The organism is Paraburkholderia nodosa DSM 21604, assembly GCF_000519185.1.
Lineage (GTDB): Bacteria > Pseudomonadota > Gammaproteobacteria > Burkholderiales > Burkholderiaceae > Paraburkholderia > Paraburkholderia nodosa.
On the sequence record NZ_JAFA01000031.1, the window covers coordinates 1 to 55,553 of the forward strand.

The following is a 55,553-nucleotide window of genomic DNA, read 5'->3' on the forward strand; positions in this document are numbered from 1 at the left end:
TGGTCGAATGCTGGCACGCCAATTCGAAGGGCTTCTATTCGCACTTCGACCCGACCGGCGCGCAGGACGACTTCAACCTGCGCGGCGCGGTCAAGACCGGCGCGGACGGCAAGTACGAATTCCGTACGCTCATGCCGGTGGGCTACGGCTGCCCGCCGCAGGGCTCGACCCAGCGGCTGCTGGACGGCCTTGGCCGCCACGGCAACCGCCCGGCGCACGTGCACTTCTTCGTCACGGCCGATAACAGCCGCAAGCTCACCACGCAATTCAATATTGAAGGCGACCCGCTGATCTGGGACGACTTCGCCTACGCAACGCGCGAAGAGCTGATTCCGCACGTGGCGGAAAAGACCGGTGGCACCGCGCTCGGCCTGAAAGCCGATACGTACAAGGACATCGAGTTCAACTTCACGCTCACGCCGCTGGTCCAGGGTAAGGACAACCAGCTCGTGCAACGCCCGCGCGCCGCAGCCGCGGCGTAACCGCCCCAGCATGGCGGCGGCACGTTGCCGCCGCCCCCCGTTTCACCGCGATCATCATTCGACACCGATGCAGGAACTCCGTACCGCGTGTGGAGTATGCATAGGAGAGCTAATATGTCAGCCATCATCGACAACGCCAGTGACCTGGATCACCTGCTGTCCACCGCCGTGCAGGACGACAAGCAAAACGGTGTGTTCCGTTGCCGCCGCGACATCTTCACCAATACCGACCTGTTCGAACTGGAGATGAAATACATCTTCGAGAAGAACTGGGTCTACCTCGCGCACGAAAGCCAGATTCCCGAAAACAACGACTACTACACCACGTGGCTCGGTCGTCAGCCGGTGGTGATCACGCGCGACAAGACCGGTGCGCTGAACGCGGTGATCAACGCCTGTGCGCACAAAGGCGCCATGCTGTGCCGGCGCAAGCATGGCAACAAGGGCAGCTTCACCTGTCCGTTCCACGGCTGGACGTTCTCCAACACCGGCAAGCTGCTCAAGGTGAAGGATGAAAAGACCACCGAATATCCCGTGCAATTCAACAAGCAGGGCTCGCATGACCTGAAAAAGGTCGCTCGCTTCGAGAACTATCGGGGCTTTCTGTTCGGCAGCCTCAACGCCGACGTGCAGCCGCTGGAAGACTACCTCGGCGAAGCGAAGATCATCATCGACCAGATCGTCGACCAGTCGCCGAACGGCCTCGAAGTGCTGCGCGGCAACTCCTCGTACGTCTACGACGGCAACTGGAAGATGCAGATGGAGAACGGCTGCGACGGCTACCACGTCAGCACCGTGCACTGGAATTACGCCGCCACCATGGGGCGTCGCAAGGAAGACGGCACCCAGGCCGTGGACGCCAATAGCTGGAGCAAGTCGGTGGCCGGTGTCTACGGCTTCGACCACGGCCACATCCTGCTGTGGACCAACACGATGAACCCGGAGGTGCGGCCGGTCTACAAGCATCGCGACGAAATCAAGGCGCGCGTAGGTGAAGTGCAGGCCGATTTCATCGTCAATCAGACGCGAAACTTGTGCGTCTACCCGAACGTGTTCCTGATGGACCAGTTCAGCACGCAGATTCGCGTGGTGCGCCCGATCAGCGTGGACAAGACCGAAGTGAACATCTTCTGCTTCGGGCCGAAGGGCGAGAGCGCCGAAGATCGTGCGACGCGCATTCGCCAGTACGAGGACTTCTTCAACGTGACGGGCATGGGCACCGCCGACGACCTCGAAGAGTTCCGCGCCTGCCAGGCGGGTTACGCCGGCACCACGGCAATGTGGAACGATCTCTCGCGCGGCGCGCCGCTGTGGGTCGAAGGTGCGGACGACAACGCGAAGAAGATGGGCCTCAAGCCGGTCATTTCCGGCGAACGCAGCGAAGACGAAGGGTTGTTCGTGGTTCAGCACGAGTACTGGGTGCACGCCATGCGCGACGCCCTCAAGCAGGAACTGAATCACGAAAAAGCGGGAGCGCAGGCATGAGCAACGATTACCAGAAAATCTGCGCCGCGCTGTACCGCGAAGCGCGCCTGCTCGACGATCGCCAGTGGGAAGAATGGCTCGCCTGCTACGCAGAAGACGTCACCTACTGGATGCCCGCGTGGGACGACGATGACCAGCTCACCGACGACCACGAATCGCAGATCTCGCTAATGTACTACCCGGATCGCGGCGGCCTCGAAGACCGCGTGTTTCGCATCAAGACCGAACGCAGCGGTGCATCGATGCCGGAGCCGCGCACGAGCCACAACGTCACGAACGTGGAAGTGCTGGCAGACCGCGGCGATGAAGTGGAGGTGCGCTACAACTTCCACACGCTCAACCATCGCTACAGGGCCACGGATCATTTCTTCGGCACGATGTTCGTCACCTTGCGCAAGGCTGGCGACGGCTTCCTGATTGTCTACAAAAAGATCGTGCTGAAGAACGACTACATCCGGCAGGTGCTCGACGTTTATCACGTGTGAAATCACGTTTGATATCGAGCTTCAGTTTCAACATGGGATAGAAGGAGACACCATGTCCAGCTACAAGATTGCACTCAATTTCGAAGACGGCGTCACGCGCTTCATCGAATGCAAGGCGGGCGAGAAGGTCCTCGACGCGGCCTTTCGCGCACGCATCAACTTGCCGATGGATTGCTCGGACGGCGTGTGCGGCACCTGCAAGTGCCGCGCGGAAAGCGGCAGCTACGACCTGGGCGAAGACTATATCGAGGACGCGCTGACCGAAGACGAAAAGGACAGCGGTCTCGTGCTCACCTGCCAGATGGTGCCGGAAAGCGATTGCGTAATCGCGATTCCCGCGTCGTCCACGGTCTGCAAGACAGGGCAGAGCAAGTTTGCGGCCACGGTGGCGAAGGTCGAGCAGCACAACGATGCCGCGGTCGTGCTCGAGCTGGACGTCGACGCAGCGGGTCCCGTGTTCCTGCCGGGACAGTACGTCAACATCGACGTGCCGGGCAGTGGCCAGCATCGTTCGTATTCCTTCTCTTGCGCGCCGGGCGAATCGAAAATCAGCTTCCTGATCAAGAAGATTCCGGGCGGCGTGATGAGCACGTGGCTCGAAGCCGCGCAAGCGGGCACGACGCTCGAATTGACGGGGCCGCTCGGCAGCTTCTATCTGCGCGACGTGCAGCGGCCGCTGCTGTTCCTCGCGGGCGGCACGGGTCTGGCGCCGTTCCTCTCGATGCTGGAAGTGCTCGCGCGCACCAACGCGCAACAGCAGGTGCACCTGATTTACGGCGTGACGCGCGACCTCGACCTGGTGCTGGTCGAAGCCATCGAAGCCTACGCGGCGAAGCTGCCGAACTTCAGCTTCGCTACCGTGATCGCCGACGCGGATTCGAATCATCCGCGTAAAGGCTGGGTCACGCAGCATATTCCCGCCGACGCCCTGAACGACGGCGACGTCGACGTGTATCTGTGCGGGCCGCCGCCGATGGTGGACGCCGTGCGCAAGTATTTCGACGACGAAGGCGTGAAGCCCAACAGCTTCCACTACGAGAAGTTCACCCCCAACGTAGTCCCGAAGGCGGCATGATCATGCAACGATTCGCAGGCAAGGTCGTCGTCGTCACCGGGGCGGCGCAGGGAATTGGCCGCGGCGTGGCGCTGCGGGCGGCGGCCGAAGGCGGCAAGGTGGTATTCGTCGATCGCGCGGATTTCGTCGCCGAAGTCGCGGCCGAGGCGCAGGGCGCGGAAACGGCGGGATTCGTCGCCGACCTCGAAACGTATGAAGGCGCGCAAGCGGCAATGGAGTTCGCCGCGCAAAAGTTTGGCGGCATCGACATTCTCATCAACGGCGTGGGCGGTGCCATCCGCATGCGGCCGTACGCGGAATTCGAGCCGGCGCAGATCGATGCGGAAATCCGCCGCTCGCTCATGCCCACGCTATACACGTGCCATGCCGTGCTGCCGCATTTGCTCGAGCGCGGGCGCGGCACCATCGTCAACGTTTCGTCGAACGCCACGCGCGGCATTCGCCGTGTGCCCTATTCGGCGGCGAAGGGCGGTGTGAATGCGATGACGCAATCGCTGGCCATGGAATACGCGGAGCACAATATCCGCGTGGTCGCCACGGCGCCGGGCGGCACCGAAGCGCCGCCGCGCCGCATTCCACGCAATGCCGCGGGTGACAGCGAGCAGGAAAAGGCGTGGATGGGCGAGGCGGTGCGGCAGGTCACCGAATCGACCTTCTTCAAGCGCTACGGCACCCTCGACGAGCAGGTCGCGCCTATCCTGTTTCTCGCTTCCGACGAGGCGAGCTATATCACCGGCTCGATCTTGCCGGTCGCCGGCGGGGACACGGGCTGAGCGACGAACGCATGGGGGCGGCGGGCGCGCACAGGCGGGCGGGGTGTTATGCTCGAAAGACCCCGATTTCCGTCGCGCGCTCTCCATGAACTTCGATCCCGCTGTCGTCAAAGCCTTCGCGCCCACGGGCACGTTGCGCGCCTCCATCAACCTCGGCAATCCGATACTCGCGAATCGCGATGCGGCGTCGGGCGAACCGTTCGGCGTTTCCGTCGATCTCGCGCGTGCTTTCGCGCAGCATTTGGACGTGCCGCTCGAACTTGTCGTATTCGACGCAGCGGGCAAGTCCGTCGAAGCCGTGAGCGACGAACGCGCGGACTTCGGCTTCTTTGCCGTCGATCCGAAGCGAGGCGAGACGATCGCGTTCACCGCGCCTTATGTATTGATCGAAGGTTTCTATCTGGTTCGCAACGATTCTCCGGTGCGCACCAATGCCGACGTCGACCAACCGCATAACCGCGTGGCCGTGGGCAACGGCAGTGCGTACGATCTCTTTCTCACGCGCGAATTGAAGCAGGCGCAAATCGTGCGCGCACCGACTTCGCCCACCGTCGTGCAAACCTTCCTCGAACAAGGGCTCGAAGTGGCCGCGGGCGTGAAGCAGCAAATCGAAGCCGACGCTGCGAAGGCTGGCGGCTTGCGCCTGCTCGACGAGCGCTTCATGGTGATTCGCCAGGCCATGGGCGTCGCGAAGCGCCGTGGTCCCCAGGCCGCCGCCGCGCTTGGCGCGTTCGTCGAAACGATGAAGGCCTCGGGATTCGTCGCAGAGGCATTGGAGCGCCACGCAATAGCGGGCGCATCGGTTGCGCCAGCTGCTTAAACGAATCACGTCAGGCAAAAAAAGAGAGCGCATTAAAAGAACCATCAACACGCTCCGAGGGCCGATTGCCTCATGGATTCTCAATGTAGATAATCGGCCTTTCTCGCCGGCTTTAATGCACCACTCCGAAAGCATTGTGTAATTTGTCCGGCGATATTCATGCCCGCATATTCCTCGACGCGCGTCGAGCCTTGCCGGGCGCGGTTGTGCCATCGACGCCACGTCGCTCGAATTTCAACACCATTTTTATTTTCGACACCCTATGATGCGGGTGTTCGATTCGCACCGCACTCACCGCACGATTCCCATTTTTCCATTGCATTTTCAACACCGATGAATTGCGTAATTCGCAATAATCGTCGGCGGATAGCTTTTTGCTTTTGAATCTGCACCGAAATGGAATCGACGCCTATGAGATTGCACGTCGATGGTGCCGGTTGCCTGAATTCGATGCATTGACCCACCGCCCAATCCGGAGCTTGAAAACATGAAAAAATCGCTACTCGCCGCGGCACTCCTGAGCGCCTTTGCTATTTCGGCGCACGCGCAAAGCAGCGTGACCCTTTACGGCCTGATCGATACCGGTCTCGTCTACACGAACAACCAGTTCGGCCATAGCAACTGGCAGCTGAACAGCAGCTCCACGCAGAACACGGTGTTCGGCCTCAAGGGTTCGGAAGATCTGGGCGGCGGTCTGCATGCAATCTTCAAGCTCGAACAAGGTTTCCTGCTCAACAACGGCGCGCAGGCGTTCTCGGGTCTCGGCTTTGGTTCGCAGGCGTGGGTGGGCCTGCAAAGCGACCCGTACGGCACGCTGACGTTCGGCCGCCAGTTCGACGTGATGAACGACCTCGTGGGCCCGCTCACGGCGGAATTCAACACGTGGGGCGGCAGCCTCGCGGCCCACCCGTTCGAGAACGACAACCTCGCCGCGAACTCGGTGGTCATCAACAACTCCGTCAAGTACGCGAGCCCGACCTGGTACGGCGTGACGTTCGAGACGATGTACTCGTTCAGCAACAAGGCCGGCGACTTCGCGAACAACCGCTCGTACGGCTTCGCCGTTTCGTATACCCAGGGCCCGCTGAACCTTGCAGCAGGCTACCTGCAGTTCAACAACGCGGGCAACAGCAGCGGCGCGGTGACCTCCAGCGACACGAGCGCGAACTTCCTGGCGGAGCGTCAGCGCGTCTGGTCGCTCGGCGGCAACTACACGTATGGCCCGGCTACGGTGGGCCTGGTCTGGAGCCATTCGCAGATCGACAACGCCGCCGGCGTCTACTCGTTCGGCACGGGCACCTATCTTGGCTCGAACGACGACTCCGCCGGCTCGCTCGCCGGTTCGCTGCGCCTCGACAATTTCGAAGCGAACGTGAAATACGCGCTCACGCCGGCATGGAGCGTTTCGGGTGCGTACACGTACACGCACGGCGCCTACAACGGCACGAACCCGGGCTGGAACACGGCAATGCTGCAGACGGATTACGCCGTCAGCAAGCGCACCGACTTCTACCTCGAAGGCGTGTACCAGAACGTGCACGGCGCACCGGAAGGCTCCGTGCTTTCGCACGCCATGATCAACACGCTTTCGCCTTCGTCGACCGATACGCAGGTCGCCGTGACGGTGGGCATGCGTCACGCGTTCTAAGTCGATTCAGCGATGACTTCGGCGGGGCATCTGTCCCCGCCGGACGTTTCCCTCTGCGCGGCGGGCTTCCTCTCGAACGGGGGCCCGCCGCGTTGTCATATCTGCGCCCGCTTTGTTCCCCCCTGAGCCAGATAGTTGAAATTTTCAACTATTTGACTATACTGGCGTCCAGCTAGCATACGGATGGGAGCACGCATTTGTATTCGGATTTCCTCACCTTCAGGCTCGATCAAACGAGCGCGCTGCTGATGGATCGCGCCAACGCGGTCTACCGCGAGCGCTGGGATCTCGACGTGCGTGCCATGCGCGTGCTGCGTATCATCCGCGCCGAGCCGGGCATCACGCCCAAGGCTGTATCGCAGCGCGCGCTGATCGAAAAAACGCTGCTTTCCAAAACGCTCGGCGAACTCGAATCGCGTGGCCTGATCGGCCGCGGCACGCATGCGCAGGATCGGCGCAGCGTCGTGCTGCGCGTCACGCCCGAGGGCATGAAAGTGGCGAATGCCTCGGAAAAAGCCGGCTCGAAGCTCGAAGCCGAACTCGCTGCCGTGCTCACCGATCACGAGCGCAAGACGCTCGACCAGTTGCTCGCCAAGCTTGCGCAGAGCCTGATCGACGGTGATTGAGATCGCGGCGCGCACGCCGCACATTGCACAATGAAATACGCATGAAGGAGTTGTCCATGCCGAATCTGGTCGAAACCGTGGCGCCCGCCATTGGCGCGCTGCTGCCCGAACTCGAAGCGCTCTACAAGGATCTGCACCAGCATCCAGAACTCTCGATGCAGGAGTTCCGCACGGCGGCGCTCGTGGCTCAGCGCATGGAAAAGCTCGGTTACGAAGTCTCACGCGAAGTGGGCGTGACGGGCGTCGTGGCCCTGCTGCGCAACGGCGAGGGCCCGGTCGTGATGCTGCGCGCCGACATGGATGCGCTGCCCATGGCCGAGGCCACCGGCCTGCCGTATGCGAGCACCGTGACCGCAAAAGACGAGGAGGGCGTGCAGGTGGGCGTGGCGCACTCGTGCGGGCACGACCTGCACGTGACATGGCTCCTTGGCGTGGCGCAGTTGATGGCGGCGCATCGCGACGCGTGGAGCGGCACGCTGCTTGCCGTGTTCCAGCCCGGCGAGGAAGTGGGGCGCGGCGCGCGCAGCATGATGGACGACGGCATGATCGAGCGCTTTCCGAAGCCCGACGTGATCCTCGGCCAGCACGTGATGGTGGGCCCGGCGGGCACCGTGGGCTATCGCAGCGGCACGATACTCTCGGCCGGCGACAGCCTCAAGGTGAAGCTGTTCGGCCGCGGTTCGCACGGCTCGCAGCCGCAAACCTCGATCGACCCGGTGATCATGGCGGCTTCCACCACGCTGCGCCTGCAGACGATCGTCTCGCGCGAAATCTCGCCGCGCGAGACCGCCGTGCTTACGGTGGGCTCGCTGCAAGCGGGCACGAAGGAAAACATCATCCCCGACGACGCCACGCTCAAACTCAACATGCGCACCTTCGACGACGACGTGCGCGAGTACATGCTGGGCGCGATCCGCCGCATCTGTTGCGCCGAATGCGCGGCCTCGAATGCGCCGCGCGAGCCGGAATTCACGACGCTGTCGAGCTACCCGCGCACGGTGAACGACGACGCCACCACGGCGCGCCTGCGCAAGGCTTTCGAAGCATGGTTCGGCGCGCGCGCCTACGAAACGCAGCCGGCCGCCGCCAGCGAGGACTTCAGCGTGTTCGGCCGCGAATGGGGCGTGCCGTACGCGTTCTGGTTCGTGGGTAGCACCGACCCCGGGGTCTACGCGCAAGCCAGGGCTGCGAAGAAGCTCAACGAAATCCCGAGCAACCACTCACCGAAGTTCGCACCGGTGCTCGACCCCACCTTGCGCACCGGCCTCGAAGCGATGCTGTGCGCGGCCGCCGCGTGGCTTGGCCGCGAAAGCGAGGCGGCGTGAGCGTGGCACTCGGGGCGCACGTGGGCGCGCATCTCAACGCTCACACGGCCTATACGGCACTCGACCTGATCGGCACGTTCGCCTTCGCGATCTCCGGCGCCGTGGCCGCGCGGCAGCGGCGGCTCGATCTCTTCGGCATCGTCGTCGTGAGCTTCATGGTGGCGTGTGGCGGCGGGATCATCCGCGATCTGTGCATTGGCGCGGTGCCGCCGGTTGGGCTCGCGAACTGGGCCTATCTCGCGGTCACGCTGCTGGCTACGGGGCTGACCATTGCCGCGTATCCGCAGGTGCGGCGGTTGCGTCATCCCGTGCTGTTGTTCGATGCGATCGGTCTTGGTCTCTTCGCGGTGGCGGGCGCACAGAAGGCGCTTGCGTATAGCCAGAGCGCGGAGCCCGCCATCATCCTCGGCATCGTGAGCGCGGTGGGCGGCGGCGTGTTGCGCGACGTGCTGCTCTCGCGCGTGCCCGCCATTCTCGATCGCGAGATCTATGCTTCGGCGGCGCTGCTTGGGGCCTCCGTGCAGGTGGGGCTCACGTATGCGGGCTGGTCGACGTTCTGGACGCCCTGGGTGGCCGTGATTTCCTGCGTGGCGTTGCGGCTGGCCTCGCTCTACTTCGGCTGGCGTTTGCCGGTGTTTCAAACTATGCGGGCCGCTCAGCCGCAGCCGGCGCAAGGCGGCGACGCCGCGAAGCTCACCGGCAAGGCGGATTCGCGGCACGACGCGCGCTAGCGTCAGCCACCTTACGCCGCTGGATCGAACGCGATTTCGGCGGTGCGCACCGCACTGATTTTCGGGCCGAAGCTGCGGATATTCGAAAGCGTCGCATTGTGGTGCGCGCGGATCAACGCTGCGTTCGCGTGCGGCTTGTCGTGCGTGGTGTGGGCGTCGGCAGCGAGCGTGACCGTGAGGCCATTCGCGGCGGCGCGCCGGACCGTTGTGTCCACGCAGAATTCGCTCGCATAGCCGCAGATCACCACGTGCTTCACCGCATGCGCGGCGAGCAGGGCGCCCAGACCGGTGCCGAGAAACGAATCGGGCGTGCGCTTGCCGATGAGGTGGTCGCGTGATTCCGTCGCGAGCGTGGCCGACAGCGCCCACGCGTCGGACCCACGTACGAGCGCCGTGTCGTCCTCATGCTGGATCAGCACGACCGGCTCACCCGCATGCCTTGCGCGCTGCATCAGCGCGTTGATGTTGGCGCTGACCATGGCGATGTCGCCGGGCAGTGGTTCGGTGTCGACGAGTTGCTTCTGAAAATCGATTACGAGCAGCGCGCTGGTCATGGCGAAACGTCCGTGGCAAAGCGCTGATTCTAGCGCGTGACCTTCGCCCCGCGATGCACCGTGCATGGTGCGGCGCGGCACGCAATATGCTGCGTGCCGCGGGCGCCGTCGCGCGCGTGCAACTGTACGTCGTTCGCCGTCCAGCCAGAATACGGTTTTTTTCACCACGCGCTATGCTTTTTAGTGCGCGATGTGGCCGGCATGAGACCAGGCGCGCCGGTTTGTCCGCACGTTCAACCACGCTATCCGCCCCGGCATGGACCGGACCAGGAAAGAAGACTCCACGAGGGAGCCTACGTGAAAACGACTCTGGGCGCAGTGGTGCTGCTCGCCGCCAGTTCGGCCGCGAGCGCACAATCGAGTGTCACGATGTATGGCCGCGTGGATGGCGGCATCGAATACCTCAATCACATCGCGAACGGCAACGGCGGCAGTTCGAGCCGCTGGAGCGCCGAAGGTGGCGACTGGGGTACCAGCATGTTCGGCCTCAAGGGTACTGAGGACCTGGGCGGCGGCAGCGCCGCGATCTTCGACCTCGAAACCGCCGTGCAGATCATGAACGGCACCACGGGCGGCGGCCGGCTCTGGTCGCGGCGCGCGTATGTGGGCTTGAAGAACGACACATGGGGGCAACTGCAAGCCGGCCGTAATCTCTTCATCGACAGCGACGGCGTGTGGGCATTCGATCCGTTCGTGCAGCAGGCGGTGTCGTCGGCCTCGCTCGTGCGTGGGCGCAACTGGCAGCAAACGAGCAACAACGTCGAATATCACAGCCCGGTGTGGAACGGCCTCGACGTGCAGGGCCAGTATTCGTTCGGCAACCAGCCAGGCAACTTCAACGCCGGTGCCGAAGGCGAGTTCGGCCGCTCGGACGGCATCATGCTCTCGTATCACTCGCCGCTCTTCGACCTGCGCGGCATCTACGACGAGCTGCGCGATTCGAGCGGGCGCTTTTCCAACATCTTCACGGCCTCGCGCGAATACTTCGTGGGCGGCAACCTGCGCGTGCAGAAGTTCAAGATCCAGGCCGCGTACACGCATTACTCCGCACCCGATTCGCCGCCCGGCATATCCGATACCGCCGACCACTACTGGCTGGGCGCGACCTGGCAGGCCACGCCGAAGTGGGCGGTGACCGCCGCGGGTTTCTATATTCACGTAGGCGAGGGCGGCGGCGACGCCTCGCACGACCCGGCGAGCCACGCCATGCTCTACGCGCTCGGCGCGACGTACAACCTCAGTGCGCGCACGTTCCTGTATGGCACGGTGGCCTACGTGGACAACAGCAAGAACGGCACGTTCTCCGTGTTCGCGACGCCGCGCGACTCGAGCACGCCGACCAGCCCCATGGCTGGCCAATCGCAAACGGGCGCCTACGTCGGGATGATGCACGTGTTCTGACGCCACGCTTTTTCCGCCATCGCAGACAACATTCTTCGAGGAAGGTTGAGATCATGGCCAGACTATCGAAACCGCTGGGCTTCATCGGAGTCATCTCCGTGCTGTTCACATTGCTCACGGCGGTGTATCTGCTGGCTGGCGGCGCGTGGCTCATTTCGCTCGGCGGCTCGCCGTATTACGTCGTGACGGGCGTGCTGCTGCTCGTCTTCGCGTGGCTGCTGTGGCGCGCGAGTCCCTCGGCGTTCGTGCTTTATGCGATCGTGCTGATCGGTACGGCGATCTGGGGCCTCTGGGAGTCGGGGCCGGACTTCTGGGCGCTCGTGCCGCGCTCGGGCGTGCTGGTGGTGTTCGGCATCTGGCTGCTCGTGCTCATGAGCTGGCACCTGGAGCGCCCGCGCCAGTTCGGCGTGCTTTCGCTCGTGGTCGGGCTGCTCGTGTGGGGCGGCGTGCTCGTGTATGCGCATTTCAACGACCCGCAGCAGATCAACGGCTCGCTCGCGGCGGTGAGGGCCACGCCCGCGCCGAACGTCGACGGCATCGAGCCGTCCGAGTGGCCCGCTTATGGACGCGATCAGCAAGGCACACGCTATTCGCCGCTGCAGCAGATCACGCCCGAGAACGTGCATAACCTCCAGGTGGCCTGGACCTTCCGCACCGGCGACACGAAAGGCCCCAACGATCCGGTCGAGATCACCAACGAAGTCACGCCGATCAAGATCGGCGATCTGCTTTACCTGTGCTCGCCGCACCAGATCCTGTTCGCTCTCGACGCGCAAACCGGCGAGCTCAAATGGAAGTTCGATCCTAAGCTTCAGGCCGATCCCTCGTTCCAGCACGTGACCTGCCGGGGCGTGTCGTTCGTGGATCTTTCGGCGGCGTCCGTGAACGCCGCGGCGGCGGACCTGGGAGCGACGGCAACGACGCCCGTGGCCGCATCGGACGCCGCGGCGGCTTCGGGAACCGAAGCGGCTGCGCCCGCCAGTGATCCCGCGTCGGCAACGGAAGCGGCCGCGCCCGCGAGCGCGCCCGCGGCCGCAGCAACACCTGCCGCCGCGAACGGCACCTGCATGCGCCGCATCCTGCTGCCCGTGAACGACGGCCATCTCTATGCACTCGATGCGCTGACGGGCGAGCGCTGCGCGGGCTTCGGCAACAACGGCGACCTCGACCTCCAGCACGCCATGCCGGTCACGACACCGGGCATGTACGAGCCCACCTCGCCGCCGATCGTCACGAACAAGGTGATCGTCGTGGCGGGCGCCGTGGAAGACAACTTCTCGACGCGCGAGCCCTCGGGCGTGATTCGCGGCTTCGACGTGCGCACGGGCGAACTGCTTTGGGCGTTCGATCCGGGCGCGGCTGACCCGAACAAGATTCCCGGCCCCGGCGAGCACTACGTGTGGAACTCGCCGAACTCGTGGGCGCCGGCCGCCTACGATGCGAAACTCGACATCGTTTATCTGCCGATGGGCGTGAAGACGCCGGACATCTGGGGGGGCGACCGCACGCCCGACCTCGAGCGTTACGCGACGGGCCTGCTCGCGCTGCACGCCTCGACCGGCAAGCTCGCCTGGTTCTACCAGACGGTGCACCACGACCTGTGGGACATGGATCAGCCCTCGCAGCCCACGCTCGCCGACATCACCGACAAGGACGGCAAGACCGTGCCGGTGGTGTACGCACCTGCGAAGACGGGCAACCTGTTCGTGCTCGACCGCCGCACGGGCGAGCTCGTCGTGCCTGCGCCCGAAATGCCGGTGCCGCAGGGCGCGGCGCCCGGCGACCACGTCTCGGCCACGCAGCCGTTCTCGGCGCTCACGTTCCGGCCGTCGAACAATCTTACCGACGCCGACATGTGGGGCGCCACGATGTACGACCAGCTCATCTGCCGCGTGATGTTCCACCAGTTGCGCTATGAAGGCACGTTCACGCCGCCTTCGCTGCAAGGCTCGCTCATTTTCCCGGGCAACCTCGGCATGTTCGAGTGGGGCGGCCTCGCGATCGACACCGACCGGCAGATCGCCGTGGCGAACCCCATCGCGCTGCCGTTCGTCTCGCGGCTCATTCCGCGCGGGCCGGGCAATCCGCTCGAGCCGCAGCCGGGCGCGAAGGGCAGCGGCACGGAGGCCGGCATCCAGCCGCAATACGGCGTGCCCTATGGCGTGACGCTCAATCCGTTCATGTCGCCGATCGGGTTGCCCTGCAAGCAGCCGGCGTGGGGTTATATCTCCGTCGTCGACCTGAAGACCAACCAGATCGTCTGGAAAAAGCGCATCGGCACGACGCGTGACAGCTCGCCGATTCCCGTGGCGTTCCGCACGGGCATGCCGATGCTGGGCGGCCCGATGGTGACCGCGGGCGGCGTGATCTTCATCGGCGCGACGGCGGACAACTACCTCCGCGCCTTCGACGTGAACAACGGCAACCGGCTCTGGCAAGCGCGGCTGCCCGCGGGCGGTCAGGCCACGCCGATGACGTATGCGGTGAATGGCCGCCAGTTCGTCGTGATCGCGGCAGGCGGGCACGGCTCGTTCGGCACGAAGCTCGGCGACTACGTGATTGCCTACGCGCTGCCGAAGCAATAAGCAACGCTCGGCCGCCCGGCAGCACCGGGCGGCCGCGGCTTGCGGGCTATTCACGCGGCGGCAGGCGAGAAGCACAGCGCAAGCCGTCCCTCATGCAGCATGCGACGCACCGCTCGTGCGCCTCACCCGCTTTTCCCTCATGAATCGAACATTGCGCGCGGCGCGCGCCTGGGCGGTGTTGTCTGCGGCAACCTTCGCCACGCTGCACACGATAAGCGCACACGCGCAAAGCTCGGTCACGCTGTACGGAGCGCTCGATACGAGCATCGAGGTGACGAATCCAGGCGCGGGCTGGGTCGCGCGCATGGACTCGGGCGCGTATCGCGGCTCGCGCTTCGGGCTGCGCGGCGTGGAGGACATCGGCGGCGGCATCAAGATATTGTTCGAGCTGGAAAACGGTTTCGGCTCCAACGACGGCACCTTTGCCGTAGCGAACACGATCTTCAACCGCCAGGCGTGGATAGGCCTCGGCACGCAGTGGGGCACGGTGCGGGTGGGGCGGCAATACTCGCCGATCTATATTCCGTTCAAGGGACAGCTCGACGCGTTCGGCGCGGGCACCATCGCCTCGGGCCTCAACAATCTTTCGAAGATCACGCCTTACGAGAGCAACGCGATCACGTATCTGTCTCCCGACATCTACGGTTTCTCGACCACGCTGATGGCCTCGCTGCGCGATCCGACCGCGGGCAGCAACGGGCTGGCCGGCAACATCGAAACCGTCGAGTGGCGGCGCGGACCGTTTCGCATCTCCTGGGCGCATCAACAGCAAAACGGCGATGGCGCGCTGCGAGCCAATCTGGGCGGCATGTCGTACGTGCTCGGGCCAGTGACCGGATTTCTCGCGTACTTCAACGGCGATGGCGGCACGCCGCGCAACCACAACAACGGCGTGTCGGTCTCGGCGCGCTATGCGATCACCTCGCGGTTTCGCGCTTCGCTCGGTTACGCGTGGGTGCACGACCTCTCGGGCGCCGACAACGACGCCGACCAGTTCAGCGCCGCGTGCGAGTACGACCTCTCGAAGCGCGTGCTGCTCTACGCGAGCGCAGGTTGGCTGCGCAATCGCGCTGAGGCGACCTTCACGCTGCGCGGCGTGAACGTCACCGGCCTGCCGCCGTCCTGGCCGGGCGCGCCTGTGCGCGGCGTGCAGTTTGGCATGATCGACCGCTTTTAGAGCGTACGGCTTGTGCCGGGCATTGCTCGTTGTTATCATGCGCGTTCCATCCCTGCACACCGGACTCCAGCCAAAGTGGACAACTAAGCTTTCCCCAAAAATGTTTTCGCGCCAGCGTCATACACGCCGCGCGAGTGGTTTCATACATTCGGGAGAAGCTTATGGCTCGAGTCACGCCAGCCGCGACGCTTGTCGCACTCCATCGCATTTCATTCCGGTTCGATAGCGGCGTCACGCTATTCGACTCGCTCGACCTCGTTCTCGATCGCGTGCCCACGGGCATTGTCGGGCGCAACGGCGTCGGCAAAAGCATGCTCGCGCAACTGATCGCCGGGCGAATCGAGCCGACATCCGGTTCGATCGACCGGCACGTCAGGGTCGCGTTCGCGGCCCAGCAGCCCCTCGACGCCTCGCACGACAAACAGACCGTTGCGCAAGTCGCGGGGCTCGACGCGCCGCTCGCGGCGCTGGCCAGGCTAGCGAACGGCGTGGCCGACACCGGCGATTTCGACGTGATCGGCGAGCGCTGGGATCTTACCGCGCGTCTGCGCACGGCGCTCGATGCGGCGGGACTCGATCATCTGGAGTCCGACACATTGGCGCAAACGCTCAGTGGCGGCGAACTTGCGCGCGTTACCTTGATTGGTGCGCTGCTGGCGGACGCCGGCTTGCTCGTGCTCGACGAGCCGACCAATCACCTCGACGCCGCCGGCCGCGCGTGGCTGCGCGGCACGCTGGCGGGATGGCGCGGCGGCCTCGTCGTCGTGAGCCATGACCGTGCGCTGCTTGCGCAAATGCAGCGCATCGTCGAGGTCACGCCCAGGGGACTGCGAACCTATGGCGGCAACTATGCCAGCTACCGCACCCAACGCGATGCGGAACACGAAGCGGCAAAGAGCGTGCTCAGCCATGCGCGTACCGAACGCGAGCGCGCCGCGCGCAGGCTTCAACGCGAACACGACACGATCCAGCGACATGCCGCCGGAACATTGCGTTACGCGAAGACGGCCAATCTATCCTCGATGGCGAAAGAGGGGAACAAGGGACGGTGCGCGCAATGTGATGGGGCAGGTGAGGGCCGGGCAACGCGAGCACAAGGCGGCGCTCGATGAGCGCGTTACCGAGGCTGCCGCGCGCGTCGAGCCCGACGCACCCGTGCTGGTGGCGTTACCAGGCGCAGAGGTTAGCGCGCGCCGCCAGGTCTTCACGCTCGAAGCAGCGAGGCTGCCTTGGCTCGCGCACGACGATCCCGCCGCCACGCTCAACTGGTGGTGCAGCGGCCCGGTGCGCGTGGCGCTGACGGGTCCGAACGGATGCGGGAAGTCGACGCTGCTGCGCCTCCTCGCGGGACAGCTCGCGCCCAAGGCGGGGCATAGCGTGACGCATGTCCGCAGCGCGTACCTCGACCAGAGGCTCGCGCAGCTCGATCCCGACCACTCGATCGTCGAACAGCTCGGGTTGCTCGACACGCCGCTCGCAGAAGGGGAATTGCGCAGCCGGCTCGCGTTGTTGCAACTCGATGCCGCGCGCGTGACACAACCGTCGCGCCACCTGAGCGGCGGGGAGCGGTTGAAGGCCGCGCTTGCCTGCGCGCTCTGGCGCGGCGCGCCGGCGCAGTTGCTGCTGCTCGACGAGCCGACCAACCATCTGGACCTTGAATCCGTGCGCGCGGTCGAAGGGGCGCTGGCGGACTTCCCGGGCGCGCTGATCGTGGCCTCGCACGACGCCGATTTCGTCGCCGCGCTCGCGCCGACACATACGATGCAATGGAGCCGCGAGGGGTGGCGCTACGATCCCGTTGTCTGATCCATCGGATAACGAATCGATTTTCTAGACCGCGCCGGGAAGCGATACGTCACCGCCACCTGCGCCACGGGATACCGGCGATAGCGTTCGACGTCGCGCGCTATGCAGGCGCATTCGGGCTGGCCCGCGCGTTGGTGTGATACACGGCGTTCGAGCGGTACCGCGGAGATCGCGTTGCCTAGTCGAACGCCGTGCAGAGGCGCTCGATCGGTACCGCGATCAGTATGCAGATCGAGAAAGCGAGACCGAAAGTGAAGGCCACGGAAGTGGTCGCGCCGCACCACGCGATGAAGCGCCTTGCGTCGCGCTTCTCGTGAGCGACGTAGGCAATCTTGCGCCAGGCGCGGCCCGCGGCGTAGGTAATGGCGAGCGCGAGCACGAGCGCGCAGACCGAGGCGATGCCGAGGATCCACTGCGTGCCGTGCCAGCCTGGCATCGGATCCTGCGTGACGGCGTCGGCACAGGCCGTGGAAACGAGCGTGACGCCGAGCGCCAGATGCAGCAGCCAGATGAGCGGTACCGCGCACAAACCGAGCCAGGCTGCGACGCGCTGTGCGCGCGTCGGCTCTGAATGCGAGCCTGCGCCGGTTGGTTGCCCGGATGTGGGGGCGGACGTCATGGGTTCCTCCTGTGAGGCGGCATGGGTTCGCGGCGCAGGAGGTGTGCCTGGGTGGGGTTATTTGATTTTACATAACATAAATTATCGCAGTTTTAGGTGTGGGGGCTACGTCCTCTCAAGAAACACACACCAAGTGATTGTTTTGTATTTGCTTTTTTATTCGATGGTCTGGGCAGGCATGAGCTTCATGCCAAGCTTTTCGGCGCGTTTTGTCAGGTGATGCAGGACGCGCTGGCGATGGCGCTCCTCGTAGTACTCCTCTCCGCGATCGACGAATTCCTCGCCCTTGGTGAGCATCATGTAGATTAGCCGTGCGAGCTTGTGGGCGGTAGCAGCGATCGCCTTGGGTTTGTCGAGCCGCGCGCACATGCGGCGGAAGTACGCTCCCAGTGCGGACTGACTGGTGCGCAGCGCTGCTGCGGCGAGCTTCAGGGCATGCGCGGCGCGATTCGCAGTGCGCTTGCTCTTGCCTGAGAGCGACTTGCCACCCGATATCCTGGTGCCTGGACACAGCCCGAGCCATGAGGTGAAATGTTTGACGCTCGGAAAGCGTGACAGGTCAGCACCGATTTCAGAGAGCACCGCAAGGGCTGTCGTGACCTCGATGCCGTTAATCCTGGTCAGGTCAACGCCGCACATCTGGAAAAGCTGGGTTCGCAGATCAAACTGTGGGGAATTGCGCGTGCGCCCAGACCTCCTGCCAGGCCCAGGCGCACCAGCGTGCGCATGCAGCTGGGTCAGACTGGCCTGCAGTGCGCGGTCACACTCGGCCAGTTGGGTGCCGTGGAAATCGAAGTGCGCCAGTGCCTGCCTGAGTGCAAACAGGTGTTCGGTGCGCCAGTGACCATGCAGGCTTTGCGCAATGTCGTCGCGGCTGGCGCGAATCCGGCCGTGCTTCATGGCAGCCAGCGCATATGGATCGCGCTCACCTGCAACGATTGCGCGAATGATCCGCTGCCCGGTTTCACCAGCGACATCCGAAATCACGTTCGCCAGCTGGATGTTCATCTGGGCGAGCGCCTTCTGCATGTGCTGCACACAACGGGCCTGGCCCCTGAGCAGCATCTCGCGCTGGCGCGACAGACTGCGCAGGGAGCACACGGCCTCGGCGGGCCGGAACGCGCCGCGCAGCAGACCATAGGCGTGCAGCTGCTGCAGCCATTGGCAGTCGAGCACGTCGCTCTTGCGGCCGGAGACATTCTTGACGTGGCGGGCATTGACCAGCAGCACTTCGAATCCACGCGATTCCAGCAGCTCGTAAAGGGCAATCCAGTACACGCCGGTCGATTCCATCGCCACCGTCTCGACCCCACAGGCCTTGAGCCAGTCGGCCAGGGCGTGCAGATCGGCGGTGAAGCTCCGGAATTCGCGTACCGGCTCGTCATCCCGGTCTGGCGGGACGGCAACAAAGTGCGACGCTGAACCTATGTCGATGCCTGCAGCATCCGGGTTGGTGATACTCAGGGCGCGATTGCGTTGTGCCATGACGACTCCGTCATCGGAAGGGAGATGGCACAGGGTTCAGGTACGTCGTGCATGCTCACTCTCTCAAACGGGATGCGCTTGATAATCCAATCGCTCACCAATGTCGATGACGTCACCCATGACCACGCTAATGTGCGGGCAGATCTGCACCATTGGACGATCGGTCTTCCGCCTGCGCCGCGGAGTAGCTTGCCACAGGCGACGTCACAACGTGTTTCTTCGGTGCGATCTGCGGCGGGCGCGCCGATTACTGCGCTAATGTCGTGTTCTGGCTATTTACAGATGTCGTGTTTTTGAGCGCTGGCAAGCTGGCAGACCGCCACGCGCCAGCCCCAAACCGTCCGACGCGCGCGAGTCAAGTCACTGCCCCTGTTGCTGAGCCGCCTGCTCGATCAACGCGGCGACTTCCTTCGGATGCGACTCGTAAACCGAATGGCTGGCGCCATCGATTTCCACCGTCTGGGCGTGAGCGCGCTTCGCGTACATGCGCTCGAGGTCCGGGTTGATGATCTTGTCCGCCTTCGCAACCAGATAAAACGTAGGCTTGATCTTCCATGCCGGATCCGGGATCTGCGACGCGAATACACCTGCCGCGGTCGGCATTTGTTCATGGGCCTCGAATTCAGCCTGCGCAATCGGAAGGTCGGCGGCAAAATCGCGCGGATAGTCGGCGGGATTCAGGTACAGATAGTCGTCGGCTGTTTTCACGATGTCCTCATGGGGCGTCGCATTCGGATAACGCTTGCCATTCGAGACTTCGGTTTCGCCGGCGTCGAGCGCATGAGCGGCAATGTAGACGAGCGACTTCACGTGTTCGTCGTTGCCCGCCTCCGTGATGATCGCGCCGCCGTAGCTATGGCCGACGAGCACGCACGGGCCATCCAGGCTATCGATGACGCGCTTCGTAGCCGTCACATCGTCCTTGAATGACGTCAGCGGTTCTTGCACGAGCGTCACGTTATAGCCGTCCTTCGTGAGAATGTCGTAGACCGGACGCCATCCGGCGCCACCCACAAAGGCGCCATGCACGAGGACGACGTTCTTGACGGGCGCAGCCTGCGCTGTCGTAGCGGCGCCGGCAACCAGGCAAAGCGCGGCTGCCGCATGGGCAACGGCAGATCGGAAAGAAGGGAAAGACATGGCAGCTCCTCGGAATGACGCGATGTGAACGATTCGATTGACAACACGGCCAGTCTAAAAAGCGGCCTCGAACGGGAGGGTTACCCAGTCATTACGAAAAAATGACCGCGCTGCGGCATCGAATCAAAGGGACGGAAGATTCGTTATTTTCTTGTAATGACTGGGTAACCTTGGCGACCGAAGCGCCTACCTACACTGCAACCACGCAGTAACGCCTTGCCTCGCTTAGCCATGTTTCAAGTTGCTCGTTCCTAAGCCTGTCTTCGCGTCCATGCACAGTCGATGCTGCGGCTTTCCTTCCCGACTCATCCGCTCTGCAGATATATAGGAGTATTGATCATGTCCAGGCTTCTTCTCAGCATTCTCGTCGCGGCTTCTGCGGTCGCCGTCCCGGCATATAGCTTTGCGCAGTCCACTCAACCCCTGACCCGCGCCGAAGTGCGTGCGGATCTCGTGCGTGTCGAGCAGGCCGGATACAGCCCGGGCCGCGGCGACGACGTCGACTATCCGGCTGACATTCAGGCAGCCGAGGCCAAGGTCGCAGCGGCACAATACGCGCAAGATCCGGCGCAACGCGATATGGGTGGCGTATCGATGGCGGGCAGCTCGGCTGCGGGTCCGCATACGCATACGCCCGCACCGTCCACCTGTGTTGGCCCGGCCAGCTTTTGCATGACGTATTTTGGTAGCTGAATCGCCGACCTAATGTGTTTAGTGATCCTGTTGAGCCGGTTCGCCTTCCATGGACGGCGAACCGATCTCGCCCGTTGCCAGGGCAAGCGTCGCCGCGGCAGAAAGCGCGGCGCTGTAGCTGTCGGTATACGCGTTCTGCGCGGCGAGCAGTTGATTCTGCGTGAGGAGCGCGTCGGTGATGGTGCCGACGCCGTGCCGGTACGCGGCGAACGCCGCATCGTAGGTCGTCTGCGCGGCCTCGACCAGCGCCTTCGCGGCGTCGTTCGACGCGAGGCTCGTCGAAAGCCCGTTCTGCGCGGCAACGATCTGCCGGACGGCTTCCTGCCTCGTATGGGTGAATTGCGCGGACGCACTGTCCGCATCGTTGCGCGCCTGCATCAGCACGGCGGAACGCAAGCCGCCGTCGTACAGGGGAATCGTCACGCCGAGGAATATGCTGCCGCTGCGACGGCTGCCGTTCAGGTTCACCGTCGCCGCCTGATCGCCGACCGGGGGAATTGCCGTGATCGACGTCGTGCCGGTGCCGTACGCGGCCGCGGCGGAGAGGAATATCTTCGGCATGAAGGCGGATTCGGCCGCGCGGATCTTCGCCTGGTTGGCCTGTTCCAGCGCATAGGCGCCCTGCACGTCCGGCCGCCGCGCAATCGCATCGGTCACGATTTCATCGACGCTCTGGTGCAGCGCCGGCGTGAGCGTACGCGCCGGCAACGGGGCGATCAGCGGTTTCGACAACGGCGAAATGCCGAGCGCAGAGACGAGGCTCAGATAGCTGTCGCTCAACGCGCCGTCCGCCTGCACCTTCAGGAGATTGGCCTGTGCACGGTTCTGCGTGGCCTGCGCGACCTCGACCACGGTGCCCACGCCCTGCTTTCGCCGTGCGCGCGCGGCGCTGAGAATGCCGTCCGCGTTGTCGAGCGCCTGCTGCGCGGTATGCTCCCTCGCGCTCGCGGCTTCATACGTGTAGTACGCGATGCTCACTTCGTGGATCACGTGCTGGTGAACGGACGTGAAGGCGACGTTCGCCGCCACGGAAAGCTGTTTGGCCGCATCGAGGCGCGCGCGGCGGCCGCCGAAATCGAATAGCAGCCATTGCAGCGAGAGCACCGAAACCGTGCCGTGAATGTTCGAGTTGGTCGATGTGGTGCCGAGCAGCGGCGTCGATGCCGCGCCGCTCGCCGCTTCGTATCCGCCCATGGCGGTGGCGGTGAGCTGCGGCAAGTAGGCGGTCTTCGCGATGCCCGCTGCGAGCGCCGCGTTGCGCGCGTCGTTCCAGGCGATTCGCGTGAGCGGGTTCGTCGACTCCGCGAGATCGATCAGCTCGGGCAGCGAGTACGCGTGGTTCGCATCGAGCGCCGCCGCGGGTTCGATCGAAGCGAGCGCGGCGCTGCGCGGCAACGTGTAGCCCGTTTGCGTCGCCTCGCCGGCGCTGCGCGGCGGGCCGGGCACGATGTTGCCGCCGGCATCCGTCTGCGGCTGCCAGGGACGGTCCGGCGCGGGAGGTGCGAGATCGATCGACGACGTCGCACATCCCTCGAATCCCGAGATAGCCAATACGGCAGCCAGCGCGGCGGCCAGGACGATGAGCCGGGGCGTCGGTTCAGGGGCGCGCATCGGTCGTCGTCTCCGTGGCCGAAGCTGGGCGCGTGATCGCGGCGATCTGGCCGAACCGCCTGGCGATGACGCTCTGGAGCGCATCGAGTGCGGGGTCGGCCGTGCGGTCCTCCGCGGCCCCGGCGTCTCGCGTCTGCGTGTCGGCGGGATGCTCTGCGGCTTGCACGTGCGCGTCGTCGCCGGCAGCGAGGCGCTGGGCGATTTCACCCAACCGCGCCGCGCCCGCGTGCCCTGCCGCCAGGACCAGCGGCGCCTCCAGCGCCTCGAGTTCCGCGAGCGCACGCCGCCGGCTCGCCACCCATTCAGGCTCAGGACGCACCCACGAAGGCTCGTAGTGAATCAGGCCGAGATCCTGGCGCAGTCCGCCGTACTGGGCGAGCGCGCCGCCGGCGAGCGCGCTGCGCGTGCGGGCGTCCGCGGCGCGCGCGATGTGGCTCCACTGCGCAACAAGTGCTTTGAACGTCGCGTCGATCCGGCTGGCGATGCTCACCGGCCAGACGCGCGTGAAGACCAGATAGATCACGACGTTGCCGATCAGGATGCCGATCACGCGGTCTCGCGCGAGCGTGAGGTCGAACGCGGGCGCCGCGCCCTGGATCACGCACAGGAAGAAGGCGAACGCGATCTGCATGCCTGCGTAGGCGATCCGTGCGGACCCCATCGCCACCCACGCGGCCAGCCAGGCGCCCGCGAACACCAGCGCCATCAGCTCGCCCACCGAGGTCAAATGAGGCGTCACGAAGACGATCGCCGCCGTGCCGAGCAAAGCGCCGATGAGGCAGCCCGCGATCCGCAGCGTCAGCTTCTCGACGGTTTCGGCCGTGGTGCTGAGCGACACCATATAGCAGGTGATGAAGCACGTATGGATGCCCTGCCAGTCCAGCTGCTGATACAGCACGTAGCAAAACATCGCCGCTGCCGTGGTCTTCAGCGCGTAACGGACGTGAACGGGATTCGAGAGGGCATCGGCGTCGAAAAAGCCGCTGCGTTCGGCAGGCTCGGCGCTTTGTTCAGGCGCGGAAACCGGCGCTGCGGCGGGCTCCGCCGGCGGCACCGCGAAACCCTCCAGTGCGGCGCGCAGGTCGGCGAGCACGAGCGCCGCTAGCGCGGCACCCTCGGGCAGGTCCGGCACGTCGAGCGTCACATCCACGGGATAGCCGCCCGCATCGAGCATCGTGGCCATCTGCGTCATCGTTTCGGCAAGCTGCGCCGCACACGCGTCGGGCAGGCGCGCGCCGGGTTCGCTCGCCGCAAAATCCGTCGCGACCAGGATCGCCGTCGTGGACGCCGCCGCCTGGCGCAGCGCCGCGCCGTCGGTCGGCGTCAGTGTGCCTTCGAGCTTCGAGAGCTTGAGCCACGTCAGGATCTCATGGTCGCCCTCCCGCATGCACTCTTCGAATGCGGCGCGCTCCTCGTCGGTCGCCGTGCCCGTGAGGCGGCGCGCAGCGAGCCTCAGGCGCCGCGCAAGCTGTGCGGTGGCGAGCCGGCGCGGCGACGGCGCAATCACGACGTTCACGACGATCGCCACACCAATCGGAATCGCGACCATCAGCCACGCGTACATCAGGCCGCGCGTCGCCGCTTCGCCAAGCGGCGCGAGGCCGAGTTCGTCGAGCCCGAAGCCGACGATCATCGCCAGGATCGCGCCGATTGGCCGAAGCTTGCTTGCCGACGTGGCGAATAGCAGTCCGAACGACAGGAGCGCCATGCTCGCCACCCGCAGCGGCGGCTGATCGATCGTGAGGATCGCGAAGATCATCACGATGGCGATGATCACGGTCACGAGCAGCATCAAGGCGAACGACATGACCACGCTCGTCATGCGGTCGGGCCGGTTCAGGAAGAACACGATATAGACGGCAGTCGCGGCTTCGGGCGTGCCGTAGCCGGCCGTCACGAGCACCGTGAGCGCGCAGATCAGCGCGATGCGTGTGACGATCGCGGCGCGCCCCGGAAACGGCGCGAGCAGCTTCGCGACTTCCCGCGGACCGGGCCGCCTGATGTCACCGGCAAGACTGGCCATGCCGGACCTCGACGATCGCGCTGGCGCCGATGCGCACCAGTCTGTTGACCGGCGCGTCGATGCGCACGCGAACCGGGAAGCGTTGCGCCACGCGCACCCAGTTCACCGACTGCTGCACGTACGGCAGGCTGCGCGGCAGGTTCAGACGGTCCGTGTCCACGATCCCGGCGCCAATGCCGATCACCTTGCCGCTCATCGGCTGTCTGCGGTCGATCATCGAGTACACGGTGGCGCAGTCGCCCACCTCGATGGCGCCGAGCGCCGTCTCGCGGAAGTTCGCCACGGCAAACCATTCGCCCGAGTGAATCAGCGTGAAGATGGACTGGTTCGGCGCGACCGTTTCGCCCGCGAGGATCGTCAGGCCCGTCACGTAGCCGTCGAACGGCGCGCGCACGACGGTATCGTCGAGGCCGCGCTGCGCGATGGCCAGCGCGGCCTCGCGCGCATACAGTGCCGCGATGGCGTCGGTGTCGTCGCCTATTGTCTGCGCAGAGGAGCGCTGCTGCACCTTCGCCTGCGCGAGCGAGACGCTCGCGTCGCGCTGCGCCACGACCGCCTGGTCGAGCTGCTGTGTGGACACATAGCCTTGCGCCGCGAGCGGCCGCAGCCGGTCGACACTGCGCGTCGCGAGGTCGTAGTTGTGCGTCGCACGACGGGTCTGATCGGCCGCGATCGTCGCGTTCGACGTCTCACCGATCAGCGTGCGGCGGCGCGTGGCGAGCGAGGCGCGCGCCAGTTCGACTTCGGCCTGCGCTTGCGCGACCGCGAGTCGGTACGGCACCGGATCGATTTCGAACAGCACGTCGCCCCTGGCGACATGCTGGTTCTCCTCCACGGGCACGCGTATGATGCGGCCGCCTACGGGGGACGCGACGTGGACGACGTCCGCGTCGATGGACGCGTCGTCGGTGGACGGATAGCGCGACGAGCGGTCGTACGCGTACCAGAGCGCCGCGGCGCCGAGCAGGACGATCACGACGGCGATTGCGCGGCCCTTCCATGCATGTCGAGGATTCTGGCCGGCCATTTTCATGTCAGAGCTGCCCCGTTCCCCACAGCCAGACGAGCACCCCGGCGACGATGCCGATCGCGGTGCAGACGGAAAGCTGGTACGGCACGAGGCGAATCCAGCCGGTCGAGATGAATACGCGATGCGCGACGAGCGCGCCCACGATGCCGATCATGGCGCTCACGAGCCAGTACGGAAAGTACGCACCAAAGAGCGACCAGGACGGCGCGCCGCGGGCCACGCAACCCGCAAGCGGCATGAAAGCCAGGAATGAACAAACGACAGCGAGTCTGGGCCATGTACGTTGTTTCATCGCATCTTCAAGGCTTCGTGACTGGAATAAACGCTGAATTCCACTCGTACGAACAACCCATGCGCGCACCGATGGGTTGCGTCCCGCATTCCCGATTCAAGGCAGCCCATCATAGCGCGGTTTGTCGCACCACCGCCCCTGGGGCGCCTACTGGCTCCGGTGCTCGCGCTGCCGCGGGAACACGAGCGTAAAGCGCGTCACCCCGTTGCTGCTGGACGCGTGCCACGTTCCTCCGTGCAGCAACATGATGCTGCGCACGATCGAAAGTCCGAGCCCGCTCGACTCCGACGAGCGGTGCCGTGACGGATCGGCCCGATAGAAGCGGTCGAAGATCCGCTCGAGATGATGCGGCTCGATCGTCGGTCCGCGATTTTCGACATGGAGTGTCGTCGCCTCCGGTCCTTGCTGCGCCAGGGTCGAAATTGCCGTACCCGGTTCCGCATAGCGCAAGGCGTTCGCAAGCAGGTTGCCCAGCGCCCGGCGCAGCAGATCCGGATCCGCGCACACGTGGCCCTCCCCGCGCCACTCGAGGCTCACGTTGCGGTCTTCCGCGAGACCTTCGAAGTATTCCTGCATGCGTTCGAACTCCACCGCAAGCGGCAAGTCCTTGCGCTCGATGGCGTTATCGGCCTGCTCGGTGCGCGCGAGAAAAAGCATGTTGTCGATCATCTTCGACAGGCGTTGCAGCTCCTCGTAATTCGAGCCGAGAAGCCGCTGGTAATACGCGGTGTCGCGCGTCTGGCTCAAGCCGACTTCGGTCTGCCCGAGCAGATTGCCGATGGGCGTGCGCAGGTCATGCGCCATGTCGGCCGACACCTGTTTGAGCTGCGTGAAGCCGCGTTCGAGCCGATCGAGCATGCCGTTGAATGCCGCGATCAGTGCGTCCAGCTCGGGCGGCGCGGCGCGCTGCTCGATGCGCGTCGAAAGCGTGCTGATGCCGATCGCCCCGGTTTGCGCCGCGAGAACACGCAACGGCTGCATGTTGCGGCGCGCGAGGACGAAAGCGAGCAAGGCAACGATGGTCGCGCCAGCGGAGGCAAACAGCAGTATCTGGTTGCGGTATGCCCGCAGCAATTGCGTGCGCTCAGTCAGCAAGCGGCCGGAGATGATCTGCAGGTCCTGTTTCCCGGCTACGTCGTGCGCCGCAGCAGCGACGTAGATGAAGGGCGTCCCATCGGCCGCAACCGTATGCTGGACGGCGCCGAGCGTGAGCGGCGCGTCCACCGGCACAGGCTTCATGTCCGGCACCGCCCGGTGGCCGGGATTCACCGTAATGAGCGGCGCTTCACCGGGAAAGCCCACGATCAGCAACGATTCCGTATTGCCGAGCATGTTCGCGAACAGATGGGGCTTGTCGCGAATCAACTCGCGCACGTCGACATCGTTCATCAGCGTGCGAAGCTGGTCCACCCGCGTCACCAGCGCCGCATCGTCGCGCACCATCAGTTGCCGCTCCAGCCCGCGATACAGCAAGGTGCCGAGCAACGCCATCGCGGTAAATACGATGAGTGCGTATAACAACGCAAGACGCGTGGTGAGGGAAAGCCGCTTCATGCTTCGTACTCGAAACGATATCCCACGCCGTGAATCGTATGAATCAGGCGCACCGGGAACGGGTCGTCGATCTTCTGCCGCAGCCGGCGCACCGCAACATCGACAACGTTGCTATCGCTGTCGAAGTTCATGTCCCAGACGCGCGAAGCGATCAGGGCGCGCGAGAGCACCTGAGCTTGATGCTCCAGAAAGAACGCCAGCAGGTTGAATTCCTTGTTGGTGAGCGTCAGGCGCACGCCGCCCCGGTCGACTCGCCGCTTCGGCACATCGACCCGCAGATCCCCCACTTCGAAGACCTGCTCCTCCTGCTTTTGAGGCTGGCCGCGCCGCAGTATGATGCGGATGCGCGCCAGCAACTCGGCAAACGAGAAAGGCTTGACGAGATAATCGTCGGCGCCGAGATCGAGGCCCTTCAGCCGGTCTTCGACCGTGCCTCGCGCGCTCAGAAATAACACCGGGGTTTTGGTGCGGGCACCGAGCTTCTTCATGACGGTCCAGCCATCCATCTCCGGCATCATCACGTCGAGCAGGATCAGGTCGTAACCCATCTCCTGCGCGAGGTGCAGCCCGTCGATGCCGTTCGTGGCCACGTCCACTACGTAGCCGGCTTCCGTCAAGCCGTTCTGGATGTACTCGCTAGTCTTGGCTTCGTCTTCGATGACGAGGATTTTCATGGCGTCCGGTCCCTGCACTCTCATGTGCGTTTCACTGATTCTGTGCTCGTTTGCGCCCCTATACCAGCCGGGCGTGATAGCAGTCTAGGCAGTGCGTTCCAACAGGGCCGTTACTCAATCATTACAGAGAAATGACGAAGCGCAGCGTGTTTCCTCCCTGATATTTATATGTAGTGGCGTAGTCACGCTGCCGACACAGCGGATATCCAGATACAAGAACGCCGCCGCGCAAAGACTCAGGTCTGCGACGGCGGCGTGAGTTATTTCTTGCGCATCAAGCCGGCGTGGGTGAACCGGTTCGAGCGCCGGCAATCAATGCTGCGGAATCTTCCCGCCGAGTTCATCGTCGACGAACGCGCGCACGATATCCTTGAACGACGCGTCGCCTTGCAGGCCCAGCTGGGCCGCGCGCGCCATGTCCCACTGCGCGGGCCAGCTGCCGACGATCTTCTCGACCCGTTCATTCGCCTTCCATTCGATCCGTGCCGCGACGGCATCGCCCGCCACCTCGCGCAGCGCGGCGATCATCTCGTCGACCGTCACCGATACGCCCGGCAGATTCACCGTGCGCCGGTTGCCGAGCGCCGCGCCGTCGATCTCGCATCCCGCGACGAGACACTCGATCGCCTTGCGCGGCGACAGCAGCCACAGCCGTGTCGAACCGCTCACCGGGCACACCGCCGTCTCACCGTTGAGCGGCTCGCGAATGATGCCGCTGGCAAACGAGGACGCCGCCGCATTCGGCTTGCCTGGGCGCACGCTGATGGTCGGCAGACGCAGCACGCGGCCATCGACGAAACCGCGTCGCGAGAAGTCGTTGAGCAGCAACTCGGCGACGGCCTTTTGCGAGCCATACGACGACTGCGGATTCAATGCGGTGTCATCGAGGACGACGTCGGGCAGATCGCCGCCATAGACGGCGACCGAACTCGTAAACACGACGCGCGGCCGATGCCCGCGCTCGCGGCACACGTCGAGCAGCAGCCGCGACGCGTCGAGATTGATCCGTATGCCGAGATCGAAGTCCGCTTCCGCCTGGCCGCTGACGATCGCCGCGAGATGGAAAATCGCCGCGGTCCTCTCGTCGATCAGACGTTCGAGCACGCTGCGCTCGGCAATGTCGCCGACTTCGACACGCACGCGTTCGTCAGCCGGCCCCGGCGCCGCGACGACGTCGAGCAACACCAGTTCGGTGATCGGCTCGCGCTGCCCATCCGCGCCCTTCAGTTCGCCGCGTGCCAGCAGTTCGCGCGCGAGACGCTGGCCCAGAAATCCCGCACCGCCCGTGATCAGTACTTTCATGTTGCCGTTGTTCCTCAGTGTGTCGGTCGAATGCGCTCAGGTATGTGCGCAGTTTCGTTCGCTCAGAAACGCGCCTTCACGTACGGCCGGATCCATCCAAGCCCTTCCGATGTGCCTGCGCGCGGCCTGTACTCGCAACCGATCCAGCCGTCGTAGCCGAGTGAGTCGATCAGCGAGAACAGATACGGGTAGTTCACTTCGCCAATATCCGGCTCGTGCCGCTCGGGCACGCCCGCAATCTGGATATGCCCGATGCCCTTCATGTCACGCTTGAGCTTGACGGCGAGATCGCCTTCGACAATCTGGCAGTGGTAGAGATCGAACTGCACTTTCAGGTTCGGCGCGCCGACTTCCGCGCAGATGGCCTGCGCGTCGTCTTGCCGGTTCAGAAAGAAGCCGGGAATATCGCGCGTGTTGATCGGCTCGATGACGACGGTGATGCCGTGCGCCTGGGCCGCCTGCGCCGCGTAGGCGAGGTTCTTCAGATACACCTCGCGATGCGCGGCGCGCGATTGCTCTGGCTTGATCAACCCGGCCATCACGTGCAGCTTGTCGTTGCCGAGTACTCGCGCGTATTCGAGTGCGGTCTCGAGACTGCGGCGAAACTCGTCCTCGCGCCCCGGCAACGACGCGATGCCGCGTTCGCCCGCCGCCCAGTCGCCCGGCGGCGCGTTGAACAGCGCCTGAGTGAGGCCGTTGTCGTCGAGACGCCGCTTGATATCGACGGCCGGAAACTCATACGGGAACAGAAACTCCACGGCCTCGAAACCGTCGCGCGCGGCGGCGGCGAAACGGTCGAGAAACGCGTGTTCGTTGTACATCATCGTCAGATTGGCGGCGAAGCGTGGCATCGAAGCAACTCCTTGAATACGTTTAGCGGTTCACGAGCCGCGCGGGCGTCAGCCAGACGGCGAGCGCGCCGATCACGAGCATCGCGGCAAGCACGTACATGCCGGACTGCGTGCTGTGCGTGAGATCCTTAAGATAGCCGATCATGTACGGGCTTGCGAAGCCCGCCAGATTGCCGACCGAATTGATGATCGCGATGCCCGCAGCCGCCGTCGCGCCGGACATGAACGCCGTGGGCAGCGACCAGAAGAGCGGCGCGCAGGTCAGCACGCCCGCAGCGGCGATCGACAGGAACGCAATCGACACGGCCGTGTTGTTCGCGAACGAAGCCGCGACCGTGAAGCCGGCCGCGCCCGCGAGCGCCGGCCCGATCAGATGCCAGCGGCGCTCGCGGCGCTTGTCCGCGCTGTGGCCCATCACGTTCATCACGACGATGGCAACGAGGAACGGGATCGCGCTCAGAAGGCCGATTTCGAATGCCCCCGTCACGCCCGTCGACTTCACGAGCGTCGGCATCCAGAACGTGAGTCCGTACTGGCCGGTGACGAATGCGAAATAGATCAGCGACATCCACCACGTGCGCGGATCGCGGAACACGGCACCCAGCGAATGCGACTTCGTGTCTTCCTGCGGCTGCGCGGCGATCTCGTCGGCGAGCAGCTTCTTTTCGCGCGGCGTCAGCCATTTCGCGCCGGCGATGCCGTTGTCGAGATACAGGATCGTCGCGATGCCGATGGCGATGGCCGGCACCGCTTCGATCACGAACATCCATTGCCAGCCTGCGAAACCGTGATGGGAATCGAACGTCTGCATGATCCAGCCCGACAACGGATTGCCGAAAATACCCGAAACCGGAATCGCCGACATGAACACGGCAATGATCTTCGCGCGCCGATGCGACGGGAACCAGTACGTCAAATACAAAATGACGCCCGGATAGAAACCCGCCTCGGCGAGACCGAGCAGGAAGCGCAGCGCATAGAACTGCATCGGAGTCCGTACGAAAACGAACACGACGGAAAGCAAGCCCCACGTGATCATGATGCGCGCAATCCAGATGCGCGCGCCGAGCCGATGCATCAGGATGTTGCTGGGCAGTTCGAAGAGAAAGTAACCGACGAAGAACACGCCCGCGCCGAGACCGAATACAGTCTCGCTGAACGCGAGGTCCTGCGACATTTTCAGCTTCGCAAAGCCCACGTTGACGCGGTCCAGATACGCGACCACGTAGCACAGCATCAGAAACGGCACGATGCGCCAGAACACCTTGCCGTAGGTGCGTTCGATTTCGGCCGCGCCGGGTTGCCCGGCAGCGTCGGCGGTAGATGCAGGGCGAACGGATGCCGCCTGAAAGCTTGTCATGCGTTGTCTCCTTCGTGGTGGCGCCGGTTGCGGGCCGTCCGCTTCGTGTCGGACGGCCCTCCGGCTTTTTGCCTGAGGTGGGTGATACGGAGGGTCCGCGTGGGCACGCGGAAAGGGCGATGTGCCTGAACGGGCTACCAGCGAGCGCCGAACACCGTGCGCAACTCTTCGAGCGCGGTGCCGTCGAGCGGCGCGGGACGCGGGTTCGTCATCAGCCACAAGCGCGCGGTCTCTTCCAGTTCTTCGAGCATGTACGAAGCCTGCGAAACGGAACGCTCCCATACGACCGGCCCGAGCCGCTCCAGCAGCACGCCGCGCACGCGGTCGGCGAGCGAGGCGATCTGTTGCGCGACTTGCGGATCGCCGGGACGCCGGTAGCGGATCAGCGGAATATGCCCGACTTTCATGACGTAGTACGGCGTGATCGGCGGCAGCACGTCGGCTTCGCTCCATACTCCGGCGAGCGTCAGCGCGACGAGGTGGGTCGAATGCGTGTGCACGATGCCGCGCGCTTCGCGGTTGCGTTCGTAGACGCCGCGATGCAACGCCAGCGTTTTAGAGGGCTTGCCGCCCGAGACCGCGTTGCCGTCCAGATCGACCTTCGCGATCTCCGCGGGATCGAGGCGGCCGAGGCAGGCATCCGTCGGCGTGATCAGCCAGCCGTCGTCGAGTCGCGCGCTGATATTGCCCGCGCTGCCGACGGTGTAACCGCGCTCGTACAGGCTTGCGCCCGTCACGCAGATTTCTTCGCGGACTTTCGCTTCGCTGCTGGTGTGAATGGCCGCCGTCATTGCGCGCCTCCGTCGAGCATACGCAGCGCCTTCGAGAAGAAGTCGACCGCGCCGAAGTTGCCCGACTTGAGCGCGAGCGCAAGCGGCTCGGCAGCGATCGTGGCGGTGGCGGGCACGCCCGGATCGATCTGCTTGCCGATGCGCAGCATCTGGACGCCAAGCGCCTGCACCACCGCGCCCGAGGTCTCGCCGCCCGCGACGACGAACTTGCGCACGCCGAGATCGCGCAGGCCGTGCGCGATCGACGCGAGCGTGCGTTCGACCAGCTCGCCCGCTTGCGCCACGCCGAGTTCGCGCTGTGTCGCCTTCACCTCGTCGGGCGACGCCGTCGCGTAGATCAGCACGGGCTGCGGCTGCGCTGCCTGCATGTGTTCGCGCGCGAAGGCCAACGCGTGTTCGACGACGGGCTCGCCGCGCGCCGCCACAAGCGGATCGATGCGGAACGCAGGACGCGTTTCGCGCCACGCGGCAACCTGGGCAGTCGTCGCCTTCGACGCACTGCCCGCCAGCACCGCCGACGCCCCGTCGATACGCGGCAGTTCGCCTGCATCGACGGAATCGGCAAGCAGACCGGCGCGGCGGAAATTCGCGGGCAACCCGAGCGCGACACCCGAGCCGCCCGTGATCAGCGGCAGGTCCGCGCACGCTTCGCCGAGCGTGTAGAGATCGGCGTCCGAGACGGCATCGGCGATTGCCATGCGCACGCCGTCGGCACGCAACGCGTCGATCGAGGCGCGCACGGCTTGCGCGCCTCGCGCCACGGCGTCGTAGCGCACGAGGCCGACTTTCGCGCGCGTCTGCCGCTGCAGCACGCGCACGAGGTTCGCGTCCGTCATCGGCGTGAGCGGATGATGCTCCATGCCCGACTCGTTCAGCAGCACGTCGCCGACGAACAGATGCCCGCGATAAATCGTGCGGCCGTTCTCTGGAAACGCGGGACACGCGATGGTGAACGGCGCGTCGCCGCCATTGCGCGACAGCGCGTCGAGCAGCGCGTCGGCCACGGGCCCTATGTTGCCTTGATCGGTCGAATCGAAGGTCGAGCAGTACTTGAAAAAGAACTGGCGGCAGCCTTGCGCGCGCAGCCATTCGAGCGCGGCAAGCGACTGCGCCACGGCGTCGGCGGCGTCGATCGTGCGCGACTTCAGCGCGACCACGAGCGCGTCGGCTTCGATGCGCGTGTCGGCGCCGGGGACGCCGATCGTCTGCACGGTGCGCATGCCGCCGCGCACCAGCATGTTCGCGAGATCGGTCGCGCCCGTGAAATCGTCGGCGATGCAGCCGAGCAGCGGCTTGCCGGCAGCGGCGTTCATGTTCGTCATGTCGTTGCGCCCTTCCCGCTTAGCGCTTCGCGGGCACGTCGATGCCCGGGAAAATCTTGATGACGGCCGAATCGTCTTCGCCGCCGTGACCTGCCGTCGACGCCATCATGAACATCTGATGCGCAGCCGCCGACAACGGCAGCGGAAACTTCGAGCGTCGCGCGGTATCGAGCACGAGGCCGAGATCCTTGACGAAGATGTCGACGGCCGACAGCGGCGTGTAGTCGCCGTTGAGAATGTGCGGCACGCGGTTCTCGAACATCCACGAGTTACCGGCGCTGTGCGTAATCACGTCGTAGAGCGCGTCGGGATCGACGCCTTCGCGAAGACCGAGCGCCATCGCCTCGGCGGCGGCGGCGATGTGCACGCCCGCGAGCAACTGGTTGATGATCTTCACCTTCGAGCCCGCACCATGCTGCTCGCCCAGCCGGTACACCTTGCCCGCCATCGCGGCGAGCACGTCCTCGCACGCGGCATACGCGGCGGCAGGTCCGGACGTCATCATCGTCATTTCGCCCGATGCCGCGCGCGCCGCGCCGCCCGATACGGGCGCATCGAGCAGTTGCAGGCCGGCCGCTTCCACGCGGCGGCCGAGGTCGATCGCGAAGTCGGGCGCAACCGTCGCGCACGCAATCACGACGCCGCCCGGCTTCATCGCCTTGACCGCGCCCTGCTCGCCGAACAGCACCGTTTCCGTTTGCGCCGCATTGACGACGAGCGTGACGACCACGTCGCACTGCGCGCCAAGCTCGGCCGGACTCGCGCAGGCCGTGCCGCCAGCGGCGACGAACGCGTCGAGCACTTCGCGGCGCACGTCGCATGCATGGACATTGAAACCGCCGCGCAGCAGCGAACGCGCGACACCCATGCCCATCGCGCCCAGACCGATCACTCCGACATTTCTCGACATACCTTTTCCTTTACGAACAGTGCGGCAGACCGCGCGCCGCGCATCGCGCGAGCGCATGCGTCTGCGAAATGCGTGTGCGAATCAGCAGATACCGGCTTCGGCCAAACGGCGCGCCGCGTTGTACATGTGCGTTTGCGCGGCGTTGCGCGCGGCCATCGGGTCGCCTGCGCGGATCGCCGCGGCGATCGCTGCGTGCTCGTCGCGCACCTGACGCGAGAAGTCCTCGCGCAGCGCCTCGTTGCGGCGCGTGACGACCGTGCCCGCTTCGAGGTATTGATTGAGAAACGTCAGCGTCTTCAGAAAGTACGGATTGCCCGTCACGTTGGCGATCGCGCGGTGAAACGCGACGTCTTCGGCAACGCCGTCGCGGCCTTCGGCGACGGCCTCATCGATTTTTCTGAGCGCGGCGTCGATGGCCATCATGTCGGCGTCGGTGCGGCGCATGGCGGCTTCCGCCGCGACTTCGGCTTCGATCGCGCGGCGCACCGCGAGAATCTGCAGCACCGAACCGCCTTCCATCGCTTCCGCGTAGTCGATGCGCAGCGGCCGGATCGCGCCATGCGCGGCTACGTACACGCCGCTGCCCTGGCGCGGTTCGACCACGCCCTCGTTCTTCAAACGCGAAATGGCCTCGCGGATCACGGTGCGGCTGACGCCGAACTCCTGCGCGAGCACGGCTTCCGTCGGCAGCTTGCCGCCGCGCGCGAACGTGCCCTTGTCGATCTGCGCGAGCAGTTGTTGCGCCACGGTGTCGCTCAGCGCCCGGTTGGGAATTTTCTCGAACATATCAGCAGATTTGCCATGTCATATGGTCATCATACAAATTTTGATACATGGGAAGGCACCAGGGTGAACCCTGAAGACTGCACACGGGATCGAAACATTAATGCGTCACGAGACCCGCGGCCCTCATCGCCAGGCGCAGAATCTCCACGGCACCAATCGTCACGCACACGCTGGCGGTCCATATCCCCATGAGCCACAGCACGCGCGAACGCCACACCCGCACGCCCTGGCCTCTCGCCTTCTCCGATTGCGTCGTCATGGCAGCGCTCAGTGATACCCTTCGCCCGGCCGAACCTTGCCGCGAAACACGTAATAGCTCCACGCTGTGTACATGAGAATGAACGGCAGAATGAAAAGCGCGCCCACGAGCGAGAACAACTGGCTTTGCGGCGGCGAAGCCGCGTCCCAGAGCGTAATGGAGGGCGGCACGATATGCGGCCAAAGGCTGATGGCGAGGCCGCTATAGCCGAGGAAAATGACCATCAGCGTAATGATGAACGGCATGACCGTTGCCCGGCGCGCGAGCGAGCGCAGCTTCGCGAGGAAACCGAGGATGAGAAGCACCGGTACAGGAAGAAAGAACAGCAGGTTCGGCATCGTGAACCAGCGGTGCGCGATGGCCGGGTGCGCAAGCGGCGTCCAGAGGCTCACGAGACCGATCGCGATCAGCAACGCCCACGCAAGCGTGTACGAAAGCTGGTACATGTGCGTCTGCAATGGCCCTTCGGTCTTCATGATGAGCCACGTGCAGCCCAATTGCGCGTAGGCCGCAAGCAGCGCGACGCCGCAAAAAAGCGGGAACGGTCGCAACCAGTCGAGCGAGCCGCCTACCCACTCGTTGTTGCGCACCGGAAAACCGTCGATGAATGCACCCAACACCACGCCCTGCGCGAATGTCGCGACGAGCGAACCGCCGATGAATGCGAGATCCCACAAATACCGCCGGTGCTCGTGGGCCTTGAAGCGAAATTCGAAGGCCACGCCGCGAAAGATCAGTCCGATGAGCATGATGATGAGCGGCAGATACAACGCGCTCAGCACGACGGAATACGCAAGCGGAAACGCGCCATAAAGCCCCGCGCCGCCCAGCACGAGCCAGGTCTCGTTGCCGTCCCACACGGGCGCCACCGTATTCATCATCACGTCGCGCTCTTCCTTGTCGCGCACGGTGAAGAACAGCAACCCGATGCCGAGGTCGAAGCCGTCCATCACGACATACATCATGATGCCGAATGCGATGATCGCGGCCCAGATCAAGGTGATATCGACGCCCATTGAATCGCCTCCATTTCCGTTCTTCGGGTCACTCCTGGGTCGGCGCCCGCTCGACGCGCTCGGGCGCCGCCGAAAGCGGCCGCGCCGGCGTGCGCGAGCGTCCCGCGCCGCCTTCCGTCACGCGCTCGCCCTCGTGCGGCTCTGGCCCCTTGCGCACGAGCCGGAGGATATAAAGGATGCCCGTGCCGAACAGCGCGAAATAAACGACGACGAAAATCGCGAGGCTCAGGCCAACCTGTGCGGGAGGCGTCGGCGAGGTGGCGTCCACGGTGCGCATGACGCCGTAGATGACCCACGGCTGGCGCCCCACTTCGGTCGTGACCCAGCCCGCAAGCAGCGCGATGAGGCCTGCCGCGCCCATCCATTGCGCGAAAGCCAGGAACGGACGCGACGAATACAGCTTGCCGCGCAGCCGCAGCAGGAGCGCCCACAGGCCCATCGCGATCATGAGGAGGCCCATGCCCACCATCGCGCGAAAGCTCCAGAAGACGATCGTCGAATCGGGCCGGTCTTCGGGCGGGAACGATTTCAGAGCCGGAATTTGCCGCGTCAGGCTATGCGTGAGGATGAGGCTGCCGAGCACGGGAACCTCCACGGCAAAGCGTGTTTGCTCGGCCTTCATGTCGGGCCAGCCGAACAGGATGAGCGGCGAAGGCTGGCCTGGAATGTTCTCCCAGTGACCTTCGATGGCCGCGATCTTCGCGGGCTGATGCTCGAGCGTATTGAGGCCGTGCGCGTCGCCCACTACAGCCTGGATCGGCGCGACGATCACCGCCATCCACATGGCCATCGAAAGCGCGGTGCGGATCGGCGTGTTGTCGTTGCGGCGGCGCAGATGCCAAGCCGAACTCGCGCCCACGAAACACGCGGTGGCGAGAAACGCGGCAATGGCCATATGCGCGAGACGGAACGGGAACGAGGGATTGAAGACGACGGCGAGCCAGTCGACGGGCACCGCGCGGCCATCGATGATCCGGTAACCCTGCGGCGTCTGCATCCAGCTATTGGACGAGAGTATCCAGAACATGGAAACGAGCGTGCCGAGCGCGACCATCGCCGTGGAAAGAAAATGCAGGCCCCGCCCCACGCGGTTCCAGCCGAACAACATCACCCCGAGAAAGCCGGCTTCCAGAAAAAAAGCCGTGAGCACTTCGTAAGTCAGCAGCGGCCCGGTGATGCCGCCCGCAAAGTACGCAAAGCGGCTCCAGTTCGTGCCGAACTGCCACGCCATCACGACGCCCGAAACCACGCCCATGCCGAAGTTCACGGCAAAGATCTTCGACCAGTGGTGGTATAGATCCCGGTAAGCCTCGCGCCCGGTCTTGAGCCAGAGTGCCTCGAGCACGGCCAGGAAACTCGCGAGCCCGATCGTAATGGCCGGAAAGATGATGTGAAAGCCGATCGTGAAGCCGAACTGGATGCGCGCGAGAATGAAGGCCGTCGTGTTCGAAGTATCCATGCCAGGTGCCCAATGCCAACGTATGCGCCCTGCCATGCATCCTGCGTTCTCGCCGCATGGCCGGTGCGCACAGCTAGTGTTCACTGATTCGTTGAGGACACCCACACCTGCGACGAGAGTGGGCAGCAAAAAATACGACAAAGTCGTCGGCGACGTGGGTCGCGCCGGTCATCACAGCATACGCGGCTTCCGATGAACCGGCGATAAAGTGGGCAAGCGCGCATGGGGTTGCGCGCCGGCGTTCAGACCACCCGGTTATTCACCTTGATGGCCGTTGCGCCCGCCGCATTCACCGTCAATATCGATCGACGGCTGCCGTTCCGGTCAAGGTTTGGAATCGTCTCGTTTCGCATCGCGCGGGGTGGTCCTCCCGCCGACCCGGCAGCCTTAACCCGCCGTTCATTCGGTAACGTCACCCACTTCGATATCGAGCAGCGCCATGCTCATCGACTTGCCGTGCGCGTCCAGCGCCAGCGAACGCGTGACGCCTCCCCCCAGCGCGTTACCGAGCACGAAATTGAACGCGCCCAGCAGCGGCAGTTCGTAGCGCACGACCTCACCTTTGACCACGTCGGCGAGATGAGCCTTGACGCGCTCCGGCGTCAAGACGTTGCGCAGATGGGCGTAGTGCTTTGCGTCGTAGCAGATCACGGAAATATTCAGCGTATTGCCTTTGTCGCCGGTGCGGCCATGGGCCAGTTCACGCAGTTTCATCGCTTGCCTCGACAACCTGGAAAGCCGGATTTACCTGTTCGCGTGGCAGCAACACGGACTGCACGGCGAGCACCTCGCGAGTCGTCTTCGTTACGCCGCCGCCGCCCGCAGGTCCGTTGGTGTAAAGCGTTTCGACCTCGTTGCCGATGCGCGCCGCTTCCTTCGCGTTCGCCGTGCGCCCCGCCACGCGAATACGCACTTCGTACGGCTCGTCGTGATTCGCCGCGAGTGCATCCCCATAGAGGGCATTCATGCCGATCACGTCGAAGCGCAGTTCGTTCGTGTCGACGCCCGTGGTCACGAGGCGCTCCCGCACGATGTCGAGCGCGAGTCGCGCACGTTCAACCGCGCCCGGGCCGCCGTAGGAAATCTGCCCCTCGCCGATGTGGCCGTCGACATACGCAACCGACACCTTCAGCGTTCCAGTGCGCGTGCTGCCGCGCCCGCCCGTCACACGCACGCGGTCTTGCGCCTCTTCGACGACACGTACCTCGGAGAAATCAGCGACGACATCGGGTTGAAAGTAGCGTTGCGGATCGTGAATCTCGTAGAGCAACTGCTCCTTGCATGTCGCCTCGGTCACGCGGCCGCCCGCATGCGGCACCTTCGTCACGACGACGCTGCCATCGGCGCTCACTTCGCCGATCGGAAAACCCAGCCGCGCGAGATCCGGTACGTCCTTGAACCCGGGATCGGCGAAGTAGCCGCCTGTGACCTGCCCGGCGCATTCGAGCAAATGCCCGACGACGGTCGCCTGTCCGAGCGTGTTCCAGTCGTCCATGCGCCAGCCGAACTCGTGAATAAGCGGTGCCGTGAACAACGACGGGTCCGCGACGCGCCCCGTCAGCACGATATCCGCGCCCGCCGCGAGCGCCTCGACAATCGGCGCCGCGCCGAGGTACGCATTCGCCGAAACGATGCGGTCCGTGTAGTGGCTGACATCGTCGCCGGACTCTTCGAAGCGCAGTTGGGAACGCAGGACGACATCGAGCACATCGTCGCCAGTGACGGCGGCAATCTTCAGTCCGCTGAGTCCAAGCGCCTGCGCGATCTGCGCGGTCCTGATCGCCGCTGCACGCGGATTCGCCGCGCCCATGTTCGAAATGATCCGTACGCGGTTGCGCACGGCGACCGGCAGCACGGCGCGCATGCGCGCTTCGAGCAGCGGATCGTAGCCGAGTGCGGGATCGTGGCGGCGCGTCTGTTGGGCGATCGCGACCGTGCGTTCCGCGAGGCATTCGAATACGAGGTAGTCCAGCGCGCCGTGCTCGGCGAGTTCGACAGCGGGTTCGATGCGGTCGCCCGAGTAGCCTGCGCCCGCGCCTATCCGTATGCGCCTTGGTGATTCGGTCCGGTTCATGACTGCTACCACTCCTGTTTACAGCGGAAACACGCCCAGCACGACGCACGCGATCGTCATGACGATCGACGCGCCGAACAGCAGCGGAAACGTGAACTTCTGATGATCGGCGAGATCGATTCCACACAGGCCGACGACGAGAAATGTCGCCGGCGTGAGCGGGCTCACGGGAAAGCCAGTGGTCATCTGGCCGAGCAGCGCGGCCTGGCCGATGTGCACCGCCGGCACACCGAGCTGCGACGCCACTTCGGCGATCACCGGCAGCACGCCGAAATAAAACGAATCGGGGTCGAAGAGCATCGAGAGCGGCATGGACAGCACGCCGAGCACGACCGGAATGTGCCCGGCAAACGCAGGCGGCACGAAACCGACCGCCGCCTGCGCCATCGCCTTGAGCATGCCGCTGCCCTGCATGATGCCGGTGAACACGCCCGCTGCGAGCAGAATGCCCGCCATCATCAGCGCGGCGCGCGCGTGGGCGTCGATGCGCTTGCGCTGCATGTCGACGTTCGGGTAGTTCACCATCAGCGCGATGCACAAACCCACCATGAACATGATCGCGGGCGGAATCTTCTCGCCCATCACGACCATCGTGCCGAGCACGATGAGCGTCAGCACGATGTTGAACCAGAAATGCTTCGGGCGGCGCAGCGCCTGCTCCTCGGCTGTGAGTTCGCGTTTGGGCAGCGCAATCGTGCCGCTGGCGGAGGAATAGCCGAGGCGCTTTTCCTCGCGCCTGCCGAGCCACCAGGCCATGCTGAACACGAACACGAGGCCGATCGCCTGGACCGGGATCAGGGGATTGAAAAGCGCAGATATCGGCAGATGCAGCGACGCCGATGCGCGGATCATCGGCCCCGTCCACGGCAGGAAGTTGATGCCCGCCGCCATCGAAACGGCCGCCGCCAGCACGCGCTTGTCCATGTTCAGGCGCTCGTACAGCGGCAGCATGGCGGGGATGGTGACGAGAAAGCACACGGCGCCCGAGCCGTCGAGGTGAATGAGCAGCGCGAGCAGCGTCGTGCCCACCACGATACGCGTCGGTTTGGTGCCGACCGTGCGCAGGATGCGGTCGATGATCGGATCGAGCGTGCCCGCGTCCGTGATCGTGCCGAAATAGAGAATCGCGAACACGAACATGCCGACGACGGGTGCGAGGCCTTTCAATCCGTCGATGACGAACTTGCTCGTCTGAAAGCCGAATCCGCCGATCAGCGACGCGACGATCGGCACGATGATGAGCGCGACGAGCGGCGACATGCGTTTTGAAAGAATCGCGGCCAGCAACACCACGATCGTCACGAGCCCCAGCAACGGCAGCATGTTGTGTCTCCAGTCTTGTCTTTTAGTGCGGACCAGCGTAAGTTCGGCGCTGCAATAACGCAATTGAAATGAATTGATCGCAGCTATCACAGTTCGTTATGGATCTCAATCTCCGTGACATTCGTGCTTTCGTGACCGTGGCGCACGCGGGCAACTTCACGCGCGCGGCGGCCAGGCTGCATTTGTCGCAGCCCGCGCTAACCGTGCAGATTCGACGCCTCGAGGAAACCGTGGGCGCGCGTTTGTTCGATCGCAACAGCCGCAGCGTGGCGCTGACCCAAACGGGCCGCGAATTGCTGCCTATCCTGACGCGATCGCTAAGCGATATGGAGCAGGCTCTTAGAGATGCGCGCGCGCTCGGCGACGGGTCGAGCGGCACGGTGCGACTCGCGTGCCTGCCGACCTTCGCCGCCAGTGCGCTGCCCGAGCTGATCCAGGCGTTTCGCCAGCGCGTGCCACAGGCGCGGTTTCAGGTTCGCGATGTCGTCGCGAGCGCCGTCAACGCACTCGTGCGCAATGAAGAGGTGGATATTGGCCTGACCGGCGGCCATAGCGTCGATGCGACACTCGATATCCTGCAGACGGGCGAGGACCGGCTCGTGATCGTGTGTCCGAAGACCCACCCGCTTGCGCGCAAGCGCACGGTGACGGTCGACGACTTCGCTTCGCTGCCGCTGGTGCTGACCGCGCCGGGAACCAGTGTGCGCGCGGTGGTGGACGCCGCGCTGTCGAACGCGCGCTGCACGCCCGATATCGCATGCGAGCCGATGTACATGATGACCGCGGTTGCGATGGTGCGCGGCGGCCTCGGGATCTCCGTGCTTCCGGAATCCGCGCGCGAAGTGCATGCCGAGCGCGGTCTCGTTATGAGGCCGATCGACGATCCGGCGTTCGTGCGCCCGATTGCGCTCGTCAAGAAGCGCGGTCGCACGCTGCCTCGTGTGACTGAGGATTTTGTCGATACGGTCGATCTTGGGGGGCAAGGTGGGGGGTAACGCAGCTCAACGGCCGCCGCCGTGACTCGTTCGTACCGTTAAACGATTCGAAACCGCTCTGACGCCGCGAACCGACCTTGCCGCGCTACTGGCCCGCTCGATCTGTGAACGCTGTGGTACCCACCCAGTCAGCGTAGCGATGCCGCCGCGCACCTGTACGTGAATATTCATGGAGTTCAGCCCAGGATTGCGCACGAGAGCTCGACGGACGTCGCCAGCCAGCATGGTATCGGACCTCCGTCGCGGCGCGGCCGTTGCAACCGCCGCCGTTTGCGCGGAGCTGTCGACAGGTGGACTTACCGTTGTTTGTGCGCCGGCACAGGGTGCGCCGCCTGCGATGGCAATTGCCAGCGCGGCACCGACCACTTGTCCTCCAAGGCGACTTCCCATGCTTCCTCCGGGTCGGCTTCCGAACGGCACCTCGCGACGAACGCTCTCGCGTGAGCCCAACAGCGCGCGCAACGATAGGACGGACACCCGACGTGCTCATGCGTGGATATCGTCACTGCTCAATATAGCTGCTCGTCGCGCACACGAGAGACCGATCGCCAGTACAGATGTCACAGGCTTTGACACCGGTATTTGAAGGCCCTTCGGAAAGGGTCCGAATACCGCAACCCGGGGAGAGCCTCGGCGGCGATCCGGTGGTGCACAGCAACGGTCGTGAGTTGCCTTGCTGCAGCGAAGATTACATGCGACGTAATTGCTCGAAATGGCGACGAATCGATAATTTCCGCTATCCGGTCGAGCGCGGTTGTCCATCGATCGCAACGGACCGTTTGTTCTTATACATACGGAAAGACCATGAGCACATTGGACCTCAACCAGCGAGTATCGAGGGAACTGGGTGAATTGCTCCGCTATTGGCGAGAAGTGCGAGGCGTCAGCCAGCTCGATCTCTCGCTCGACGCGGGCCTCTCGCAGCGGCAGATCAGCTTCATCGAGAGCGGCCGAAGCGTGCCGGGCCGGCAGACGCTGCTGAATATCGCGCAGTCGCTCGACGTGCCGCTATGCGAGCGCAACGTTCTGCTGCTGTCGGCCGGATACGCACCGATGTATTCGGAAGCGGCGTGGAATGCCCAGGAGATGTCGCTGGTGACAGGCGCGGCCAGGCGTGTTCTGCAGCAGCACGAGCCGTTTCCCGCGATCGTCATGGACCGGTACTGGAACGTGCTGATGACCAACCGTGCGGCGCCGGACTTCTTCAACTGCTTCGTCGATATGGCGGCACGCGCGGGGCCGCGCAACATCCTGCACCTGATCTTCGATCCCCGAGGCTTGCGGCCCCATTTGGCCAACTGGGATGCCGTGGCACACAGCCTTATCCAGCGCGTGCAGCGCGAATCGGTGGGCCACGTCGTCGATCTTCAGACTAAACAGCTCCTCGACGCGCTGCTGTCCTACCCCGGCGTGCGCCCCGAATGGCGATCGAAAGGGATGGCCGGTTCTGCGTCCACGCTGCCGATGGTGCCGATGGCCTTCATCAACGACGGCGGCGTGCTCAACTACTTCTCGATGATCACAACGGTCGGAACACCGCTGGCGGTCGCTGCCCAGGAACTGCGGATCGAATGCATGTTTCCCGCCGACGACGCAACCGAAGCGCGGCACATCGCTCTGCTCGACGCGGCCCGAGATTTGGCTCGCTGATTACCAGTCATGTAATTGGCGAGGCTCCTTTCTCTCACTAACCTGTGCTTGTCGCCTGATCGATCTCAGCGACACCTTCAACTCTCAAGGAAATATCGTGGCTCACTTCCCCATCTATACGCTGGATTCCGCCCCTGAACAATCGAAGCCCGCGCTGAACGGGCTCGCCCAGGCCTTCGGCATGGTGCCCAATATCGCTGGCGCAATTGCCGGCTCGCCGAAGCTGATCAATGGCCTCGTCGGGCTGTTTCAGCAGGCGCATGGCGGCAACTTTTCCGAAGCACACGTCCAGACGCTGCTGCTCACCAATGCGGTGACCAATGGCGCCACCTGGCCGGTCGCATTTCACTCGTGCCTCGGGCTCAAGGAAGGCCTGAGCGAGGCCGACGTGAAGGCGATCCGCGAACGCCGCCTCCCGGAGGACCCCAAGCTTGCGGCGCTATCGCGCCTGGCACGCACGCTGATCGAAAAGCGCGGCCACGCCGACGATCACGACATCGCTGCGTTCACCGAAGCTGGTTTCGATCAGGCACTGGTGCTCGACGTCATCCTCGTGGTCGCCGCCTCGACGATCACGAACTACACCGCAAGCGTTACCCAGCCGCCCCTCGAAGAAATGTTCCAGCCCTACGCGTGGAAGGCGTGAAGTGAGTTTGAGCGGCGGGAGCACCACCCAAACCCGCTGCCGCAGAATGCCTCGTTCAAGCCCTTTCCCCTTCGGGAAAGGGTCTTTGATCCTCCGCTTCCTCTAAATCAGGGTATAGACCGATCAACCATGTGCGCAGGCTCCTGGCACGTTGGTTGAAGACTGCGTGCGACGCGCATGGAGTAATCGTGCGCGCCGATACCAGGAGGCAGAAGCGATCGGCCACGGTGCAACACAAGCCAACCGCGGCGCATCAGATGCTTACCCCGGGTTTGACAATATTTAGTCATGCTACTGGTTTGCGAAGGAGTTCTCCATGCAATACACGCGCGGTTTCAGTCGCACTCTCTTTCGCGATCCTGCAGCGGCGACCGTTGAAGGACGGGAGCCAGTCATGAACGACGTGAGTCCACCGATGGCACCTTCGTCCCCCTACAAATTCCTCTTTTCGTGCAATCGCGATGGAGAGCCGGACCGCACCCGGCGGCACGAAAGTGCCAACGATTTCTTCGGAACCGAGGATCTGCTATCGCAGGCTTACGAAGATGCGGTGCATGTCGGAGTGGTGGCTGACTGAACAACACCTGCAGACGAATTCGATGGGGCCGACTGAGCCACACCGTGCCCGCACTTTCCCCCGCTTGAACGAAGCTTCTCGATTACCCATGAGGTAATTGAATCGCGCTCATGCGATCGCTAAGATTCGCCTACATCCTCGGGAAAGAGGAACAAGAACGGTGCACTAGCTAAACAGGACGAGTGATCGATCATGGAAAGACAAAATCAGGTATGCGAAACATTGCAGCGCATCAGCGAGAACGCCGCGTTCGGTATCAAGTGGAAAGGCATTGCGCGGGCTGTCCGGCCGCGGTCTATACGTTGGAGAGTTCAAATGGATGAACTTCATAGTAAGGGGCTTTTTCATCCCCTGGTAGCAGGAGCCGCGATCTATCTCACCGAGGTCATGGCGAGTGTCGACTCGAGTATCGGTCGCGCCTTGATCGTGGTGGTCGGCGGGCTGGCGCTTCAGATCTATCGCAAGCTCACGCGATGCAATTGCCGCGTCTAGTCACCGTCGTGCGGAAAGGTCATTGCGGTGGATGGCGGTTCTGCGATGCTATGGCCGATGTCGGTGCTCGATGCGGGCAAGGCCGACACTCACGCAAGCAAAATTGTATCTATCGTTGTGCGTCGCGCAACTTCTCGCTGCGGGCCTCCTGGCAAGGCTGAAGCGGCAGTTTCCCTAAGAAGACGTTCACTGCGAAGCACGTCTCCTGGCGATTGCACCGTGATGCTGCGCACAAACCTCAACCGCGCCGCCTGACCCTCTCAGCGCTTCCAGGGTAAACCCAATTCGCGAGGCAAATTGCGCACACCCCTATTGCGCAAATTAAATTGCGCGAAGATACTCGACGCAAATCCACTTGCCGTTGATTGTCAACCCACTCCCGAAGAGGCCATCATGAAACTCGTAGCAAAGCTCGCCGCGGCTGCACTCGTCGCCGTTTCCGTCCTCGGTCATGCCGCTCGGGCCGAGACCTTGCTGGTCGCCTGCGACACGGCGTTCGTGCCGTTCGAATTCAAGCAGGGTGACAAATACGTCGGCTTCGACATCGATTTGTGGGAAGCCATCGCGAAGGACCTGAAGCTCGACTACAAGCTGCAGCCGATGGATTTCAGCGGCATCCTGCCTGCGCTGCAAACGCGTAACGTTGACGTCGCGCTCGCGGGCATCACGATCAAGGACGAGCGCAAGAAAGTGATCGACTTCTCCGATGGCTACTACGACAGCGGCTTCACGCTGATGGTGCCGGCCACCAGCACGATCAAGGGCCCTGACGACCTGAAAGGCAAGTCGCTCGCCATCAAGACGGGCACGTCGGCGGCGGATTACGCCAAGGCACACTTCGCGGGCACCGATCTGCGCCAGTTCCCGAACATCGACAACGCGTATCTGGAGTTGCAGACGGGACGCGTCGACGCAGCGATGCACGACACGCCGAACGTTCTCTACTACATCAACACGGCGGGCAAGGGTCACGTGAAGGCGGTCGGTCCGCAGATGATGGCGCAGCAGTACGGCATCGCCTTCCCGAAGGGCAGCCCGCTCGTGCCGAAGGTGAATGCGGCGCTCGCGAAGATCAAGGCTGACGGTCGTTATGCGGCGATCTACAAGAAATGGTTCGGCGTCGAGCCGACGAAGTCCTGATAAGACAACGGCTGCGGGAGACAAGTCATGCAGTTCGATCTTTCAGTCGTCGTCGATGCGTTGCCGGCGCTGTTACAGGGCGCACAGTTGACGGTGCTCATCACCATCGCCGGCCTTGTGGGAGGCCTGGCGGTCGGCTTTCTGTTCGGCCTGATGCGCGCGTACGGGAACCCATTCCTGCAGAAGATCGCGTTCGCGTACGTCGAATTCGTGCGCGGCACGCCGATCGTCGTGCAGGTAATGTTCATCTACTTCGCGCTGCCCGTGCTGCTGAACGTGCGCGTCGATGCGTTGACGGCCGCCATCGTATCGATCATCGTCAATTCGGGCGCGTATATCGCCGAGATCGTGCGCGGCTCGTTCCTGTCGGTGCCGCGCGGGTTGAAGGAAGCGGGACTCGCGCTCGGCATGCCGATGTGGCGCGTGCTCGGATTCGTCGTCGGGCCCGTTGCGATTCGCCGCATGACGCCTGCGCTTGGCAATCAGTTCATCGTGAGCCTGAAGGATACGTCGCTCTTCATCGTGATCGGCGTAGGTGAACTCACGCGTCAGGGTCAGGAAATCATGGCGGCGAATTTTCGGGCTGTTGAAATCTGGACGGCCGTGGCCGCGATCTATCTGTGCATGATCGGCGTGCTGACGTTCTGTCTGCGCACGATGGAAAGGAGGATGCGGATACTATGAGCGCGCTCGATATGGTGCAGTTCAAGCAGGTGACGAAGCGCTTCGGTCAGACCGTCGTGCTAGATGGCGTCGATCTGAACATTCGCGCCGGCGAAGTCGTGGTGCTGATCGGCCCGTCGGGTTCGGGCAAGTCGACGCTGCTGCGTTGTATCAACGCGCTGGAACAGATCGACGGCGGCGATCTGATCGTCGATGGCATCAGCGTACTCGACGGCTCGAAGAAAGTGCGCGAGATTCGGCGCGAGGCGGGCATGGTGTTCCAGCAGTTCAACCTGTTCCCGCAACTGACGGCGCTCGAAAACGTCGCATTCGGCCCGCGTCAGGTGCGCGGCATGCGCAAGGCCGAAGCGGAAACGCTCGCGCACGAGCTGCTCACGAAAGTGGGCCTGGCGGGCCGCGTCGGTCACTACGCAAGCGAATTGTCGGGCGGCCAGCAGCAACGCGTCGCGATTGCGCGTGCACTGGCCGTCAAGCCGAAGCTGATGCTGTTCGACGAGCCGACTTCCGCGCTCGATCCCGAACTGCGTCAGGAAGTGCTGCGCGTGATGCAGTCGTTGGCGGAGGAAGGCATGACGATGGTCGTCGTGACGCACGAAATGACGTTCGCACGCAAGGTCGGCACGCGGCTGATCTTCATGGAGCACGGCCACATCACCGTCGACGGACCGCCCGCGCAACTGCTCGACAACCCGCCGAATCAGCGCCTGCGCGATTTCCTTCAACACGTCGAATGATCCCGCACTCATGCCTGCAACTGGATTCATCGAAATTTCCGGCTCGCCGTTCGACGCGGGCGAGACGCTGGGGCGTTTTGGCGCGTTGGCTGTGCATCGTCATCTGGTGCACTCGGCAGCCTGGCGCGACGTGATGCAGTGGCGAGGCACGCCGCTCGCCGCTTCGCTCGCCGCGCATACGCAGCAGCGCTTTCCGCGTATCTGGGCGGAACTGCAGGGGCTGGCCGTTGGTCTCGGACTGGCCTTCGAAGATGTGTTCCTCTGGAACTGTCGCGGCGATGTTTTGGCTGCGTCGCCCGATGGCTGCACGACTGTGCAGTTGCCTTGCGTCGATCGCCGGCGCATCTGTCACAACGAAGACGGCGATCCCGGCTTCGCGGGACATTGTGCGATTGCCGCGTGCCGTATCGACGGTAGCCCGGGTTTTGCGGCCTTCGTGTATCCGGGCTCGCTGCCGGGCCACACGTTTGCCGTGACGGACGCCGGGCTCGCCGTCACCGTGAACAATCTGCGAGTGCGCCAGATAGAAGCCGGCGTACCGCGTATGGTGCTCACGCGCGCCGTGCTGGATGCACACGATCTCGATGCGGCCGTTGCCGTGGTGCGCGACAACCCGCGCGCGGGCGGTTTCCATCTGACGCTTGCGCATTGCGCAAGCGCCGCGTTGCTGAGTGTCGAATACAGCTCGCACGGTTGTTCCGTGCAGGAGATCGCGCAGCCGTCGGTGCACGCGAATCATGCGATTCATCCGTCCATGCGAGGCTTTGCTCAGGTCGTGACGGATTCGTCGCGGCACCGGCAGACACGTGGCGATGCACTATTGCACGACGCGCGCGAAGGTGGCCACGCGCCCGATCCGCTCGCCATCCTTGCCGACACCCACGACGTGTCGCGGCCGATCTATCGCGCCGACCCCGATGATCCCGACGACGAGAATACGCTCGCAACCGCCGATATCGTGATCGCGGCGTCTCACATAGAATGGGACGTTTATGAACAGCCTGGGACGCCGCCCCGATACCGATTGATCAATGGACACAAACCCACGCACGAAGCGCCGCAAGCCGGCGCACAAGGACGACGCGAGCGCGCCTGAAGCGAGCGCGCCGCGCAGCGTCGATGGGCTGCGCGATCTGCTGGTGCGCATCGGCCGCGCCGAGGCGGGTCTATCGCTCGGCAGCAAGGCCCATGCGGTGCTGGCGTGGCTGCTCGAACGTCCGGAGGAAGTGGCCGTGCGCACGATCACCGATCTCGCGACGGCGCTCGACGTGAACGCATCCACACTGACGCGCCTGAGCACGAAACTCGGCTACACGGGCTTTGCGGACTTCCAGAATGTGTTCCGCGACTCTCTTGCGCAGCGGCATCGGCATTTCTACACGCATCAGGCGGAACGGCTCGTGTCCGGGCAGAAGACTGGCGCGCTTGCCGGCGCCGATGCCGCGGGATCGCCTGAAGTCGATGTCGTCGCGCAACTCGCGCATGAATCGATCGGCAATGTCGAGACGTTCCTCGCTCGACTGTCGCCCGTCGATCTGCGTGGCGCGTCGACCTTGCTCGCCGATGCGCCGCGCGTGCGCGTGCATGGTTTGCGGCAGTTCAGCGCGCTTGCGAGTTTCCTGTGCTATGGCCTCGGCATGATCCGCACCGATGTCGCGCTGCTCGATGCGCAGGGGCTCGGCGTCGCCGAAGGCCTTGCACAGCTGCAGCCAGGCGATGTGGTCGTCGTGACCAGCGTAGCACCCTATACGCGCAGCGTCGCCGAGGCCGCTGCGGCAGCCGCCGAGGCCGGCATGACCGTGATCGCGATCACGGATACGCTCGCCTCGCCGCTCGTGCCGCCCGCACGCCACGCCTTTCTGATTCCGCACGACAGCAGTTTCTTCAGCAACAGCATGGGCGCGTATCTGATCTTCTGCGAAGGCTTGCTCAACCTCGTCGCGACGCATCTTGGCAAGCGCTCGCTAGAGGCGCTGTCACGGCGTGAGCGGCTGATTTCGGCATTGGGCATCGAGCGTGATTGACGGATTTTCAGGTCGCGCGATTTCGCGACGGCGAGAGCTGAGTGGTGACTATCGCTTTCGAAAGATTCTTGTCGGGCCCCTCTTTCGCTAGCGGCGGCTCCAGCTCTGGCTTCAAATGGCAATGAACTCGCGGTCATAAACTGATTCGAAACCGCCGCATGACCGTCACACTGCTGTGTCTGGCAGGTGCCACACACGCACAACGGCTCTGACAGGACCTTCGCTCGTTACGCGCAGCCGCCATCACGATATGACCGGCAAACAGAACTCGCCGGCGACTGGAGACCGCCAAATCGCGCGGCGAGCCGTGACGAAGTTGTCGCGGGAGCTCTTGATCATCCCGAAAGTGGCACCGGGCCGACACCCGGCAGGCAGCGGAATGTACTCGTCTCAATCATTCTGAGCCTCGTGCTCGAACTGAGCGCGCGAAACGTGACGGAGATCCTTGCCCTTGACTACGTATATGACGAGCTCCGCCAGGTTCTTCGCATGGTCGCCGATCCGTTCGATGGCCGCCGCAATGGACACGTAGTCGAGCGCGGAAGAGATGATGCGGGGATTTTCCGCCATGTATGCTGGCAGCTTGCGCACAAATGCGCGGTACTGCTCATCGATCGCCTCATCCTCACGCATGATCCGGGCTGCCTCAACCGTATCGAGTCGCGCGAATGCTGCGAGTGCGTTGTGGAAGATGATTCCTGCCATCTGACCGGATGACCGGATTTCCGCGATATTCATGTTCCTGCCCGCAGCGTCATTCGCGATCCGGCTCGCCCGCTTTGCGATCTTGCGTGCTTCATCGCCTGCGCGCTCGAGGTTGCTGATTCCCTTGGAGAAGGCCAACAGTCGACGCAGGTCGGACGCGATGGGCTGACGCCGCGCGATGACGTTGCTGCACTCGGCATCGATCTCGACTTCCATCGTATTGAGTCGATGCTCCTCATCAATCACCTTCTCGACCAGACCCAGGTCGAAGTGGCTGAGCGCCTCCATCGCATCGGTCAACTGTGATTCAACCAGTCCCCCCATCTCAAAGAACCTCGACGACAGGTGTTCAAGGTCAGCATCGAACTGGCTGGAAATGTGCTTGTCTGGCATGGAAAACGCCTCCTTACCAAAAAGACGATAAACTGTTTGTACGGTTTGTCAAACCTGAAAAACCCATGAAAACACAGGCTACCAGGGACAGAAGCGGCAAGCGGCCACATGCGTCGCCAGCCGAGGGCACCAGCGAGGCAATGGCCAGCGGTAAGTCGGTCAAGACTGCGACGACTCCACGGGCGGCGTCGAAGTTACAGGGCCGAAAGACCACGCCTGCTGAGGACCCTCCCCGACGCGTTGCCCGACACCGCAGGGAGCATGTCAAACAGGACAAGGTCGTGCGCGACACCTTCACGATGCCCAGGGAGGATTACGAACAGCTCACGATACTCAAGCAGCGGTGCCTCGATGCGGGCGTGGCCGTGAAAAAGAGCGAACTCGTCCGCGCGGGGCTGCTTCTGCTGGCATCTGAGCCGACGAAACGGCTTCTTGCGGCGATCAGGGCGGTCGAGCCGGTCAAGACCGGCCGGCCACCGAAATCGAGGTAAGCCGAGCACGCGACCAGACGGTCGCACATTGACAGCCCGCGGCGTGCGAGGCGGCGCCGCACCTGGCTTGCTGCGGCCTGCGGGAGAGCGGCGGGAACGGTTACGGCTCGCCCTCCGATGCAAACGCGGCGGCAAGGCACGGCACTGATCGTGCAAGTGCAGTCATTCGATGTTGCGCTGCCGTCGTCTGCACTGGTACGGGTTTATCACTGTGTCATGTGAGCTTACTCAGACGATAACCGACGCCCCGAACCGTCACGATCCGCTCTGCGCCGATCTTCTGCCGCAGACGATGTACATGGACTTCAATCGCATTGCTGTCGATTTCGTCGTCCGGGCCGTAGACCTTCCCCAGAAGTTCATGATGGGTGAAAACCCGTTCTGGTTCTTCGATGAGCGCCCTCAGCAGACTGAATTCGCGCGGCACCAGGTCGAGCACCGCTCCATGCAGGGTCGCCTCATGAGAGGCGTGATTCAGCACAAGACCATCGTGTGCGTAGACTCCCGCTGCCTGCCCGGTCCGACGGCGCATCAGCGCCCGTACGCGTGCCGCGAGCTCGTCAAGGTCAATGGGCTTGATCAGGTCATCGTCCACACCCGCGTCGAGTGCGTCAATACGAGTTGCCACCGCATCCCGGGCCGTCAGGATAATCACCTGGGCGCGACCACCTCGCCGCCGGTAATGGTTCAGCAGATCGAGCCCCTCGTTGCCAGGCATACTCAGGTCGAGCACAATCAGGTCGTACGCTCCGTCTCGAAGCGACAATTCCGCCTCGTGCCAGTCGCGCACCCAGTCGATCGTATGTCCCGCGCACCGCATCGTCTCCGCCACGGACCCGGCGAGCATCCCGTCATCTCCCACCAGCAGCAGGCGCATGGTGCGGCCTCCCTTGAAACGCCTCCCCTGAAACGCCTTCATTGTCGACGCGCATCGCTTAACGCCCGCTTAAGCATCCCTTAAGCTCCTGCTGCCGACAATGCGCCGGAATACTGAGCCCAGCCATTCATTTGAGCGACCTCGATGCTCCACGAGGGAAACGCCAGGAACGTGGCGGATTCAGACTTCACGCGCAGGAGACCTGGACATGTCCAGCAACAACAAGCCTCGCTCCCTTCACCAGCCGTCTTCAAGGGCTCTATCGAAAGCACTGTTCCTTCCAATGTCCCAGCGCGACGCATCCAGTCTTGCGCTACGCACGCGGATCGCGCTCGAGCGGCTGCGCAACGGCGAGGCCGGTCGGTCATTAATCAATCACATGTCCCAGATCGTACTTATCACCGGCTACATTACCCGCGCTGGACTCGACAGGCTCGACATCCACGACATTGACCGCGTCGAGCAGATTCTGGGCGACGTACTCGTCGACGCAGACAGGACGGGAGAATGGAATATCCCGGATTCGCTGATCAGCGAACTCACGACCGTGGTGAACGAGTATGATCGCCAGCTCGCCACGACCCGCGTCGAGATCGTCGCCCGCGCCAGCGAATACCTCGAAAGGCAGATGATGCTCGCCGCAACGTGACGGCCTCGCATTGATCATCCGCCGCCACAGCGCCGGAGCCCAGGGTGACGCCACGGCAAGCCCATACGGTTGCCGGATGCGAGCGCGAGTTCATCAATGCACGAAGACGTGCTTCGATGCGAAAGTGACATTTCGCCCGGCTAAACTCCATGCCAGTCCCCCAGTCCCCCCTGCCAGCATGAAACGTGTTTCGGTTCGAAGATCACCCATCCACGGAAAAGGCGTCTTCGCACTGATGACGCTTTATGCAGGTAAACGCATCTTTGAGTACAAGGGCCTCTTGACCACGTGGCGCGAGGCTGCATGTCATTGCGCACGGCGCGCGGATACCGGATAAAGCTCTCGCTGCCAGGTGACGAAAGCCGGCTTTTTGAGCCCGGCTCATGTCCCGCATCCGCCAATAGCGCGACGCTGTTCCGCCAGGCTGCCTAAGCGGAAACGAGGCCACGCGCCGTCGCCACGTGACTGAACAGGAGATTGATGATCTCGCGCGTCGGCACGCTGGTGATGAGCGTCGCCACCTTCCCGGGACGAAACCACCGGCATCCCAGGATTTCATTGCCCGGCACAGGCCTCGCGCCATCGGGTAACAACGAGAAAAAGACGTGATGCCGTTTGTTCAGACCTCCGAACTGGAAGAGACAACCCAGTTCGCAGCCCTCGAGCGTCGTCTCTTCAATGAGTTCCCGCCGGGCAGCATCCGCCGGAGACTCGCCCCGCTGGATCGTGCCGCCGGGCAGCGACCATCCTGCCCGTCCGCGTTCGACAAGAAGGACCTTTCCGTGTTGCCAGCACACGAGGGTGGCTCGTTCTTTCATGATTCCAGGTCTCACTGCAAGTGCTATATTTTTTAGACGAATCGAAGCGTCACTGAGGGAGGCCGGCACCCGGTTACTGGCCGGGGCCTTCACCGGTATGGCGCAGCAGCCTGCACGTCAAGCGCCGGCAATACGCTAACGCATCGAGCACACCATGCTGACGGGGAGAAAAGGCCATGAGAACCCGCTCGTCGTTCGAAATCTGTACGCCCCTCGGCATTTTCGTTATCGCCTGCGCACTTTCTGTTCCGACGCTCGTCATCGCCATTGCCTGGATGTCGATCGGCGTCTGCTGCCTGGGCTACCGCACGCTTGCGGACTTCCCCGCTGACGGCGTGCCGCACAGGTGGCGCCACGGCGCCCGTGGTGGCTGTCTGCTTTTCTATCATCTCGCATGGTGGCCGTGGTACATGCGCCGCGAGTTGCATGAATTCGCCGTTCAGGCAAAAGCCCGGTTCGCCAGGGGCAAGCTATTGCGCGATCACAGCGCATCGTCCAGTCAGGAAAGCGACGGGAATCCCTGACAGGCTGTAGTGGCAAATTCGTGTGAAGGATACGCGCCCTCAGTTCGCTGAGGGCGGGTCAGGTATGTAGCCGCGGTGGTGCTCGTAAAGCCAGTACTGGCACGTCGCAGCGCGGGATGCAAAGTCGTCGCCACGCTCGTGAAACAGCTTCATCCAGTTCAGGACATACTCGACCGGGATCAAATTTTCGCGCGTGCCAAACAGCACTGCCACCAGGAAGCGGTCGGCCTCGCCAGGCGAGCCACTCACGAGGACCCTGGGCTCAATCTCGTACAGAGGGGTTGGCGTCATTGTGATTGCCCACCGGCCTCTCAATGCGCCGGGAACCACGACTCTGCGCCGCCGCTGGCCTTGGTGCAAGGGCCGGGTCTCTCAAGTCGATCGAGGCGACCCAGCAGGTCCTTTGCCTGTTTCTCAATGTGCATCGGTAGCAGAGGCATGGCCAGTATCGCACTGACCCTGTCCCGCCAGTAGTTCAGGTTGAACATCGCCCCTGTTTCGATCTCGCGAACGCCATCGGCCAGGTGCTCGAGATGGCTTAGTACGCTCCCGATATGCGCCAGATCCCGTTCAGCAAATTCGTCGCTCACGCTTGATTCCCTGCCGT

Annotated in this window: 56 protein-coding genes and 1 pseudogene; 28 read left to right on the forward strand and 29 right to left on the reverse strand. The window is 63.9% G+C overall.

Annotated elements, in window-relative coordinates:
• From A3CW_RS0132450 to A3CW_RS48240, 10 genes are all read left to right on the forward strand, one after another.
• Positions 1-482: dioxygenase family protein (locus A3CW_RS0132450; RefSeq protein ID WP_028207283.1), on the forward strand; the 482-nt coding region annotated here is incomplete at its 5' end.
• A 114-nt stretch (positions 483-596) separates the two neighbouring features.
• Entirely contained in the window at positions 597-1,967 is a 1,371-nt protein-coding gene (locus A3CW_RS0132455) for a Rieske 2Fe-2S domain-containing protein (protein ID WP_028207284.1), read from the forward strand.
• On the forward strand, positions 1,964-2,452 hold the full coding sequence (gene benB / locus A3CW_RS0132460; RefSeq protein ID WP_028207285.1) for a benzoate 1,2-dioxygenase small subunit: 489 nt from the start codon (positions 1,964-1,966) through the stop codon (positions 2,450-2,452). Before A3CW_RS0132455 ends, benB begins: the two co-directional genes overlap by 4 nt.
• Positions 2,453-2,504: 52 nt before the next feature.
• Positions 2,505-3,527 (forward strand): benzoate 1,2-dioxygenase electron transfer component BenC, encoded by a 1,023-nt coding sequence (gene benC, locus A3CW_RS0132465; RefSeq protein WP_028207286.1) that lies wholly within the window; start codon positions 2,505-2,507, stop codon positions 3,525-3,527.
• Positions 3,524-4,300 carry a benzoate diol dehydrogenase BenD gene (benD, locus tag A3CW_RS0132470; protein WP_028207287.1) on the forward strand — a complete coding sequence of 259 codons (777 nt, stop codon included), beginning with the start codon at positions 3,524-3,526 and terminating at the stop codon, positions 4,298-4,300. Before benC ends, benD begins: the two co-directional genes overlap by 4 nt.
• Before the next feature lie 85 nt (positions 4,301-4,385).
• On the forward strand, positions 4,386-5,120 hold the full coding sequence (locus tag A3CW_RS0132475) for an ABC transporter substrate-binding protein (protein WP_028207288.1): 735 nt from the start codon (positions 4,386-4,388) through the stop codon (positions 5,118-5,120).
• A 487-nt stretch (positions 5,121-5,607) separates the two neighbouring features.
• Positions 5,608-6,768 carry a porin gene (locus A3CW_RS0132480; RefSeq protein ID WP_028207289.1) on the forward strand — a complete coding sequence of 387 codons (1,161 nt, stop codon included), beginning with the start codon at positions 5,608-5,610 and terminating at the stop codon, positions 6,766-6,768.
• 197 nt (positions 6,769-6,965) lie between these two features.
• Positions 6,966-7,394 carry a MarR family winged helix-turn-helix transcriptional regulator gene (locus tag A3CW_RS0132485; protein WP_028207290.1) on the forward strand — a complete coding sequence of 143 codons (429 nt, stop codon included), beginning with the start codon at positions 6,966-6,968 and terminating at the stop codon, positions 7,392-7,394.
• Between the two features lie 56 nt (positions 7,395-7,450).
• Positions 7,451-8,719 carry a M20 family metallopeptidase gene (locus tag A3CW_RS0132490; protein WP_028207291.1) on the forward strand — a complete coding sequence of 423 codons (1,269 nt, stop codon included), beginning with the start codon at positions 7,451-7,453 and terminating at the stop codon, positions 8,717-8,719.
• On the forward strand, positions 8,716-9,450 hold the full coding sequence (locus A3CW_RS48240; RefSeq protein ID WP_081771917.1) for a trimeric intracellular cation channel family protein: 735 nt from the start codon (positions 8,716-8,718) through the stop codon (positions 9,448-9,450). Before A3CW_RS0132490 ends, A3CW_RS48240 begins: the two co-directional genes overlap by 4 nt.
• 11 nt (positions 9,451-9,461) lie before the next feature.
• Here the strand turns inward: A3CW_RS48240 and A3CW_RS0132500 are convergent, their stop codons facing one another.
• A complete protein-coding gene (locus A3CW_RS0132500; protein WP_028207292.1) occupies positions 9,462-10,004 on the reverse strand; it encodes a cysteine hydrolase family protein in 543 nt (180 codons plus the stop codon).
• Between the two features lie 297 nt (positions 10,005-10,301).
• On the opposite strand from A3CW_RS0132500, the gene A3CW_RS0132505 reads away from it, so the two are divergent.
• From A3CW_RS0132505 to A3CW_RS48245, 4 genes and pseudogenes are all read left to right on the forward strand, one after another.
• The gene (locus tag A3CW_RS0132505; RefSeq protein WP_051481861.1) at positions 10,302-11,405 is read left to right on the forward strand and encodes a porin; all 1,104 of its coding nucleotides are present in this window, start codon (positions 10,302-10,304) and stop codon (positions 11,403-11,405) included.
• A gap of 53 nt (positions 11,406-11,458) precedes the next feature.
• Positions 11,459-13,990, forward strand: a complete 2,532-nt coding sequence (locus A3CW_RS0132510; RefSeq protein ID WP_028207294.1) for a glucose/quinate/shikimate family membrane-bound PQQ-dependent dehydrogenase — start codon at positions 11,459-11,461, stop codon at positions 13,988-13,990.
• A 139-nt stretch (positions 13,991-14,129) separates the two neighbouring features.
• The gene (locus A3CW_RS0132515) at positions 14,130-15,167 is read left to right on the forward strand and encodes a porin (protein ID WP_028207295.1); all 1,038 of its coding nucleotides are present in this window, start codon (positions 14,130-14,132) and stop codon (positions 15,165-15,167) included.
• 161 nt (positions 15,168-15,328) lie between these two features.
• A pseudogene (locus tag A3CW_RS48245) lies at positions 15,329-16,973 on the forward strand (ABC-F family ATP-binding cassette domain-containing protein).
• 178 nt (positions 16,974-17,151) lie between these two features.
• Here A3CW_RS48245 and A3CW_RS0132525 read toward each other — a convergent pair.
• The 3 genes from A3CW_RS0132525 to A3CW_RS0132535 all read right to left on the reverse strand — a co-directional run bounded on the left by A3CW_RS0132525 (position 17,152) and on the right by A3CW_RS0132535 (position 20,217).
• A complete protein-coding gene (locus tag A3CW_RS0132525; protein WP_028207296.1) occupies positions 17,152-17,592 on the reverse strand; it encodes a hypothetical protein in 441 nt (146 codons plus the stop codon).
• A 156-nt stretch (positions 17,593-17,748) separates the two neighbouring features.
• Positions 17,749-19,077: an IS110 family RNA-guided transposase gene (locus tag A3CW_RS0132530; RefSeq protein WP_028207297.1), complete on the reverse strand. Its 1,329-nt coding sequence runs from the start codon at positions 19,075-19,077 to the stop codon at positions 17,749-17,751.
• A gap of 360 nt (positions 19,078-19,437) precedes the next feature.
• On the reverse strand, positions 19,438-20,217 hold the full coding sequence (locus tag A3CW_RS0132535) for an alpha/beta hydrolase (protein ID WP_028207298.1): 780 nt from the start codon (positions 20,215-20,217) through the stop codon (positions 19,438-19,440).
• Between the two features lie 339 nt (positions 20,218-20,556).
• Between A3CW_RS0132535 and A3CW_RS0132540 the strand changes: the two genes are divergently transcribed.
• Positions 20,557-20,910, forward strand: a complete 354-nt coding sequence (locus tag A3CW_RS0132540) for a DUF4148 domain-containing protein (protein WP_028207299.1) — start codon at positions 20,557-20,559, stop codon at positions 20,908-20,910.
• A gap of 18 nt (positions 20,911-20,928) precedes the next feature.
• Here the strand turns inward: A3CW_RS0132540 and A3CW_RS0132545 are convergent, their stop codons facing one another.
• The 19 genes from A3CW_RS0132545 to A3CW_RS0132635 form a co-directional block, all read right to left on the reverse strand.
• Positions 20,929-22,521, reverse strand: a complete 1,593-nt coding sequence (locus A3CW_RS0132545) for a TolC family protein (RefSeq protein WP_028207300.1) — start codon at positions 22,519-22,521, stop codon at positions 20,929-20,931.
• On the reverse strand, positions 22,508-24,544 hold the full coding sequence (locus A3CW_RS0132550) for an FUSC family protein (RefSeq protein WP_028207301.1): 2,037 nt from the start codon (positions 24,542-24,544) through the stop codon (positions 22,508-22,510). The genes A3CW_RS0132545 and A3CW_RS0132550 overlap by 14 nt, the downstream gene beginning before the upstream one ends.
• Complete coding sequence (gene mdtN, locus A3CW_RS0132555; protein ID WP_028207302.1) at positions 24,525-25,577, reverse strand: multidrug transporter subunit MdtN; 1,053 nt, start codon at positions 25,575-25,577, stop codon at positions 24,525-24,527. The genes A3CW_RS0132550 and mdtN overlap by 20 nt, the downstream gene beginning before the upstream one ends.
• Before the next feature lies 1 nt (position 25,578).
• Complete coding sequence (locus A3CW_RS0132560; RefSeq protein WP_028207303.1) at positions 25,579-25,866, reverse strand: hypothetical protein; 288 nt, start codon at positions 25,864-25,866, stop codon at positions 25,579-25,581.
• A gap of 147 nt (positions 25,867-26,013) precedes the next feature.
• Entirely contained in the window at positions 26,014-27,420 is a 1,407-nt protein-coding gene (locus A3CW_RS0132565; RefSeq protein ID WP_028207304.1) for a heavy metal sensor histidine kinase, read from the reverse strand.
• On the reverse strand, positions 27,417-28,094 hold the full coding sequence (locus A3CW_RS0132570) for a heavy metal response regulator transcription factor (RefSeq protein WP_028207305.1): 678 nt from the start codon (positions 28,092-28,094) through the stop codon (positions 27,417-27,419). The genes A3CW_RS0132565 and A3CW_RS0132570 overlap by 4 nt, the downstream gene beginning before the upstream one ends.
• 312 nt (positions 28,095-28,406) lie before the next feature.
• Positions 28,407-29,396 (reverse strand): D-erythronate dehydrogenase, encoded by a 990-nt coding sequence (gene denD / locus A3CW_RS0132575; RefSeq protein ID WP_028207306.1) that lies wholly within the window; start codon positions 29,394-29,396, stop codon positions 28,407-28,409.
• 62 nt (positions 29,397-29,458) lie between these two features.
• Positions 29,459-30,247, reverse strand: a complete 789-nt coding sequence (gene otnI, locus A3CW_RS0132580; RefSeq protein ID WP_028207307.1) for a 2-oxo-tetronate isomerase — start codon at positions 30,245-30,247, stop codon at positions 29,459-29,461.
• Between the two features lie 22 nt (positions 30,248-30,269).
• On the reverse strand, positions 30,270-31,607 hold the full coding sequence (locus A3CW_RS0132585) for an MFS transporter (protein WP_028207308.1): 1,338 nt from the start codon (positions 31,605-31,607) through the stop codon (positions 30,270-30,272).
• 134 nt (positions 31,608-31,741) lie between these two features.
• Positions 31,742-32,398 (reverse strand): 3-oxo-tetronate 4-phosphate decarboxylase, encoded by a 657-nt coding sequence (gene otnC / locus A3CW_RS0132590; RefSeq protein WP_028207309.1) that lies wholly within the window; start codon positions 32,396-32,398, stop codon positions 31,742-31,744.
• Positions 32,395-33,711 carry a 3-oxo-tetronate kinase gene (gene otnK, locus A3CW_RS0132595; protein ID WP_028207310.1) on the reverse strand — a complete coding sequence of 439 codons (1,317 nt, stop codon included), beginning with the start codon at positions 33,709-33,711 and terminating at the stop codon, positions 32,395-32,397. Before otnK ends, otnC begins: the two co-directional genes overlap by 4 nt.
• A 28-nt stretch (positions 33,712-33,739) precedes the next feature.
• The gene (gene ltnD, locus A3CW_RS0132600; RefSeq protein ID WP_028207311.1) at positions 33,740-34,630 is read right to left on the reverse strand and encodes an L-threonate dehydrogenase; all 891 of its coding nucleotides are present in this window, start codon (positions 34,628-34,630) and stop codon (positions 33,740-33,742) included.
• An 81-nt stretch (positions 34,631-34,711) separates the two neighbouring features.
• Positions 34,712-35,416, reverse strand: coding sequence for a FadR/GntR family transcriptional regulator (locus A3CW_RS0132605; protein ID WP_028207312.1), 705 nt, complete (start codon positions 35,414-35,416; stop codon positions 34,712-34,714).
• Between the two features lie 97 nt (positions 35,417-35,513).
• On the reverse strand, positions 35,514-35,675 hold the full coding sequence (locus A3CW_RS51395) for a DUF2474 family protein (protein WP_081771910.1): 162 nt from the start codon (positions 35,673-35,675) through the stop codon (positions 35,514-35,516).
• Between the two features lie 8 nt (positions 35,676-35,683).
• Positions 35,684-36,691 carry a cytochrome d ubiquinol oxidase subunit II gene (cydB, locus tag A3CW_RS0132615; RefSeq protein ID WP_028207313.1) on the reverse strand — a complete coding sequence of 336 codons (1,008 nt, stop codon included), beginning with the start codon at positions 36,689-36,691 and terminating at the stop codon, positions 35,684-35,686.
• 28 nt (positions 36,692-36,719) lie between these two features.
• A complete protein-coding gene (locus tag A3CW_RS0132620) occupies positions 36,720-38,150 on the reverse strand; it encodes a cytochrome ubiquinol oxidase subunit I (RefSeq protein ID WP_028207314.1) in 1,431 nt (476 codons plus the stop codon).
• Between the two features lie 399 nt (positions 38,151-38,549).
• The gene (locus tag A3CW_RS0132625) at positions 38,550-38,864 is read right to left on the reverse strand and encodes an AtuA-related protein (protein WP_028207315.1); all 315 of its coding nucleotides are present in this window, start codon (positions 38,862-38,864) and stop codon (positions 38,550-38,552) included.
• Entirely contained in the window at positions 38,851-40,224 is a 1,374-nt protein-coding gene (locus A3CW_RS0132630; RefSeq protein ID WP_028207316.1) for an acyclic terpene utilization AtuA family protein, read from the reverse strand. The genes A3CW_RS0132625 and A3CW_RS0132630 overlap by 14 nt, the downstream gene beginning before the upstream one ends.
• 18 nt (positions 40,225-40,242) lie before the next feature.
• Positions 40,243-41,547 (reverse strand): CitMHS family transporter, encoded by a 1,305-nt coding sequence (locus A3CW_RS0132635; protein ID WP_028207317.1) that lies wholly within the window; start codon positions 41,545-41,547, stop codon positions 40,243-40,245.
• A 98-nt stretch (positions 41,548-41,645) separates the two neighbouring features.
• Between A3CW_RS0132635 and A3CW_RS0132640 the strand changes: the two genes are divergently transcribed.
• A complete protein-coding gene (locus A3CW_RS0132640; protein WP_028207318.1) occupies positions 41,646-42,542 on the forward strand; it encodes a LysR family transcriptional regulator in 897 nt (298 codons plus the stop codon).
• 6 nt (positions 42,543-42,548) lie between these two features.
• Here the strand turns inward: A3CW_RS0132640 and A3CW_RS54470 are convergent, their stop codons facing one another.
• The gene (locus A3CW_RS54470) at positions 42,549-42,932 is read right to left on the reverse strand and encodes a BON domain-containing protein (RefSeq protein WP_081771911.1); all 384 of its coding nucleotides are present in this window, start codon (positions 42,930-42,932) and stop codon (positions 42,549-42,551) included.
• A 414-nt stretch (positions 42,933-43,346) separates the two neighbouring features.
• Between A3CW_RS54470 and A3CW_RS0132645 the strand changes: the two genes are divergently transcribed.
• The 9 genes from A3CW_RS0132645 (at position 43,347) to A3CW_RS0132685 (ending at position 50,489) form a co-directional block, all read left to right on the forward strand.
• On the forward strand, positions 43,347-44,192 hold the full coding sequence (locus A3CW_RS0132645; protein ID WP_028207319.1) for a helix-turn-helix domain-containing protein: 846 nt from the start codon (positions 43,347-43,349) through the stop codon (positions 44,190-44,192).
• Positions 44,193-44,289: 97 nt separating this feature from the next.
• Positions 44,290-44,838, forward strand: a complete 549-nt coding sequence (locus A3CW_RS0132650; RefSeq protein WP_028207320.1) for a carboxymuconolactone decarboxylase family protein — start codon at positions 44,290-44,292, stop codon at positions 44,836-44,838.
• A gap of 316 nt (positions 44,839-45,154) precedes the next feature.
• Entirely contained in the window at positions 45,155-45,415 is a 261-nt protein-coding gene (locus tag A3CW_RS0132655; protein ID WP_028207321.1) for a hypothetical protein, read from the forward strand.
• Positions 45,416-45,730: 315 nt separating this feature from the next.
• The gene (locus A3CW_RS52620; RefSeq protein WP_154678092.1) at positions 45,731-45,907 is read left to right on the forward strand and encodes a hypothetical protein; all 177 of its coding nucleotides are present in this window, start codon (positions 45,731-45,733) and stop codon (positions 45,905-45,907) included.
• 393 nt (positions 45,908-46,300) lie between these two features.
• On the forward strand, positions 46,301-47,047 hold the full coding sequence (glnH, locus tag A3CW_RS0132665) for a glutamine ABC transporter substrate-binding protein GlnH (protein ID WP_028207322.1): 747 nt from the start codon (positions 46,301-46,303) through the stop codon (positions 47,045-47,047).
• Positions 47,048-47,074: 27 nt separating this feature from the next.
• Positions 47,075-47,731: a glutamine ABC transporter permease GlnP gene (gene glnP, locus A3CW_RS0132670; protein ID WP_028207323.1), complete on the forward strand. Its 657-nt coding sequence runs from the start codon at positions 47,075-47,077 to the stop codon at positions 47,729-47,731.
• The gene (glnQ, locus tag A3CW_RS0132675) at positions 47,728-48,465 is read left to right on the forward strand and encodes a glutamine ABC transporter ATP-binding protein GlnQ (protein WP_028207324.1); all 738 of its coding nucleotides are present in this window, start codon (positions 47,728-47,730) and stop codon (positions 48,463-48,465) included. Before glnP ends, glnQ begins: the two co-directional genes overlap by 4 nt.
• A 10-nt stretch (positions 48,466-48,475) precedes the next feature.
• Positions 48,476-49,561 carry a C45 family autoproteolytic acyltransferase/hydolase gene (locus tag A3CW_RS0132680; protein ID WP_028207325.1) on the forward strand — a complete coding sequence of 362 codons (1,086 nt, stop codon included), beginning with the start codon at positions 48,476-48,478 and terminating at the stop codon, positions 49,559-49,561.
• Positions 49,497-50,489, forward strand: a complete 993-nt coding sequence (locus A3CW_RS0132685; RefSeq protein ID WP_028207326.1) for a MurR/RpiR family transcriptional regulator — start codon at positions 49,497-49,499, stop codon at positions 50,487-50,489. Before A3CW_RS0132680 ends, A3CW_RS0132685 begins: the two co-directional genes overlap by 65 nt.
• 390 nt (positions 50,490-50,879) lie before the next feature.
• Here the strand turns inward: A3CW_RS0132685 and phoU are convergent, their stop codons facing one another.
• Positions 50,880-51,587 carry a phosphate signaling complex protein PhoU gene (gene phoU, locus A3CW_RS0132690; RefSeq protein WP_028207327.1) on the reverse strand — a complete coding sequence of 236 codons (708 nt, stop codon included), beginning with the start codon at positions 51,585-51,587 and terminating at the stop codon, positions 50,880-50,882.
• Between the two features lie 281 nt (positions 51,588-51,868).
• Here phoU and A3CW_RS52625 point away from each other — a divergent pair, with 281 nt between their 5' ends.
• On the forward strand, positions 51,869-52,078 hold the full coding sequence (locus A3CW_RS52625; RefSeq protein ID WP_211254108.1) for a hypothetical protein: 210 nt from the start codon (positions 51,869-51,871) through the stop codon (positions 52,076-52,078).
• Between the two features lie 214 nt (positions 52,079-52,292).
• On the opposite strand, the gene A3CW_RS0132700 is transcribed toward A3CW_RS52625, so the two are convergent.
• Positions 52,293-52,955 (reverse strand): winged helix-turn-helix domain-containing protein, encoded by a 663-nt coding sequence (locus A3CW_RS0132700; protein WP_028207329.1) that lies wholly within the window; start codon positions 52,953-52,955, stop codon positions 52,293-52,295.
• Positions 52,956-53,163: 208 nt separating this feature from the next.
• Here A3CW_RS0132700 and A3CW_RS48250 point away from each other — a divergent pair, with 208 nt between their 5' ends.
• Positions 53,164-53,604, forward strand: a complete 441-nt coding sequence (locus A3CW_RS48250; RefSeq protein ID WP_245623802.1) for a hypothetical protein — start codon at positions 53,164-53,166, stop codon at positions 53,602-53,604.
• Between the two features lie 428 nt (positions 53,605-54,032).
• On the opposite strand, the gene A3CW_RS51410 is transcribed toward A3CW_RS48250, so the two are convergent.
• Complete coding sequence (locus tag A3CW_RS51410; RefSeq protein WP_081771912.1) at positions 54,033-54,422, reverse strand: NUDIX hydrolase; 390 nt, start codon at positions 54,420-54,422, stop codon at positions 54,033-54,035.
• Positions 54,423-54,598: 176 nt separating this feature from the next.
• Between A3CW_RS51410 and A3CW_RS0132720 the strand changes: the two genes are divergently transcribed.
• Positions 54,599-54,946, forward strand: coding sequence for a hypothetical protein (locus tag A3CW_RS0132720; protein ID WP_028207331.1), 348 nt, complete (start codon positions 54,599-54,601; stop codon positions 54,944-54,946).
• Positions 54,947-54,985: 39 nt separating this feature from the next.
• Here the strand turns inward: A3CW_RS0132720 and A3CW_RS0132725 are convergent, their stop codons facing one another.
• Together A3CW_RS0132725 and A3CW_RS0132730 are read right to left on the reverse strand one after the other, a co-directional pair.
• On the reverse strand, positions 54,986-55,237 hold the full coding sequence (locus A3CW_RS0132725; protein WP_028207332.1) for a hypothetical protein: 252 nt from the start codon (positions 55,235-55,237) through the stop codon (positions 54,986-54,988).
• 20 nt (positions 55,238-55,257) lie between these two features.
• Positions 55,258-55,536, reverse strand: a complete 279-nt coding sequence (locus tag A3CW_RS0132730; RefSeq protein WP_028207333.1) for a hypothetical protein — start codon at positions 55,534-55,536, stop codon at positions 55,258-55,260.
• Positions 55,537-55,553 lie beyond the last annotated feature (17 nt).

Bases quoted from the DNA above. Each gene is read 5' to 3' on its own strand.
- A3CW_RS0132475 (WP_028207288.1), top strand. From the start codon at position 4,386: ATGAACTTCGATCCCGCTGTCGTCAAAGCCTTCGCGCCCACGGGCACG.
- A3CW_RS48250 (WP_245623802.1), top strand. From the start codon at position 53,164: ATGTCCAGCAACAACAAGCCTCGCTCCCTTCACCAGCCGTCTTCAAGG.
- denD (WP_028207306.1), bottom strand. From the start codon at position 29,396: ATGAAAGTACTGATCACGGGCGGTGCGGGATTTCTGGGCCAGCGTCTC.
- A3CW_RS0132525 (WP_028207296.1), bottom strand. From the start codon at position 17,592: ATGACGTCCGCCCCCACATCCGGGCAACCAACCGGCGCAGGCTCGCAT.
- A3CW_RS0132540 (WP_028207299.1), top strand. From the start codon at position 20,557: ATGTCCAGGCTTCTTCTCAGCATTCTCGTCGCGGCTTCTGCGGTCGCC.
- otnC (WP_028207309.1), bottom strand. From the start codon at position 32,398: ATGACGGCGGCCATTCACACCAGCAGCGAAGCGAAAGTCCGCGAAGAA.
- benD (WP_028207287.1), top strand. From the start codon at position 3,524: ATGATCATGCAACGATTCGCAGGCAAGGTCGTCGTCGTCACCGGGGCG.
- A3CW_RS0132510 (WP_028207294.1), top strand. From the start codon at position 11,459: ATGGCCAGACTATCGAAACCGCTGGGCTTCATCGGAGTCATCTCCGTG.
- A3CW_RS0132530 (WP_028207297.1), bottom strand. From the start codon at position 19,077: ATGGCACAACGCAATCGCGCCCTGAGTATCACCAACCCGGATGCTGCA.
- otnK (WP_028207310.1), bottom strand. From the start codon at position 33,711: ATGAACGCCGCTGCCGGCAAGCCGCTGCTCGGCTGCATCGCCGACGAT.
- A3CW_RS0132700 (WP_028207329.1), bottom strand. From the start codon at position 52,955: ATGCGCCTGCTGCTGGTGGGAGATGACGGGATGCTCGCCGGGTCCGTG.
- A3CW_RS0132550 (WP_028207301.1), bottom strand. From the start codon at position 24,544: ATGGCCAGTCTTGCCGGTGACATCAGGCGGCCCGGTCCGCGGGAAGTC.
- A3CW_RS0132625 (WP_028207315.1), bottom strand. From the start codon at position 38,864: ATGAAACTGCGTGAACTGGCCCATGGCCGCACCGGCGACAAAGGCAAT.
- A3CW_RS0132620 (WP_028207314.1), bottom strand. From the start codon at position 38,150: ATGGATACTTCGAACACGACGGCCTTCATTCTCGCGCGCATCCAGTTC.
- ltnD (WP_028207311.1), bottom strand. From the start codon at position 34,630: ATGTCGAGAAATGTCGGAGTGATCGGTCTGGGCGCGATGGGCATGGGT.
- A3CW_RS0132515 (WP_028207295.1), top strand. From the start codon at position 14,130: ATGAATCGAACATTGCGCGCGGCGCGCGCCTGGGCGGTGTTGTCTGCG.
- A3CW_RS0132655 (WP_028207321.1), top strand. From the start codon at position 45,155: ATGCAATACACGCGCGGTTTCAGTCGCACTCTCTTTCGCGATCCTGCA.
- A3CW_RS51410 (WP_081771912.1), bottom strand. From the start codon at position 54,422: ATGAAAGAACGAGCCACCCTCGTGTGCTGGCAACACGGAAAGGTCCTT.
- otnI (WP_028207307.1), bottom strand. From the start codon at position 30,247: ATGCCACGCTTCGCCGCCAATCTGACGATGATGTACAACGAACACGCG.
- mdtN (WP_028207302.1), bottom strand. From the start codon at position 25,577: ATGAAAATGGCCGGCCAGAATCCTCGACATGCATGGAAGGGCCGCGCA.
- A3CW_RS0132560 (WP_028207303.1), bottom strand. From the start codon at position 25,866: ATGAAACAACGTACATGGCCCAGACTCGCTGTCGTTTGTTCATTCCTG.
- A3CW_RS0132635 (WP_028207317.1), bottom strand. From the start codon at position 41,547: ATGCTGCCGTTGCTGGGGCTCGTGACGATCGTGGTGTTGCTGGCCGCG.
- A3CW_RS0132685 (WP_028207326.1), top strand. From the start codon at position 49,497: ATGGACACAAACCCACGCACGAAGCGCCGCAAGCCGGCGCACAAGGAC.
- A3CW_RS0132480 (WP_028207289.1), top strand. From the start codon at position 5,608: ATGAAAAAATCGCTACTCGCCGCGGCACTCCTGAGCGCCTTTGCTATT.
- glnH (WP_028207322.1), top strand. From the start codon at position 46,301: ATGAAACTCGTAGCAAAGCTCGCCGCGGCTGCACTCGTCGCCGTTTCC.
- A3CW_RS0132645 (WP_028207319.1), top strand. From the start codon at position 43,347: ATGAGCACATTGGACCTCAACCAGCGAGTATCGAGGGAACTGGGTGAA.
- cydB (WP_028207313.1), bottom strand. From the start codon at position 36,691: ATGGGCGTCGATATCACCTTGATCTGGGCCGCGATCATCGCATTCGGC.
- phoU (WP_028207327.1), bottom strand. From the start codon at position 51,587: ATGCCAGACAAGCACATTTCCAGCCAGTTCGATGCTGACCTTGAACAC.
- A3CW_RS0132455 (WP_028207284.1), top strand. From the start codon at position 597: ATGTCAGCCATCATCGACAACGCCAGTGACCTGGATCACCTGCTGTCC.
- glnQ (WP_028207324.1), top strand. From the start codon at position 47,728: ATGAGCGCGCTCGATATGGTGCAGTTCAAGCAGGTGACGAAGCGCTTC.
- A3CW_RS0132720 (WP_028207331.1), top strand. From the start codon at position 54,599: ATGAGAACCCGCTCGTCGTTCGAAATCTGTACGCCCCTCGGCATTTTC.
- A3CW_RS0132500 (WP_028207292.1), bottom strand. From the start codon at position 10,004: ATGACCAGCGCGCTGCTCGTAATCGATTTTCAGAAGCAACTCGTCGAC.
- A3CW_RS0132605 (WP_028207312.1), bottom strand. From the start codon at position 35,416: ATGTTCGAGAAAATTCCCAACCGGGCGCTGAGCGACACCGTGGCGCAA.
- A3CW_RS52620 (WP_154678092.1), top strand. From the start codon at position 45,731: ATGGATGAACTTCATAGTAAGGGGCTTTTTCATCCCCTGGTAGCAGGA.
- A3CW_RS51395 (WP_081771910.1), bottom strand. From the start codon at position 35,675: ATGACGACGCAATCGGAGAAGGCGAGAGGCCAGGGCGTGCGGGTGTGG.
- benB (WP_028207285.1), top strand. From the start codon at position 1,964: ATGAGCAACGATTACCAGAAAATCTGCGCCGCGCTGTACCGCGAAGCG.
- A3CW_RS0132725 (WP_028207332.1), bottom strand. From the start codon at position 55,237: ATGACGCCAACCCCTCTGTACGAGATTGAGCCCAGGGTCCTCGTGAGT.
- A3CW_RS0132565 (WP_028207304.1), bottom strand. From the start codon at position 27,420: ATGAAGCGGCTTTCCCTCACCACGCGTCTTGCGTTGTTATACGCACTC.
- A3CW_RS0132630 (WP_028207316.1), bottom strand. From the start codon at position 40,224: ATGAACCGGACCGAATCACCAAGGCGCATACGGATAGGCGCGGGCGCA.
- A3CW_RS0132545 (WP_028207300.1), bottom strand. From the start codon at position 22,521: ATGCGCGCCCCTGAACCGACGCCCCGGCTCATCGTCCTGGCCGCCGCG.
- A3CW_RS0132640 (WP_028207318.1), top strand. From the start codon at position 41,646: ATGGATCTCAATCTCCGTGACATTCGTGCTTTCGTGACCGTGGCGCAC.
- A3CW_RS0132570 (WP_028207305.1), bottom strand. From the start codon at position 28,094: ATGAAAATCCTCGTCATCGAAGACGAAGCCAAGACTAGCGAGTACATC.
- A3CW_RS0132585 (WP_028207308.1), bottom strand. From the start codon at position 31,607: ATGACAAGCTTTCAGGCGGCATCCGTTCGCCCTGCATCTACCGCCGAC.
- A3CW_RS0132535 (WP_028207298.1), bottom strand. From the start codon at position 20,217: ATGTCTTTCCCTTCTTTCCGATCTGCCGTTGCCCATGCGGCAGCCGCG.
- A3CW_RS54470 (WP_081771911.1), bottom strand. From the start codon at position 42,932: ATGGGAAGTCGCCTTGGAGGACAAGTGGTCGGTGCCGCGCTGGCAATT.
- A3CW_RS0132490 (WP_028207291.1), top strand. From the start codon at position 7,451: ATGCCGAATCTGGTCGAAACCGTGGCGCCCGCCATTGGCGCGCTGCTG.
- A3CW_RS0132680 (WP_028207325.1), top strand. From the start codon at position 48,476: ATGCCTGCAACTGGATTCATCGAAATTTCCGGCTCGCCGTTCGACGCG.
- glnP (WP_028207323.1), top strand. From the start codon at position 47,075: ATGCAGTTCGATCTTTCAGTCGTCGTCGATGCGTTGCCGGCGCTGTTA.
- benC (WP_028207286.1), top strand. From the start codon at position 2,505: ATGTCCAGCTACAAGATTGCACTCAATTTCGAAGACGGCGTCACGCGC.